Origin of the sequence: Negadavirga shengliensis, assembly GCF_042652345.1 — a bacterium.
In the GTDB taxonomy this organism is placed as follows: Bacteria; Bacteroidota; Bacteroidia; order Cytophagales; family Cyclobacteriaceae; genus Negadavirga; species Negadavirga shengliensis.
This window is the reverse complement of record NZ_JBHSJJ010000011.1, coordinates 57672-115342: the sequence shown is the minus strand read 5'-3', so window position 1 is coordinate 115342 and position 57671 is coordinate 57672. Positions and strand designations below refer to the sequence as shown.

47 protein-coding genes and 1 tRNA gene (2 of these 48 cut by a window edge) are annotated in these 57671 nt (G+C 46.6%); 32 read left to right on the top strand and 16 right to left on the bottom strand.

Annotated elements, in window-relative coordinates; genetic code table 11:
- The 5 genes from ACFPFU_RS17905 to dnaG all read right to left on the bottom strand — a co-directional run.
- Positions 1 to 1788, bottom strand: partial view of a penicillin acylase family protein gene (locus ACFPFU_RS17905; RefSeq protein WP_377066583.1) — the 5' portion only. The gene continues 603 nt to the left of window position 1, outside the view; only the first 1788 of its 2391 coding nucleotides appear in the window; its start codon is at positions 1786 to 1788; the stop codon falls past the left edge of the window.
- 235 nt (positions 1789 to 2023) lie between these two features.
- On the bottom strand, positions 2024 to 2809 hold the full coding sequence (gene surE, locus ACFPFU_RS17900) for a 5'/3'-nucleotidase SurE (protein WP_377066581.1): 786 nt from the start codon (positions 2807 to 2809) through the stop codon (positions 2024 to 2026).
- A complete protein-coding gene (locus tag ACFPFU_RS17895; RefSeq protein ID WP_377066579.1) occupies positions 2809 to 3453 on the bottom strand; it encodes a hypothetical protein in 645 nt (214 codons plus the stop codon). The genes surE and ACFPFU_RS17895 overlap by 1 nt, the downstream gene beginning before the upstream one ends.
- A 77-nt stretch (positions 3454 to 3530) precedes the next feature.
- A complete protein-coding gene (locus ACFPFU_RS17890; protein ID WP_377066577.1) occupies positions 3531 to 4757 on the bottom strand; it encodes a bifunctional 3,4-dihydroxy-2-butanone-4-phosphate synthase/GTP cyclohydrolase II in 1227 nt (408 codons plus the stop codon).
- A gap of 79 nt (positions 4758 to 4836) precedes the next feature.
- Positions 4837 to 6780 carry a DNA primase gene (gene dnaG, locus ACFPFU_RS17885; protein WP_377066575.1) on the bottom strand — a complete coding sequence of 648 codons (1944 nt, stop codon included), beginning with the start codon at positions 6778 to 6780 and terminating at the stop codon, positions 4837 to 4839.
- 306 nt (positions 6781 to 7086) lie between these two features.
- Between dnaG and ACFPFU_RS17880 the strand changes: the two genes are divergently transcribed.
- The 6 genes from ACFPFU_RS17880 to ACFPFU_RS17855 all read left to right on the top strand — a co-directional run bounded on the left by ACFPFU_RS17880 (position 7087) and on the right by ACFPFU_RS17855 (position 14584).
- The gene (locus ACFPFU_RS17880) at positions 7087 to 8181 is read left to right on the top strand and encodes an Mrp/NBP35 family ATP-binding protein (RefSeq protein ID WP_377066573.1); all 1095 of its coding nucleotides are present in this window, start codon (positions 7087 to 7089) and stop codon (positions 8179 to 8181) included.
- 4 nt (positions 8182 to 8185) lie between these two features.
- On the top strand, positions 8186 to 8434 hold the full coding sequence (locus ACFPFU_RS17875) for a NifU family protein (protein WP_377066571.1): 249 nt from the start codon (positions 8186 to 8188) through the stop codon (positions 8432 to 8434).
- A gap of 16 nt (positions 8435 to 8450) precedes the next feature.
- The gene (locus ACFPFU_RS17870) at positions 8451 to 11510 is read left to right on the top strand and encodes a M43 family zinc metalloprotease (RefSeq protein ID WP_377066569.1); all 3060 of its coding nucleotides are present in this window, start codon (positions 8451 to 8453) and stop codon (positions 11508 to 11510) included.
- A 144-nt stretch (positions 11511 to 11654) separates the two neighbouring features.
- The gene (locus tag ACFPFU_RS17865) at positions 11655 to 12428 is read left to right on the top strand and encodes a PASTA domain-containing protein (RefSeq protein ID WP_377066567.1); all 774 of its coding nucleotides are present in this window, start codon (positions 11655 to 11657) and stop codon (positions 12426 to 12428) included.
- A complete protein-coding gene (locus ACFPFU_RS17860; RefSeq protein WP_377066565.1) occupies positions 12428 to 14272 on the top strand; it encodes a T9SS type A sorting domain-containing protein in 1845 nt (614 codons plus the stop codon). Before ACFPFU_RS17865 ends, ACFPFU_RS17860 begins: the two co-directional genes overlap by 1 nt.
- Before the next feature lie 3 nt (positions 14273 to 14275).
- A complete protein-coding gene (locus ACFPFU_RS17855) occupies positions 14276 to 14584 on the top strand; it encodes a rhodanese-like domain-containing protein (RefSeq protein WP_377066563.1) in 309 nt (102 codons plus the stop codon).
- Positions 14585 to 14701: 117 nt separating this feature from the next.
- On the opposite strand, the gene ACFPFU_RS17850 is transcribed toward ACFPFU_RS17855, so the two are convergent.
- Both ACFPFU_RS17850 and ACFPFU_RS17845 read right to left on the bottom strand, forming a co-directional pair.
- Positions 14702 to 15811: a site-2 protease family protein gene (locus tag ACFPFU_RS17850; protein WP_377066561.1), complete on the bottom strand. Its 1110-nt coding sequence runs from the start codon at positions 15809 to 15811 to the stop codon at positions 14702 to 14704.
- Entirely contained in the window at positions 15801 to 16430 is a 630-nt protein-coding gene (locus ACFPFU_RS17845) for an HAD family hydrolase (RefSeq protein WP_377066559.1), read from the bottom strand. Before ACFPFU_RS17845 ends, ACFPFU_RS17850 begins: the two co-directional genes overlap by 11 nt.
- 215 nt (positions 16431 to 16645) lie before the next feature.
- Between ACFPFU_RS17845 and ACFPFU_RS17840 the strand changes: the two genes are divergently transcribed.
- Positions 16646 to 16719, top strand: a tRNA-Ile gene (locus ACFPFU_RS17840).
- 53 nt (positions 16720 to 16772) lie between these two features.
- Positions 16773 to 17072 carry a GIY-YIG nuclease family protein gene (locus ACFPFU_RS17835; RefSeq protein ID WP_377066557.1) on the top strand — a complete coding sequence of 100 codons (300 nt, stop codon included), beginning with the start codon at positions 16773 to 16775 and terminating at the stop codon, positions 17070 to 17072.
- A gap of 162 nt (positions 17073 to 17234) precedes the next feature.
- Here ACFPFU_RS17835 and ACFPFU_RS17830 read toward each other — a convergent pair whose 3' ends face one another.
- Genes ACFPFU_RS17830 through ACFPFU_RS17820 form a run of 3 tightly spaced genes read right to left on the bottom strand, consistent with a single transcriptional unit; the run spans position 17235 to position 18813 of the window.
- Positions 17235 to 17666 carry a nucleotidyl transferase AbiEii/AbiGii toxin family protein gene (locus tag ACFPFU_RS17830; protein WP_377066555.1) on the bottom strand — a complete coding sequence of 144 codons (432 nt, stop codon included), beginning with the start codon at positions 17664 to 17666 and terminating at the stop codon, positions 17235 to 17237.
- Positions 17663 to 18022 (bottom strand): nucleotidyl transferase AbiEii/AbiGii toxin family protein, encoded by a 360-nt coding sequence (locus ACFPFU_RS17825; RefSeq protein WP_377066553.1) that lies wholly within the window; start codon positions 18020 to 18022, stop codon positions 17663 to 17665. Before ACFPFU_RS17825 ends, ACFPFU_RS17830 begins: the two co-directional genes overlap by 4 nt.
- Positions 18019 to 18813, bottom strand: a complete 795-nt coding sequence (locus ACFPFU_RS17820) for a type IV toxin-antitoxin system AbiEi family antitoxin domain-containing protein (protein WP_377066551.1) — start codon at positions 18811 to 18813, stop codon at positions 18019 to 18021. The genes ACFPFU_RS17825 and ACFPFU_RS17820 overlap by 4 nt, the downstream gene beginning before the upstream one ends.
- A 442-nt stretch (positions 18814 to 19255) precedes the next feature.
- On the opposite strand from ACFPFU_RS17820, the gene ACFPFU_RS17815 reads away from it, so the two are divergent.
- Complete coding sequence (locus tag ACFPFU_RS17815) at positions 19256 to 19498, top strand: GIY-YIG nuclease family protein (protein ID WP_377066549.1); 243 nt, start codon at positions 19256 to 19258, stop codon at positions 19496 to 19498.
- Positions 19499 to 19737: 239 nt separating this feature from the next.
- Here the strand turns inward: ACFPFU_RS17815 and ACFPFU_RS17810 are convergent, their stop codons facing one another.
- On the bottom strand, positions 19738 to 20811 hold the full coding sequence (locus tag ACFPFU_RS17810) for a serine hydrolase domain-containing protein (RefSeq protein ID WP_377066547.1): 1074 nt from the start codon (positions 20809 to 20811) through the stop codon (positions 19738 to 19740).
- Positions 20812 to 21014: 203 nt separating this feature from the next.
- On the opposite strand from ACFPFU_RS17810, the gene ACFPFU_RS17805 reads away from it, so the two are divergent.
- Positions 21015 to 21548: a YfiT family bacillithiol transferase gene (locus tag ACFPFU_RS17805; RefSeq protein WP_377066545.1), complete on the top strand. Its 534-nt coding sequence runs from the start codon at positions 21015 to 21017 to the stop codon at positions 21546 to 21548.
- A gap of 214 nt (positions 21549 to 21762) precedes the next feature.
- Positions 21763 to 22059 carry an Rdx family protein gene (locus tag ACFPFU_RS17800; protein WP_377066543.1) on the top strand — a complete coding sequence of 99 codons (297 nt, stop codon included), beginning with the start codon at positions 21763 to 21765 and terminating at the stop codon, positions 22057 to 22059.
- A 213-nt stretch (positions 22060 to 22272) separates the two neighbouring features.
- Here the strand turns inward: ACFPFU_RS17800 and ACFPFU_RS17795 are convergent, their stop codons facing one another.
- Together ACFPFU_RS17795 and ACFPFU_RS17790 are read right to left on the bottom strand one after the other, a co-directional pair.
- On the bottom strand, positions 22273 to 24552 hold the full coding sequence (locus ACFPFU_RS17795; RefSeq protein WP_377066541.1) for a xanthine dehydrogenase family protein molybdopterin-binding subunit: 2280 nt from the start codon (positions 24550 to 24552) through the stop codon (positions 22273 to 22275).
- Complete coding sequence (locus ACFPFU_RS17790) at positions 24549 to 25028, bottom strand: (2Fe-2S)-binding protein (protein WP_377066539.1); 480 nt, start codon at positions 25026 to 25028, stop codon at positions 24549 to 24551. The genes ACFPFU_RS17795 and ACFPFU_RS17790 overlap by 4 nt, the downstream gene beginning before the upstream one ends.
- Positions 25029 to 25455: 427 nt before the next feature.
- Here ACFPFU_RS17790 and ACFPFU_RS17785 point away from each other — a divergent pair, with 427 nt between their 5' ends.
- The 8 genes from ACFPFU_RS17785 to ACFPFU_RS17750 all read left to right on the top strand — a co-directional run bounded on the left by ACFPFU_RS17785 (position 25456) and on the right by ACFPFU_RS17750 (position 34612).
- Positions 25456 to 25992: a DUF1697 domain-containing protein gene (locus ACFPFU_RS17785; RefSeq protein ID WP_377066537.1), complete on the top strand. Its 537-nt coding sequence runs from the start codon at positions 25456 to 25458 to the stop codon at positions 25990 to 25992.
- 157 nt (positions 25993 to 26149) lie between these two features.
- Positions 26150 to 26599: a MarR family winged helix-turn-helix transcriptional regulator gene (locus ACFPFU_RS17780; protein WP_377066535.1), complete on the top strand. Its 450-nt coding sequence runs from the start codon at positions 26150 to 26152 to the stop codon at positions 26597 to 26599.
- Between the two features lie 57 nt (positions 26600 to 26656).
- Positions 26657 to 27745 (top strand): alkene reductase, encoded by a 1089-nt coding sequence (locus ACFPFU_RS17775; RefSeq protein ID WP_377066533.1) that lies wholly within the window; start codon positions 26657 to 26659, stop codon positions 27743 to 27745.
- A 483-nt stretch (positions 27746 to 28228) separates the two neighbouring features.
- A complete protein-coding gene (locus ACFPFU_RS17770; protein ID WP_377066531.1) occupies positions 28229 to 29191 on the top strand; it encodes an aldo/keto reductase in 963 nt (320 codons plus the stop codon).
- A gap of 72 nt (positions 29192 to 29263) precedes the next feature.
- Entirely contained in the window at positions 29264 to 30229 is a 966-nt protein-coding gene (locus ACFPFU_RS17765) for an aldo/keto reductase (protein ID WP_377066529.1), read from the top strand.
- Positions 30226 to 31719, top strand: coding sequence for a sulfatase family protein (locus ACFPFU_RS17760; protein ID WP_377066527.1), 1494 nt, complete (start codon positions 30226 to 30228; stop codon positions 31717 to 31719). The genes ACFPFU_RS17765 and ACFPFU_RS17760 overlap by 4 nt, the downstream gene beginning before the upstream one ends.
- A gap of 95 nt (positions 31720 to 31814) precedes the next feature.
- Positions 31815 to 33233, top strand: a complete 1419-nt coding sequence (locus tag ACFPFU_RS17755) for a Glu/Leu/Phe/Val family dehydrogenase (protein ID WP_377066525.1) — start codon at positions 31815 to 31817, stop codon at positions 33231 to 33233.
- 23 nt (positions 33234 to 33256) lie between these two features.
- The gene (locus ACFPFU_RS17750) at positions 33257 to 34612 is read left to right on the top strand and encodes a D-arabinono-1,4-lactone oxidase (RefSeq protein ID WP_377066523.1); all 1356 of its coding nucleotides are present in this window, start codon (positions 33257 to 33259) and stop codon (positions 34610 to 34612) included.
- A gap of 482 nt (positions 34613 to 35094) precedes the next feature.
- Here the strand turns inward: ACFPFU_RS17750 and ACFPFU_RS17745 are convergent, their stop codons facing one another.
- Entirely contained in the window at positions 35095 to 35952 is an 858-nt protein-coding gene (locus ACFPFU_RS17745; protein WP_377066521.1) for a 3-keto-disaccharide hydrolase, read from the bottom strand.
- Positions 35953 to 36229: 277 nt separating this feature from the next.
- Here ACFPFU_RS17745 and ACFPFU_RS17740 point away from each other — a divergent pair, with 277 nt between their 5' ends.
- The 3 genes from ACFPFU_RS17740 to ACFPFU_RS17730 are packed head-to-tail and all read left to right on the top strand — an operon-like array spanning position 36230 to position 40091.
- Complete coding sequence (locus ACFPFU_RS17740) at positions 36230 to 37561, top strand: hypothetical protein (protein WP_377066519.1); 1332 nt, start codon at positions 36230 to 36232, stop codon at positions 37559 to 37561.
- 59 nt (positions 37562 to 37620) lie between these two features.
- Complete coding sequence (locus ACFPFU_RS17735) at positions 37621 to 39234, top strand: BCCT family transporter (protein WP_377066517.1); 1614 nt, start codon at positions 37621 to 37623, stop codon at positions 39232 to 39234.
- Complete coding sequence (locus tag ACFPFU_RS17730; protein ID WP_377066515.1) at positions 39231 to 40091, top strand: universal stress protein; 861 nt, start codon at positions 39231 to 39233, stop codon at positions 40089 to 40091. Before ACFPFU_RS17735 ends, ACFPFU_RS17730 begins: the two co-directional genes overlap by 4 nt.
- Before the next feature lie 34 nt (positions 40092 to 40125).
- On the opposite strand, the gene ACFPFU_RS17725 is transcribed toward ACFPFU_RS17730, so the two are convergent.
- A complete protein-coding gene (locus ACFPFU_RS17725) occupies positions 40126 to 41703 on the bottom strand; it encodes a beta-N-acetylhexosaminidase (RefSeq protein WP_377066513.1) in 1578 nt (525 codons plus the stop codon).
- Between the two features lie 172 nt (positions 41704 to 41875).
- Between ACFPFU_RS17725 and ACFPFU_RS17720 the strand changes: the two genes are divergently transcribed.
- The 9 genes from ACFPFU_RS17720 to ACFPFU_RS17680 all read left to right on the top strand — a co-directional run bounded on the left by ACFPFU_RS17720 (position 41876) and on the right by ACFPFU_RS17680 (position 55550).
- Positions 41876 to 42613, top strand: a complete 738-nt coding sequence (locus ACFPFU_RS17720; protein WP_377066511.1) for an NYN domain-containing protein — start codon at positions 41876 to 41878, stop codon at positions 42611 to 42613.
- Between the two features lie 214 nt (positions 42614 to 42827).
- On the top strand, positions 42828 to 44105 hold the full coding sequence (locus tag ACFPFU_RS17715; RefSeq protein ID WP_377066509.1) for a DUF445 domain-containing protein: 1278 nt from the start codon (positions 42828 to 42830) through the stop codon (positions 44103 to 44105).
- Positions 44106 to 44419: 314 nt separating this feature from the next.
- Positions 44420 to 45304, top strand: a complete 885-nt coding sequence (locus tag ACFPFU_RS17710; protein WP_377066507.1) for a hypothetical protein — start codon at positions 44420 to 44422, stop codon at positions 45302 to 45304.
- A 138-nt stretch (positions 45305 to 45442) separates the two neighbouring features.
- Positions 45443 to 45931: a DUF445 family protein gene (locus ACFPFU_RS17705; RefSeq protein WP_377066505.1), complete on the top strand. Its 489-nt coding sequence runs from the start codon at positions 45443 to 45445 to the stop codon at positions 45929 to 45931.
- Positions 45932 to 47074: 1143 nt separating this feature from the next.
- Entirely contained in the window at positions 47075 to 48802 is a 1728-nt protein-coding gene (locus tag ACFPFU_RS17700) for a cupin domain-containing protein (RefSeq protein ID WP_377066503.1), read from the top strand.
- Positions 48803 to 48905: 103 nt separating this feature from the next.
- Complete coding sequence (locus ACFPFU_RS17695) at positions 48906 to 49433, top strand: sigma-70 family RNA polymerase sigma factor (RefSeq protein WP_377066501.1); 528 nt, start codon at positions 48906 to 48908, stop codon at positions 49431 to 49433.
- A 145-nt stretch (positions 49434 to 49578) separates the two neighbouring features.
- A complete protein-coding gene (locus ACFPFU_RS17690; protein ID WP_377066499.1) occupies positions 49579 to 50535 on the top strand; it encodes a FecR family protein in 957 nt (318 codons plus the stop codon).
- Between the two features lie 126 nt (positions 50536 to 50661).
- The gene (locus ACFPFU_RS17685; protein WP_377066497.1) at positions 50662 to 54102 is read left to right on the top strand and encodes a SusC/RagA family TonB-linked outer membrane protein; all 3441 of its coding nucleotides are present in this window, start codon (positions 50662 to 50664) and stop codon (positions 54100 to 54102) included.
- An 11-nt stretch (positions 54103 to 54113) separates the two neighbouring features.
- Positions 54114 to 55550, top strand: a complete 1437-nt coding sequence (locus ACFPFU_RS17680) for a SusD/RagB family nutrient-binding outer membrane lipoprotein (RefSeq protein ID WP_377066495.1) — start codon at positions 54114 to 54116, stop codon at positions 55548 to 55550.
- Between the two features lie 1005 nt (positions 55551 to 56555).
- On the opposite strand, the gene ACFPFU_RS17675 is transcribed toward ACFPFU_RS17680, so the two are convergent.
- Entirely contained in the window at positions 56556 to 57329 is a 774-nt protein-coding gene (locus ACFPFU_RS17675; protein ID WP_377066494.1) for a hypothetical protein, read from the bottom strand.
- A 139-nt stretch (positions 57330 to 57468) separates the two neighbouring features.
- Here ACFPFU_RS17675 and ACFPFU_RS17670 point away from each other — a divergent pair, with 139 nt between their 5' ends.
- Positions 57469 to 57671: the beginning of a hypothetical protein gene (locus tag ACFPFU_RS17670; RefSeq protein WP_377066492.1), read on the top strand. 655 nt of this gene lie beyond the right edge of the window; 203 of the gene's 858 nt are visible here — the first part of the coding sequence; its start codon is at positions 57469 to 57471; its stop codon lies off the right edge, out of view.

The following is a 57671-nucleotide window of genomic DNA, read 5'->3' as shown; positions in this document are numbered from 1 at the left end:
GTGGTAGAGCCATTTGTAATACAGGGTAGGGGCGGTCTCCCCGATGGCATGACTGCCGGTCCAGTTGGTAAGCGCGTCGAGGATGGGCTGAAAATCCGGGTGGGCTCCTTTATCGATGCAGCCCAGGAGGATTTGGGCATTTTCGGGAAGCTGGTCATTGATGGTTTCCAGCTGCAGCGCCTTTATTTTTTCGGCATCCCAGCCGGTGCCTGACTGAATGGCCTTGGCAATACGGCGGTATCTTTCCCCCGGATAATAATAACCGGGATAGAATATCCCGTTGGGAAGGGTGTCCGGCTGGTTGTTGGCGGAAGCTATGAAGCCGGAGGGTGGGTTGATGCTCATGGGGTTTTCCTCAAAAGGGATCCACCCTATGGGCTCATTGGCCGGGTTGCTGCCGTCAATGAACATTTTGCTGTGTACACCTTCCGGCCTTATGGGAAGTTTGGCCGCGGCCCACCAGGCGATATTGCCTGTCTTGTCGCCATACATGATGTTGAGGCCGGGCGCATGGATCAACCTGACGGCCTCCTCGGCATCATGGATATTCCCGGAGTGGTTCAGTTTCCAAAGGGCCTCCAAAGCCCTTGTCGGTTCCTGGAGGTAAACCCACCACGAAGCCACGGGAAGATGGGTGATTTCGTTGATTTCAGGCACAACCTTATTGATAAGCGGCCCATGGGCAGAGACTTCGGTGGCCCAGATGTCCGGATCGCTGTTTTTAACCTGAATGGTATCGACGTGAACAATGATCGGGAGTGAGCCATTGCCATAAAGGGTGCTTTGAGGGTTTTCGGGATTTCTCCTTTCTTCATAGAAATCATGGTCGTCATTTTCAAACATGGTGAGACCGATGCTGTGATCGCGGCTGTGTCCCACCAGGCCGAAGGGAAAACCTCCCAGGTGATATCCATAATAGCTGTATCCGGGGTATTCCAGGTGGGCTTCGTACCAGACGGACGGTTGGGAAAAGCCGATGTGGGTGTCATTACAGAAAAGTACGGAACCTGAGGCTGTTTTTTCAGGCCCGATCACCCAGCCATTGCTGCCCTGCAGCAGCGCAACTGGCAGTCCTTCCAGGCGTTCGCTCAATGTTTTGCCGATAATCCGGCTGTTTTTATCCCGTTCAGGGTGGTGATTGGGAACGACATGGTGCTCAGGGAGGGTATGGATGGACAGGTGCTTGGCGTAATCAGGGCCCAGTTCCCGCTGGATTTTGGTAACCAAGGGGTCGGTCTTGAGGCCCATAGCAAAGGTAAAAGCCATATACCCCACTATGTTGTGCATGTCGTTGATGGTAAATGGCTCTGGGTTGATACCCAGAAGCGTATACTCCGGGGGGAGCTTGCCTTCTTCTATAAAATGGTTGACACCGTTTAGATAAGCCTCAGCCGCAGATTTCCATTCGGAAGAGCCATCCTCCTGCAAGGTCCTGGTACTCCAGTCCGCATGCCGGCCAATGCCAAGCGTGCGGAAGAGACGGTCGGTCTCCAATAGGTCTTCCCCCAGAATTTCTGCCAGCCTGCCAGAACCTACCCGTCGGAGAAGGTCCATCTGGAAAAGCCGGTCCTGGGCATGGACATAACCCAGCGTCAAATAGGCGTCTTCCGCTGATTCTGCATAGATATGTGGGATGCCAAAGTCATCAAAAAACACTTCAGCACTGTTTTCCAGATTTTTCACGAGGATTTCACCGGAATAGACAGGCTTGTACCGGTAAACCAGCCAGGTGTACGCAACGGCGGTTAAAAGCATTAATGTCAACAGAATGATCAATAACCTTTTCATAAAAACAGCCATTTGCGGTCTGAACATGAATCCTGGTGACGGATTGGTGTTGACCTTTTTTCCCTATATCCTTATATATCCATTTTTAAATGTATTTTATCAGACCGGCAGTGTGTTTTGACAACTGTTTTCTGCATCATGTTACCCCGGTATTTTCTATCGTTTTTGGACTTAGGTATAATTTTTCCGCAATTTTCTTTGTAGTATACTCTTGGGTGATCAGATTAGGTATTCTTCATGATTTTAACCTTTCCCAGTCCCAGTCATTGTTGATTTGAGAGATGGCGTGATGGGCCGTCATGTCAAACTGGCAAGGAACAACCGCCACGTAGTTATTGGCTATTGCCCACTCATCATTGTCTTCGCCTTTGTCAAAATTCACAAAATTACCGGCCAACCAAAAGTATTTCCTGCCATTTGGATCATAACGCTCTTCAAAATCTTCCTGCCATTTGGCGCGTGCCTGCCGGCATATTTTGATGCCTTTGAGGGCTTCATTTCTTTTAGGAGGAAAGTTTACATTCAAGGCCACGCCTTTTGGAATGCCGTGTTGCAGCACCTGTTCGGCAATTTGGTATACATAATCCTCTACATGTGAAAAATCAGCCTTGGAGCTGTAGTCGCAGAGACTGAAGCCGATGGAAGGGTATCCTTCTATCGCCCCTTCAATGGCGGCGGACATGGTGCCGGAGTACAGTACGCTGATGGAGGTGTTGCTTCCATGATTGACGCCGCTCACCACCAGATCAGGTTTGCGGTCTTTCAATACATAGTGTTTGGCCAATTTGACACAGTCGGCGGGTGTGCCGCTTGATTTATAGGCCATGACATCCCGAAAAATTTCCTCTTCGTCCAGCCGGAGGGTATTGCCTATCGTGATGGCATGGCCCATTCCGGATTGTGGGCTATCCGGGGCCACCACAATGACCTCACCCAGTTGTTTCATGATATCTACTAAAATTCTGATTCCACGGGAAGTTATTCCGTCGTCATTCGAAACTAAAATAAGGGGTTTTGACATTAAGAATTTTGTTTTAACTGATTGTAGTAAGCTGTAATGCGTAGCAGATCACCCCGTCTGTCATGGGAGAGTCTGTTTTTGCGCATATAGAGCCGGACTTCTGCGGATTTGTCGTCCATGAAGTTGAAAAGTTCTCTTTTCTTTTGGCTGTATTTCTGGATTTCCCGGTCGGTGAGGAAATAAAACTCAAAAGCCAGTCTGTTTTGTCCCATCATGGGAGGCCCCCACATCGGGTTCATATACATGCCTCTCATCCCCATGTTGTTCCAGCCCCTGTTGTCCACGGTGATGTATTCCCTACAGAGGAGGGTAATGTCTTCCCCTTCGGTCAACAGTTCGAAAAAAATCGGGACCTTGTAATCGGAGTTCATGGCATAGGGCAGGCTGTAGAAAATCCTGATTCCTCCATAATATTCATCGAAAATCTCAAAATGGCTGATGGATGCAGCACTGAACGTTTCTATGGTTTTGTTCTGTAGCTGGACGATGTTGGTTTCCAGATCATATTTGACTTTTCCTTCATGTACCTCACCAGAGGTTAAAAAAACCTTTCCATTGTGCCATATTTGGGAAGGAAAGTCCTGAGAATGAGCCGTCCATGTAAGGAATAAAGAAATCAAGATGAAATATATTGATTTTTTCATGGCTTAATTTTATTAGTTCCTTATCATAGTACGTAAAAAATATCCCGAATGTTGAAGTGCTGCCATATGGAAATCAATTATTTATTGCCCTTTTTTAAGATATGATGTCCCATCTTGTCTCGCTTGGTGAGCAAATATTTTTCATTGTGGGGATTGGAAGTGATTTCCAAAGGTACCGTATCCACTATTTCCAGCCCATAACCCGCCAACCCCACTCTTTTTGTGGGGTTGTTGGTGATCAATCTGATTTTTGAAATACCAAGGTCTCTTAAAATCTGCGCGCCCACTCCATAGTCCCTTTTGTCCATGGGAAATCCCAAAGCGAGATTGGCCTGGACGGTATCCATGCCTTCCTCCTGGAGTTTATAAGCCTTGAGTTTGTTGATCAGCCCGATGCCGCGTCCTTCCTGGTTCATATACAGCACTACTCCTTTGCCGGCTTCTTCCACCAATTTCATCGCCTGATGCAGTTGAGGCCCACAGTCACAGCGGCAGGAGCCGAAGATATCCCCTGTAATACAGGAGGAGTGCACGCGAACCATCACGGGCTCATCTTCTTCCCATTTGCCTTTGATAAGGGCCATGTGGATCTCCATCGTGTTGGTCTGCTTGTAGGCGATCAGTTCGAAATTGCCCCATTCCGTCGGCATATCCACACCGATTTCCCTTTTGATCAGGGATTCATTCCGCAGCCGGTAAGCGATGAGATCTTTTATGGAAATCAGTTTCAGGTTGAATTTTTTGGCCACTTCGACCAGGTCCGTCAGCCGGGCCATGGTGCCATCCTCATTCATGATTTCCACCAGCACGCCAGCCGGGTATAACCCTGCTAACCGGGCCAGGTCAATGGCTGCTTCGGTATGCCCCGCTCTTCGGAGCACCCCCCCTCTTTTGGCTTTCAGGGGGAATATATGGCCGGGTTTCCCCAGTTCATCGGCTCTGATATCGGGATCAATGAGTGCCTTGATGGTTTTGGCCCTGTCGCTGGCAGAAATGCCGGTGGTACAGCCATGCCCGATCAAGTCCACAGACACCGTGAAAGGTGTTTCAAAGGCTGCGGTGTTGGTGCCTACCATCAGTTCGAGGCCCAGTTCCTCACAGCGGTCTTCTATCAGCGGAGCACATATCAATCCTCTCCCATGAGTGGCCATGAAGTTAATGATTTCAGGAGTGACTTTTTCTGCAGCGCATATGAAATCACCTTCGTTTTCCCGGTCTTCATCATCCACCACAATGACAATTTCCCCGTTTTTAATAGCCTCAATGGCTTCTTCTATATCATTTAGTTTGATAGCTTCCGTCATTTTATTTCGTCAGATTCCTGAAAATATCAGGCAAAAATACATGTTTTACATCTTAGAACCGATCTTTCGAAATATTAGTTTAAATTTTCGGCGAAATCACGATCCCAAGTTCCCTGTCAATCTCCCGCTGATAGTTTTTTAGCTCGAGATATACCCTTTGAAGCTCAGCGATTTCCTCTTCCCGGTCGGTCGCGACCTCCTTCATCTTATCCTTTACCTCTTCCATCATCTTTTTAAGATAAATGCTTTTTAGTTTCAGGGAAGTCCTATAGGTTGTTTTGGGCAGATCGTCCGACTCTTTTTTCGTGAATATCTGGTGCTTTATTTCCCAATAAGTAGAAATTTCCCTGCCGTGGGAGATCATGTGGATGACTTCTGTCTTGAGTGTGCTGTCCTGTATGCCCAGAAAATATTCGTGGCCCGGCAACACGCCCCTTTGCAGGGCCTGCTTGTAATGAAACAGCAGTTTTTGGTAAACAGGGGTTTCGAATTGCAGGTCCTTGGTCTCTTCCAGGAGATATTCACAGACATGCATTTCGTCCGATACTTTCTCAAAGCCGTAATTGATCAAAATCCGCAGCATTTCTTTTTCCTGAAGGGCCGTTTTATGCTTGCGTGATTTTAGCTCATCCTCAGGGGACGTAGAAAGAAGCTGCTCAGGGGGGGAGTGAGGTGTATCCGGGCTTTCACGAAAGGACGCTTTTTTAGCATCCTGAATCAGGATCTTGTTAAGTTCGGTATGAATGGTTTCTTCCTCCATTTCCAGGAGCCGGGCAGACTCTTTGGCATAAACCGAACGGATGAGTGGATCGGGTATTTTGGCAATGCTTTGTACGATCTGCCTGATGGCATCGGCTTTTTTTACCGGATCGTGCGCGGTTTCATTTCCAAACAGGGAGATCTTAAAGTGGATGAAGTCCCTGGCGTTTTCTTTCAGGTATTTTTGGAAAGCCTCTGAACCGGATTTTCGGGCAAAACTGTCGGGATCCTCTCCATCAGGGAAAACCACGGCTTTCACATTCAATCCCCCCTCCAACAGCATATCGATCCCCCTTAGTGAGGCTTGTATCCCTGCAGCGTCACCATCATAAAGCACGGTGACCTGGTCGGCAAACCGCTTGATCAGCTTGATCTGGCTTTCGGTGAGCGAAGTCCCCGAAGAAGCCACCACGTTTTCAATGCCCGACAGGTGCATGGATATGACATCGGTGTAGCCCTCTACCAGATAGCAGTTCTTTTCCTGTTTGATGGCCTGTTTGGCCTGAAAGATACCATACAGCACATCACTTTTATGGTAGACGGCCGTCTCGGGCGAATTGATGTATTTGGGTTGTTTTTTATCCTGTGTAAGTATTCTTGCCCCGAATGCTATCGCTTTGCCGCTCAGGTTATGGATGGGAAAAATAACCCGGCCCCGAAAGCGGTCATAATGCCTGCTTGGGTCGCTTTCCTTTTGGAGGATCAACCCCGCTTTCAAAAGTATTTCTTCATTGAAACCCGACTTCCTGGCATTTTCCAACAAGGTGTCCCAACTGTCAAGGGCATATCCCAGATCGAATTTTTCAATGATCCGCTGGTTAAATCCTCTCTCCCGGAAATAGCTCAATCCAATCGATTTACCCTCTTCTGTGGTAAGGTTCCCCAAAAAATGTTCTTTGGCGAAATTGAGGACGATATAAAGACTTTCTCTTTCGTTATGCTCCTGGATCGCCTCCGGGGTGGCCTGGTTTTCCTCCTCTATTTCAATACTGTATTTTTTCGCCAAATGCCGGATGGCTTCTGTGAACCCCACGCCCTCAATGTCCATGATAAACTGTATGGCGTCCCCAGCTTTACCGCAACCGAAACATTTGTACAACTGTTTGGACGGTGAAACGGAGAAGGAGGGGGTCTTTTCATGATGGAAAGGGCAGCATGCCCATAGGTTTTGCCCTTTTTTCTTGAGGGTTACATAATCGTTGATGACCTCTTCTATGTCAGCCCGCTCCCTTACTTTATCAGTAGTATCATTTGAAATCGCCATGGTCAGATCAAGATAGGTTCAAAGATAAGGGGTAATACCTGAAAATAACATGATCTTGTTAAAACAAAAAATGTTTCAGGGACTTTGTAAAGCCGGAATTATCAGGTTTGCCTACGGTGGAGTCCGTTACGATTAAACTGGCTGTCATTTTTATACGGCCCCCATTTCCCAGAAACTATTTTATGATGGTAGAGGTTTAAAAGAACAGGGGCAGCGATGATGGGAAAGGAGAAATTTAAGTTTCCATGAATAATTTTATAAAGACCTGAAATAGCCCTAACTTGCAGGGAAAAATAAACAACTAGGATGAGTATTTCGAGAGAGAAGGTTTTACAAGCACTGTCTACAGTCGAAGACCCTGACCTTCACAGGGATTTAGTGTCCTTGGGGATGATACAGGATCTGAAAATTGAAGGAAATAAAATCAGCTTCAAGGTTGTACTGACAACCCCGGCCTGCCCTTTAAAAGAGTTGATCAAGGCGAATTGTGAAGGGGCGTTGACGAAAGCGCTGGGGGAAGACATCGATATGGATATTTTTATGACCTCAAACGTCACCACCACAAGGAATGAGGGACCCTTGTTGCCTAAAGTGAAAAATATAATCGCGGTGGCTTCCGGCAAAGGGGGGGTAGGTAAAAGCACCTGTGCCTCTAACCTGGCGGTATCTCTGGCCAAATCGGGAGCTAAGGTCGGGTTGATTGATGCGGATATTTTTGGCCCTTCTGTACCCACCATGTTCAATGTAGAGGGAGAGCAACCGGCCGTGAAACAGGAAAATGGGAAAAACATTATCATACCCATAGAGCAATATGGAGTGAAGCTGATGTCCATAGGTTTTCTGACGCCTGCGGAGAGTGCGGTGGTATGGAGGGGACCCATGGCCAGTTCGGCGCTTAAGCAGTTTATCGGGGATGTGGAATGGGGTGAACTGGATTATATGTTGATCGATTTGCCTCCAGGAACTTCCGATATCCATCTCACCATGGTGCAGTCTGTGCCTGTCACTGGGGCGGTGATCGTGACGACGCCACAAAAAGTAGCCCTTGCTGATGCCACGAAGGCCTTAACCATGTTTAAACAGCCCCAAATAAATGTCCCCGTATTGGGAGTTGTTGAAAATATGGCTTATTTTACACCTGAGGAATTGCCGGACAATAAGTATTACATCTTCGGAAGGGAAGGAGGAAAAAAACTTGCTGGAAAATATGATGTACCATTTTTGGGAGAAATTCCGTTAGTACAAGGGATAAGGGAAAGTGGGGACAGTGGATATCCTGCCGTAATGAAAGATGGGGTTACTGCTGAGGCCTTTGGCGAACTGGCGGAAAATGTAGCCAGGCAGGTAGCCATCAGAAATGCTAAAATGAGTAAAACTGAGGTAGTACAGGTAAAAACTTAAGATAATGCTAAATCAATATAAAAACCAAATTGAAACAGCGCTCGATGCCATACGGCCTTATCTTGAAGCTGACGGCGGCAATGTGAAGGTGGTGGAATTGTCCGATGACATGGTATTGAAGCTCGAACTGACAGGTACATGCAGTTCCTGTCCGATGTCTACCATGACCCTCAAGGCAGGGGTGGAGGAGGCCATCAAGAAAGCCATTCCCGAAATCACAAAAGTGGAAGCGGTAAATGTTGAAATCGCCTGATTTTTTTTGTTTTCGGATGAACGAATTCTGGAAAGCACTGGCACCTCTTTGGGTGTCGGTGCTATTCTTTTTTATATTTCTTCCTCTGGATATTTTTTCCCAAACCCTTTTCGGCCGTGCTTTCCAACATGAACATGATGAAAAATGCGGTGCTGTATATATAGAGAAAAAGCAACAGGAACAACTAGGAGTCTACGGTACCCGGGAATTTTTTGAAGCCTGGATGGAAGACCGGGCGGAAGAGCGGAAAAAGAAGCCTGAAGCTTTCCGCACTATGGATGAGGGAATCCGCCGTATTCCGGTCGTCGTCCATGTTATCCACAATGGTACGCCGGTGGGGGAAGGTGCCAATATCCCGGAAGCGCAACTGCTCTCCCAGATCCGCATTTTGAATGAAGATTTTCAGAAACGGAATGCCGATGCCGTCAATACGCCGGAGGAATTTCAAGGCGTGGCCGGTGACGCCCAAATCGAATTTGTATTGGCCATGCAGGATCCGATGGGCATGCCGACAAACGGGATCAACAGGGTAGAAGGCCCCAAAGAAAGCTATAGCCTCAATGATGGCCCCCTGATTGGAGAATTGGCCTCCTGGCCTCCTGAAGAATACATGAATATCTGGGTAGTGCCGCTGACCCCGCCCACGATCGGGTATTCCTCTTTTCCTGAATCAGACGAATTGCCTGGTTTGGATTTTCCTCCTCCTACGCGACAGACAGACGGAGTAACCATTGATTATCGGTATTTTGGCACAGGAGGAAACGCGCTGGCCAATTCCAGGGGAAGGACAACCACCCATGAAGTAGGCCATTTTTTGGGACTGAGGCATAACTGGGGTGACGGTGGCTGCGGAGTGGATGATTATGTGGATGATACCCCGGACCAGGACCGTCCCAATAATTCATGCTCGGCTACACCGAGATTCAGCTGCGATTCCAGGGATATGGTGGAAAATTTCATGGATTACACCCCCGATCAATGCATGACATTGTTTACACAAGGGCAGGTGGAACGCATAGATGTGGTTTTGGCCTTCAGTCCCAGACGACATTCCTTATTGACCAGCAGAGCGCTTGAGGCACCGCAGTTATTTGACAATGACCTCTCGGTGGAAGCCATCATCAGCCCCAATGATTTTGTATGTTCCCCGACGGCACAACCCGAAATCAGGGTGATTAACCAAGGAACAGAGAGAGTGACCCATGCCCGGGTGGCCATCAGGCTGAATGGACAGTTGTTGGAGAACAGAAACTTTGATCTGGATATCCCAACAGGAGAATTGGCTACACTTACTTTTGGAAACGTCTCTATTCCAACCACGGGAGAGAATGTCTTTGAGGTGGAAATATTGGAAGTCAATCATGGGCCGGACGAAGATGAGACGGACAATAGGAAACAGTCTTTTCCGAGAATAGCTGAGACAGCGGCCATTCCCTATTTTTATCAAGGCCATCAGGAATCAGAGAAATGGGATTTCATTAATCCTGACAGTGGGATGACCTGGGAACCTTTGAGCCTGACGATAGGGGGTGAGTCACAGGATTTGTTCTATATGAATGCCTATAATTACAACGTGCAGGGAGAATTGGATTACCTGGTGAGTCCGAAATTGGACCTGAGCCAGCTAAATGAAGCCCAGCTGAATTTCCAACTGTCCTTTGCACCTTATGCCAATGAAGAGTTTCAGGAGGCATTAATTGTGGCCGTTTCCACGGATTGCGGCAACACTTTTGATGTATTGCAGGCGCCTTATAACAAACGGGGGGTCAGCTTAGGAACGGCCGAAGCTTCTTTCAATGAATTTTTCCCGAATTCAGAACATGATTTCAGAAGAGAAGTGGTAGACCTGGATGCCTATGCCGGTTTTTCGGATGTGAGGATCGCTTTTATTGCCATCAATGGTTTTGGAAATAACATATTTATTAAAGACATAGCCATTAATGAAGAAAAAATTTATAATTACGATTTTGAGATTTCATCTTTTGCAAGTCCGCTTCCAGTGACCAACGGTGATCAGGAAAATGAATCCCTTTTGATAACCAATACAGGTAATCTGGCTATTGAACACTTTTTTCTCGAAAGAAGCACCAACAACAGTACGCCCGAAGTCATCCTCTTTGAGGACATTGGCCTTGGGGTAGGAGAAACCCGGGAAATTTCCCTGTCCAGCTCATTAAGCGAGGGCCTTAACAGGGTGAGTTACCGGATTTATGAACCCAACTTTGATCAAAATCCCGGTAGCGAGGACGCGATTGTCAGGTATTTTGTCCAGGATACGGTGACTATATTGAGTCCATGGCGCCAGAATTTCAATGCCTCTGATGCCTTCACTCCCTGGATCAGGGTAAATCCTGAGTCCAATAACTCCAAATGGAGAGTCATTCCTTTGGAAAGTCAGCAGGAGAATGTGGCCGTTCTGGAAAATCCCGATTCCGGAGACTCCTATTGGTTGGTGTCGCCGGAGTTTGATCTCAGCATGACGCGGTCAGCCAGCTTGTTCTTTGATTGGACAGGGGGAGGATTTGACCCGGAAAGATCCTCCAAGATGGATATATTGGTCAGCAACGATGGTGGGGTGAGTTATACCAAGGTTTGGGAAAAAGAAGCTTCGGCATTGAACGTGGTAGGAACCGGAAACATGCCTAATCCTAATACTGCGGCAGATTATGAAAGCGCTTATGCCAATTTGAGTGATTATGCCGGTGAAGGTAATGAAAAGGTGCGTGTGTACATTAGACTTCAAAATCAGAATGATAGAAATGCGGCGGTATATCTGAATAATTTGGAACTGTATCTATCTGAAAATCCGGATCCGGTGGATCCCGGACTGAACAATGCCTTGATATTCCCTAATCCGACAGACGATTTGTTTAACATCAGCTTTAACCTTACGGACTATGAGGATGTCAACATTCAGTTTATCAGTACGACTGGACAGGTGGTTTATGATGTGGATTATCCTAACACCCTCAATCAAACCTATACCTTCAGTAAGGTGATCCTTAGTAAAGGGCTGTTCATTGTGAAAATCAGTAGTGATTCCATCACGGTGAACAAAAGGTTGATCGTAAGGTAATACCAATATAACCACATTCCCGTTTTAAACTTACGTAAAAGCAGTGTAGATTCGTGACGGAGAATTGATGGGCAACCCTGACCGGGTTAATTATGTTAACTTTGGGTCAATTGAAAACGGAAAACTATTACAATACCTTTATATATGAGTGAATTAAAAAATGGATTGAAAAAAGTAGGGATTCATCTGTTGATGATCCTGGGTATTTTTTTCGTGCTTTTAACGGTGTTTTTCAAAGTGTATTTGCCCAGCTATACCAATCATGGAGAGTCGGTAACCGTGCCTGACCTGGAAGGTTATCATTATAAGGAGTTGGAAGCTTATTTGAAAGCGAGGGACCTCCGGCTGGAAATCACTCCTGACAGCGGGTTTGTGTCGGATATGAAACCGCTTCACGTGTTGAAGCAAAACCCGAAACCGGGCACGAAAGTGAAACAGAACCGCAAAATATATGTGACCCTGAATGCTCAAAATGCGCCTTTGATAAACATGCCTAATCTGGTCAATACCCCGCTGAAAAATGCCCAGGAAATACTGGCCAATCACGGGCTTATCCGTGGCGAAATCGTGTATGTCCCGGATATAGGCATCAATGTGGTGTTGGAGCAGAAGTACAGAGGCAGGAACATCAGGGAAGGGTTTGAAATCCCCAAGGGTTCCCAGATAGATCTGGTGGTAGGAGATGGTTTGGGGAACCAGATACTCGAAATGCCGAACCTGATCGGGATGGATGATGTAGAGGCAGAATTCCTGATTTTGGGTTCCGGTCTTAGGATGGGAAACATCAATTATGTGCCCACAGACTCTGTGCCCAAGGGAACTGTAGTGAGACAGCTTCCTCCAGCAGGATTGGACATGAAAACCGGCGAGCAAGTGGATATTTGGGTGTCTGAATTGGAAGAAACCATAGCATTCTGATGATGTTACTACGGGGAGCAGGCTGGCTATGTTTAGGACTTTGTATGCTGGCGTGGCCATCACATGGTCTTTATGCCCAATTCAGACAGCTCCCTGTGGTCAAACCCGCTGAAAGGAGCTTTGACGGCTTTCGTGAAAAGAGGATGGACGAGGCCATCGAGCTTCCTTTTTGGGATGACTTTTCAGATGGGGTAATCGATACCCTTAAATGGGAAAGCCGTGGGGTGCTGCCTTCCATGACGATTGGTATCAATCCACCCTCCTTGGGCGTTTGTTTTTTGGATGGGGTGGATGTCAATGGCGAGCCCTATTCGAGGACCCGTCTCGAAAACGGAGAAGGGGACCAGCTGATTTCAATGCCGATTGACTTGTCAGGTGTCAGTGACGCCGGATCAGGTACTGTTTTCCTCAGTTTTTTTTGGCAGGCAGGAGGCAAAGGAGAGATGCCTGATGACAATGACCAGCTTGAACTTTATTTTATGGATGTTAGCGGTATCTGGACCAAAGTATGGGAGCAGGCGGGAGGGGATGAATTGCCTCTTGATGAATTCAACCAGGTGATTCTTCCGGTCGATGCAAATTATTTTCACGGCGGTTTTCGGTTTAAATTCCAGTATCAGGGAAGGCTATCCGGTCCTTTCGACACTTGGGTACTGGATTATGTTTATCTGGGACAAAACAGAAACGCCTCTGATCTTTTTTATGAAGACAGGACATTGACGCAGTTGCCCAGCAGTCCTTTTGGCAAATACGGAGCGGTGCCCCTGTTTGATCTCAACCGGAACGGGAGCAATTATTTGAGCCAGATTGAGGGGCAGTTTAAAAACCTTAGCAACCGTTTCAGAGCCATGGAGTACACCATCCTGCTCAGAAACAGGGAGACCCAACAGACGTATAGCCAAATTAACCTTAATACGCCGTTCAATCCTGTGCCCCAGGCCCAGGAGAGGCGGGATTTTGTCAGCAGGGCAGTGGAGGATGTGGTTTTTGATGAGGAGGAAGAGTTGGACCTGGAGATCCTCATGTACCTTGCCACAGGGGATTTTTATAAAGTGGACAATATTACGGGCAGGGACACCACTTTTCATGACAATATAGATTTCAGGATCAACGATACCGCCCGGTACGTTATGCCCATTAGAGATTACTTCAGCTACGATGATGGTTCTGTGGATTATTCAGCCGGGATCAACCAGCGTGCCGGTATGTTGGCACTCCGCTATGAACTTGATACACCGGCCTATGTTTCAGGTGTCAGTATCAATTTCACCAACTACCTTCAACGGGGAAATGCCATAGAGCTGATGGTTTGGGATTCGTTGAACAGGGAGCCCTTGTACCGGCAAGAGGTGTTGATACCGGAAGACAGCCGTCCGGAGACGTTTTCCTACTTTCCCATAGATACCAATGTGCAGGTGTCCGGGAGCTACTATGTGGGTTTTACCCAGTTTACCAACGACTTCCTATACGTGGGCCTGGACAAAAGCAGTGACAGCGGTGAAAATGTTTTTTATAATGTCTATGGGGATTGGGAACAAAATACAGAAGTATCCGGCAATCTAATGATAAGGCCTCACCTTAGCTTGGCTCCGGTTAGGGAGACGGTGGTGGAAGAAGACGCCTCTATCCGGGTTTATCCCAACCCGGTAACCGGTATTTTATATATAGAGGGTGAAATTACAGATGTGCAGGTTTTTGATTTTCAGGGCCGTTCAATAAATGTGCGGGAGGAAAGTGATAAAAATTTTAAAATGCTTAATTTTGCCGGCAGACAAAAAGGTGTTTATCTTATTAGATACCAGCAAAATAACAAACCAAAAACATTTAGAATCTTAGTGAAATAGAGAATGAAAGATATTGAAGTAAACGAATTAAAAGAACGACTTGATAACAACGAAGAATTTGTATTTATAGATGTAAGGGAGGAATATGAATATGAAGATGACAATCTGGGTGCCTGGAATATCCCGCTGGCCCAGTTGCCATATAAGTTAAAAGAGCTCGAATCCCATATAGATGAAGAGATCGTGATTCATTGCCGTACGGGGGCCAGAAGCGGCAATGCCAAGCAGTTTTTGGAAAACAAAGGGTTCAAAAAAGTAAGGAATGTATTGGGAGGGATTGTGGCCTATAGGAACCTCGAAGAAGAGGAGTGATTGAAGGAGGTTGATTGTATATTCCCGTATCTATAAATTTCAGGGTGGAATAGGTTTTTTGTTTTGACCCTTCATAACCGGAACCATCCGGGGCATACTTGCGGGATGGTTCCGGTTTTATTCGATGATAAAAGGCTGTGGAATGAAACAGCAGATAAAGATAATGATGGCCAGCCATCCCAATATTTTTCGTTCCGGAGTGATTTGGCGGCTGTCGGCTACTTCCGGATGGGTGATGCCCAGAATCCTTCCCAGGAGAAACGCAAACAGTAGCCAGCCCGAATATCCTACCAAGGTTGGGAAAATGCTTACCAAAGTATATTGAGCAGCCACTATACTTAAGGTAAAAAGCCATTTGTTCTGGTTGGAAAGCCCCGATTTTCTGAAGCAGATATAGACAAAACCGATATAGATGGGTAATGCCAAAACCAGGTAATTGATGTCCTCAAATGGGCTTACAATACCCAGGCCTGCAAAGAACAGGAAAATAGTGTAGGCACTCAGTGAAAATATCCTATGATGGCGGGGGAACAGACCGAACACGATATGACCGCCATCGAGCTGCCCAATAGGAAGCAGGTTTAGTGCGGTGAAAAACAGGGCAAGGTAACCTGCAAAGAGATAGGGATAATGAATGACTTCCGCCATATCGGGCATTTTTTCCGGATCTGCCAAACCTTTTTCCATTGCCCAAAACAGCAGGTTATATCCTAACTGCAGGTCCAACACCCCTTCTGCTTCCTCCTTGTTGTAATCAGGATCGGCGTATTCCGGATGGATTTCATAAATATAATCCGCGTCGGGAAGATGGGTGAAACCATACCAGAGGACGCCCAGGGCCAATATGAATCCGGCCAGGGGTCCGGCGATGCCTATGTCAAAATACTTTATCCGGCTGGTGACCATGGTTTTCATCCTGATGACGGCGCCAAAAGTACCGATGGAGGGGGCACCGATAAATCCCAGCCATGCGGGGATAAAATAAGGCAGGGAGGATCTCACCCGGTGATAGATGGAAGTAAACAGGTGTCCCAGTTCATGTACCAGCAGGATACCGATAAAGGGCACGGAAAAGTGCATGGAGCGGACAAAATATCCCCAAGTCAGTGGCTTTTCACTTGAAAGGATACTCCTTCCAAAAAGCCATTCCCCGCCTGCCAGCGTGGTGGCAGTCAACGTAAGGAGAAACAGCAGGCCATGTTTGAGGTATTCCTTGTTACTGTACATTTTCAAAAAAACGGATGAGGGCTTTGGGATGGTTGATGTGAAAGGTTTGTAGGCCCGCATCTTTGGCTCCTTTTAAGTTTTCTTCCAGGTCATCAAAAAACAAACATTGGGATGGTTCTGCGCCGATTTCTTTGACCACTTGTTGGTATATTGCCATATCCGGTTTTCTCAGACCCATTTCATGGCTGAGAAAAAGCCTGTCAAACAGAGCAGGCCAGTGGCCGGGGATTTTTTTTCTGAACACTTCTTCCACCACTTTAAAATGGATGGCATTGGTGTTGCTGAGCATATAAAGCTTGTATTTGCTTTTGAGGGAGAGCAGAAGGTCCAGCCTTTCCAGAGGGATGTCTACCAGCAGGCTGTTCCATACTTCGTCGATCCACCCATCCTCCCATTCCTGTCCAAAAAAGGCCCTGACACCGTTTCGGAAGGCCTCTTCATTGATCTTTCCCGTTTCCAGGTCAAAGTGGTGGGTGGAGACCATGAATTCCTTTATTTTCTCATGCTCATGTTCCGGAAGTCTACTGTTGAGTTTGTCGAAAGTGAGTTGATAGTCAATATCATAAATGACGTTGCCTAAGTCGAAGATCAAAAATTGGATTCCGTGGTAGTTTTTCATGCGGTTTAATGTTGTGAAATTAAAATCAAATATGTAACATTGCAGTCCCAAAAGCAAGGTAAACCACTGAAATCAGCGTTTATCTCTTTTGAGGGCCTATAGCTCAGTTGGTTAGAGCATCTGACTCCCCTCCCGATAGCTATCGGGACTTCGGGGCAGGGGGTCCCTGAGGGATGTATATTAGGAAAAGGAAATTTGAATAAAAGGTAATATTAGGGCCTATAGCTCAGTTGGTTAGAGCATCTGACTCATAATCAGGGGGTCCCTGGTTCGAGCCCAGGTGGGCCCACAGGGCCGGGAATTATTTTCCGGCCTTTTTTATAAAACAGCATTTTTCAGGGGATGCAACCGGTGGTTTACATTCTATATTCCAACAAACTGACCCGTTTTTATACCGGCGTGACGACGCTGAGTGCGGATGAGCGGCTTGAGCACCATCTTGAAAAGAAATACGGAAAGGGCCATTACACCCAAAAGGCAGATGACTGGACCCTTTTTCACTGTATAGAATGCGAAGATTTTTTCCAGGCCAGAAGAATGGAACTATATATCAAGCGGATGAAATCGTCGGTTTATATCCGCAATCTCAAAAAATATCCTGAGCTTGTGGATAAGCTGCTTATAAAATTTCAGAGCATCTGACTCCCCTCCCGATAGCTATCGGGACTTCGGGGCAGGGGGTCCCTGGTTCGAGCCCAGGTGGGCCCACAGATGCCCTTCGTATTCAATACGGAGGGCTTTTTTATTTTTGGATTAAACGAAACAGTCTATTTAGCTCAGCTTTCTTATCCATGCCAGAATGGTTTAAAGTCTTTGTACCAATTCACCAAACAACCACTCAAAAGCCTCCTCCTGATCATATTTCAAATCAGGATTCAAAAGCCCTTCCATATCTCCCGAAAATTGTTTTGATCTCTTCTTTTCCTCCATATTGAGCAGGAATTCCTTTTGGCTCGGCGGCGTGCCCACCACGAACTTCATGTACTCATTGTAACAATGGATGATTTTGTCATAATCCAACTTTGCGTGTTGGTCGGCATAGTAGAGATCAAACAAATCCCTGCCCTTCTTACGTTGGTAGAGTGCCCGGACCTTGGTTCCCAGAAGTTCATCTAAGTGATATGTGATAATGTTACACCCCTTTGTAAACCATTCACTTGCTACAGAAAATGGAAATGGATTCCATCCAAGCAGATTGAAATGCTCCCGGCAATTGATCTCTATCTTTAGTCTCAACCGAATTTCTGGTGAATATTCTTGAAGCGATAAAGTAACGTGTTATTGTTGGCTTTTGGCTTGACCATTCTATCTTCTTCAAAAAAGGTAATGATTTTATCTATTCTCTGTAGGATAGGCTTGATCGGGCCTTCTTTGATTTGGACTAGGTCAATGTCCTCTGAGTATCTTGGAGCCGGATTTAGGTAGAGTTTGTGTAGTGCGGTGCCTCCACGGAATGCCAGATTTTCGCTTAGGAATTCATCAGAGAAAAGTGCTACCAATGCTCTGGATATAATCAGATCTTGTTCTACCTGCTCATTGGTAGCCCAGGGAGCTTGATCCCTCCATTTTGCTATATAGGGCCTGGGAATCATAAATCACTTTCTAATTCAATGTTCCTATCTACTTTCCACATATTATCAACTCTTCCGGGTTTTTTATCTTTATCAGGACACAGCAACACGGGGAAATATTTTTTACTGTTAAAGTACTCTTCCAATGGATCCAATAGAACCCGGTCAAATTGCAACTCTTGAAACAGGAACCCCAGCCTTTGAATAGAGCTTATATGTGGATACCATTGGAGTAAGTCCTTAATATCCTCAGGAGTTACAGACTCAATTAATTCTTCCAGATTAGTCATAATCCTGTTCAACCCACCCATTTTGGACTGGTAGTGGATCAGGTCAATAGCTGTTAGGGCAGGTGAGGAAATATTAAAGATGCCGGCATCAGATTTCCTTTGCTGAATATTTTTGTCCGGCCACTTACTGGTTGCTGAGATACTCAGATAGATGTTCCCTTTTTTGATGTTCCGAAGGTTGGGGAGGGTTGTCATGAGGTAGCTCTGTTGAACCTGTTGGTGGCTTGCGCCGTGAAATGCCGCTGCCGAGAAGAATGCAATGTAATAGGGCTTATCCAAGAACTTAAATAGCTTTTCAATATAGAGCTCCAAAGGAAGCTTGCCGAATGCTTTGTACCTGGGAGGAAGTATCAGATAAAATCCCTGACGCAGTGTAAGTATCCTTTTTTTTCCGGACAGACGTACTAATTCATGCCGTAAAGCTATATCTGTCTTGGGGATCGCTGCTTTTAATTCATCCCAGGTAAACGCATACTGTTCATACGCCAGGCAATTTTCTGCAAAATCAGCAACACGCATCATGTCTTAGTAGTTTTATGCGAAAGGTAGTGAAAAATGGATATGTATGCATAATAATACTATAAAAATTGCTACCATTGGTAAGTTTCAATTATAGCAAATATAGAGAAAAAAGAATCAGATAGGTTATGAGCTACTTAATGCAAAAAAATTCATTCTCTCCGCTGCCTCTTTATCAATACCTTTCCATTTTGCTCTTATGCTTTATTTCATGTAACCGAAGGCTTTTTTCAACAGCTTCCTCATTGTTGGAAAATCTTTTTCATTTATTAGATTCTCCATTTTTCCCATTTCCTGAGTATTCCCTAATTCCGATTCAATCTCCTGATATAGAAGGTATAACTTCTTCACATCTTCCGAAAGCCGGTTCGAAATTTGCACAGTGTCGCCCACAGGGCCGGGAACTATTTTCCGGCCTTTTTTATAAAACAGCATTTTTCAGGGGATGCAACCGGTGGTTTACATTCTATATTCCAACAAACTGAACCGTTTTTATACCGGCGTGATGACGCTGAGTGCGGATGAGCGGCTTGAGCACCATCTTGAAAAGAAATACGGAAAGGGCCATTACACCCGAAAGGCAGATGACTGGACCCTTTTTCACTATATAGAATGCGAAGATTTTTCCCAGGCCAGGAAGATAGAGCTGCACATTAAGAAAATGAAATCCGCCGTCTACGGAACCTGAAGAAGCATGAGGAGCTTGTTTGCAAGCTGCTTGGAAAGTTTAGGAGCATCTGACTGCCCTCCCGATAGCTAGGGATGCTTTGGTTTGGCAGTTTTTAAAATCTGAGAAGTCATTTGGAATTTGATGCAAACACCTTGAACCATATTTGCAGGAGAATATACTTGTGGGAATGAAAGATATCAAGGATTTTAAGGCAGGAACTTGGCTGAAGCAACTGGAATACAAAAGTTTCAGCCGGTTTACTCCAGCCGCTGAAAAATATTTTCGCCGATATCCAGGGAGTGTTTGATGATGGATGTATAGATTTCTTTTCCGTTGTCGCCGTTTGTAAAGATTACAATGCCTCTTTTCGATGCAGGCAATAACATCATGATGGTGTTGACCCCGGGATCTTTTCCGGTATGCATCAACACATATTCGTCATTGGGAAGATCTTGTATTACCATCCACCCCAAGCCTAAGCTAACGCGGTCACCAAATGGTAAATAAATACCCTTATCGCCGGCCGGTTGGGGGGTGATCATCTCCCGAAACAGGGAGTCGGACAATCCCATGCCCTCCATAACCCATGCGCCGAAGTTCGTGTAGTCGCCGACGGTAGAAAGCAGGAGATCCGCTGCATTTGCCTGATACCACTTCTTGAGCGGATAAGCTTCCCCCTTTTGATTATGCGGCGTGGCAAAATCCTTTTCATCAAACTTTTCAGACCAGTAAAAGCCAGTGTTTGACATTCCCAGCGGAGAAAAGATCAGGGAATCAGCAAGCGTATCTATTCCCTCCCCGAATTTAATTTCCAAAGCTCTCCGGAGGTATTCCAGCCCTTCACCGGAGTATTTTCGGTCGGTGCCGGGCTCAAAATGGAACTGCAGTTTTTTATCAGCTTCTTCGCTGCGCCAATTGGCGAATCCACTTTGATGTGTGATCACATGGCGTGTGGTCAAATCATAAAGGTAGGGACTTGAGTTTATATCAAGATCGATCCAATAATTTGCCAGCGGTTCGTCGAGGTTCCATTTTCCCATATCCACCAGTTTCAGCGTAAGCATTTCGACCACAGGTTTCGTAAGTGAGGCGACATTGAAGAAGGTGTTCTGGGAAGGAATGCCTTTATTCCCGGTCTCTGTGATGAAGCGTACGCTTGCTAATTTGCCCTGCTCAATAATCCCGATCCCTGCAAGGGGCACGTGCCGTTCATCAAGCCACTGCGTGATCAATGCCTTTTCGGGCAGATCGATGCCCTTGCAGGCCGGTTTTTCCTGAGGCCCCGACAGCAACAGGATAAGAAACAATAAAACGGCGTTAAAATGTAGCATTATTTCGATTTTTAGTATTTGACACCAAGGAAACTTGGTAGGTTACATAAAGCTGAGAACTATCTAAAAAAATTTAGAAAGCATAACTGCACCCAAAGGCGGATGACGGATTCTCTTGTATGTGATAGGATATTTCCAGGAGCCGGATCTAATATTATCCGGTACGTCATTCACATGCAGACACTTTGCCGTATCTTTGGGCTATGGAAAACCGGACAATCGACAAACTCAGATTCCCTATAGGAACGTTTGAAAAAAAGGAAGAGTATTCGGAAGAGGAAATCAACTCGATGATTGAAGTTATTGAAGAAGCGCCCGACCGTTATAAGGCCCTGATCGAAGACCTGGCACCGGAAGACCTGAAAAAAACCTATCGCCCGGGAGCCTGGAATGTGCGGCAACTGGTCCACCATGTGGCCGATATCCAACTGCTTCATTTTTTGAGAATGAAAAAAGCCCTCACCGAGCCCGGTTACACAGAGGTAACCCTCATCGATGTGGATGGCTGGGCAGGCACCCCCGATGGACGGGACGAACCTGTGGCCGACTCACTGATTATGCTACAGGGCATTACCAAACGGTATGTATTCCTTCTCCGCTCATTGGATGAAGACAATCTTAAAATAACGTATTTTCATCCCGTCAGAAAATACCACATCAACCAGGCCCAGGCCATCGCCATGTCTGCCTGGCACCTTCAACACCACTTGGCGCATATTAAACAGGCTGTCGGCTAGACGGGGCCTTCAAATTGGCCGCAACGGGGCGGGTCGGGCAAAATCTATAAAAACACATTGCCGGGATGTTTCCGGCCTAAGCCTTGAAGCATGACCGCTTATTACCAGCGGGTACAAATTGGAACTTAGTTTAAAAAGAATTACTGTCCAGATAAATCACTGACAGCCTTCTTAATGGAGGAGAAACGACCCTTAAAACTAAACCAACAGAAAAATGATGATGGAAAACAGGAACAGCGTTGCGATTCGTTACTGCACCCAGTGCCGGTGGATGCTTCGTGCAGCGTGGATGGGGCAGGAACTGTTGACAACTTTCGAAGGAGAGCTTGCCGAATTGGTGCTTCAGCCGGGCACGGGTGGCGTATTTGAAATCAAGGCCAATGATAAACTGGTTTGGTCCCGTAAAGACAGGGGGCGTTTTCCCGAAATTACCGAATTAAAACAACTCATCCGCGACGAAATAGCCCCGGGAAAACACCTTGGTCACTCCGACCGGAAGAGTGAGGGCTGATGGTTGTTGGGCCTCCCGTAGTGATCAAATCATGAAGCTTGCTGTCAACTTTGCAAAAGTGGGATTTTTATAGCCAGATGCGGGGTATGTAGCTTCTCCGCGTTCTGAAGGAGGAGACTTGTTTGAATGGGAATGGAATGAGAGCGGAATTGCTGTTCCGGTTCTATCCGCTCCCATTCTTATTCCAAACGCTATCTTTAAACAGCCTCTTTTTTACGATTTCAGAAGGGGCAATTCATACACCCGCTGTCCCGTGAGCTTGTATACGGCATTGCATAATGCCGGTATGAAGGGCGGGACAGGAGGCTCTCCTACTCCCGTAGGTTTTTCCTGGCTTTCCATGATATGGACCTGGATTTTTTGGGGAGATTGCGGCATCCTGATGATCCTATAGGCATCGAAATTATGCTGCTGGGCCTGGCCATTGTCAAAAGTAATGGCCGAGGTCATGGCCAGACTGGTGGCAAACTGCGCCCCGCCTTCAAACTGAGACCGGATACGATCCGTATTTACCGGGACACCACAATCCACGGCGTAGTGTACCTCCGGAATAAGCAGCTGTCCGTTCTCTCCCCTGGATACCTCGACAATACAAGCCACATAAGTCAAAAAACTCTTGTGGGCGGCAAAACCCACAGCCCTCCCTTGGGATATGGCTTCTCCCCAACGTGCTTCCCGGGCAACCCTTCTTATCACGTTTTTCAGCCTTCCGGTATTCCAGGGGAATTTTTCGAGAGGCTCTCCGTAATTGCCAAAATCCCCCTTGATTTCTTCCCGGAAGTCCAGATCCTGATCATCTCCCAACAGGTCCAGCAGCATTTCGACCGGATCCGTTCCTTTGGCCTCTGCCACCTCATCCAACATGCTGTTGATGGCAAAGGAATGGTGGATATTGCTTACTGAACGCAACCAGCCTATCCTGGCGTGGGCCTTGGACTCGTGGGTTTCTATCCGGATATGCGGCACCTTAAAGGGAAAATCGATACAACCCAATCCAAGTTCTCCGTCCGATGGATGCAGTTCATCCGGATCGCCCGTTGCCCCGATTGCGGGAAATACGGTATGGTGATTCCAACCGGTGAGGTTGCCTTGCTTATCCAGTACAGCCCTGATCCGCTGTGCGCTGAGTGAATGAAAAAAATCATGGTGCAGGTCATCATCCCTTGTCCACTGCACCCTGACTGGCGATTTGGCGGCCTTGGACAACAAAGCCGCTTCCACGACAAAATCAGGCTTTGATTTTCTTCCAAATCCACCTCCTAACAGGGTGACGTTGACCTTCACCTGCTCTACGGGCATATCCAACGCGGTTGCCACTGCTTCCCTCGCCCATTGGGGATGCTGGGTGGGTGCCCATATTTCACAGAAATCCTTTTTCCAATCGGCAATCGCCGCAGGGGGTTCTATGGTGGCATGCGCATAAAAGGGTGCCAGGTAAGTCCTTTCAATTACTTGCGAAGCCTGTTGGCGGGCAGTGGCGAAATCGCCCCGCTCACGGCGAACCTTTCCGTCTTTCAAGGTACTTTTGAGCATATCCTCCAATTGCCGGGAGGATTGGTAGCTGCTGTTTGGTCCCATCTCCCATTCCACTTCCAAGACATCCCTGCCCTTGATGGCCGCCCAGGTATGGTCAGCAATGACCGCTACTCCCTCCAGGGGTTTGTCCAACCCCGTCGGGATACCCTGTCCTTCTATTTTGACGACCTGTCTGACACCCGGGATTCCCAGGGCTTTGCTCTCATCATAGGAAAGCACTTTGGCTCCCATCACCGGTGTCCTTTTGATGACGGCGACTTTCATATCTGGCAGATCCACGTCAGCGCCAAAAACCGCTTTGCCGGAAACGATGTCCTTGACATCATAGATAGGGACATCCTTACCAATCAGCCGGTAGTCCCTGAATTCTTTTAACGCCACTTCCCCGGGTCCGGGAACCTTCATTTGTTGAAGGCTTCCCAACAGATCCCCAAAGTTTATTTTCCTGCCATCGGAATGGATCACCTGACTGTTTTCAGTACGGCACTCCGAAGGTTCCACACCCCATTTTTCAGCAGCCGCTGCCAGGAGCATATGCCTTGCCGTGGCTCCCGCCTGCCTCATCGGTTCGTAAAACATCCTTACCGAATAAGATCCATCCGTATTCTGGTCCCCATACTGCTCTTCATCTCCCTCGGCCTGTACAATCTTCACCTTGCTCCAGTCCGCTCCCAACTCATCCGCCACGATCATGGGCAGGGAGGTACGGATACCCGTGCCCATTTCCGAACGGTGGGCAATCAACGTCACTTGGTTGTCAGAGCCTATGGTGAGGTAGGCATTGGGGGCAAAAGTGACGGTCTCTCCTCTAGGCCCGGCACACCGGAAGTTGATTCCCAGCAAGAATCCGCCGGTAGCGAGGGAGCTTATCTTCAAAAACTCCCTCCTGGACGGAACAAATATTTTGCTTTTGTTTTCGGGGTCCTGTTTTTTGAGAAATCGTAGATGGGGTATCATAAGGAGGGTAGGTTAGGGTCCAATGATTGAGAAGCGGTGTGAATGGCATCTTTGATGCGGTTGTAAGTACCACACCTGCATAAGTTGCCCTCCATAGCAGATGCTATCTCCGCATCCGTTGGTTTTTGATTCTTTATCAACAGCGCTGCGGCACTCATCAATTGCCCCGGCTGGCAATAACCACATTGTGGCACCACATGTTTCACCCACGCCTTTTGGAGTGGATGGTCCCCGGTTTCAGACAGTCCTTCTATCGTGATGATCTTCCCGTCCCCAACTTCCGACACGGGCAGGCTACAGGATCGCACAGCTTCATCATTCAACAGCACGGTACAGGCGCCACACAGCGCTTGTCCGCAGCCGAACTTGGTTCCTTTCATAGCGATGATGTCCCGGATCACCCAAAGCAAAGGCATATCCGCCGGGACCTCGACCTCATGGGTCTTGCCGTTGATGGCAAGTGTGAATTTTTCCATTGTATTAGGGTTTGATTCGAAAGCTAATTAAGCATCAGCACGAGGTATTTGACTGATGGCAAATTCATTGACTCCATGGTTAAAGATAACAATAAGATTTGTTCTTTTTTGAGGACCAACTTTTTTCCACACCCAAAAGTACCTGTCAAATATTGGTACAGGTAAAAAAATCAAACCAAAATCAACAGGATTCAAACAATTACAACCTGTATATGGGGTGAGAAACGCCATAAAAGATATTCTTCATAAATATTTTTTCTCGAATGATGTGCCAGTTAAGTCAAGGATCAATTTTCGGGTTGATCTGTATTTTTAGGTGTTTCTTTTTTTATTTATGAAACTTCAAATATATTTAATAATAAAAAAGTAAACCAAAATCGAATTACATTTCTACCTCTTCTATATCATGAATATCCCATCTGATTCTATGAAAAATTATATTATTCTTTTGAGGGGTGTGATGCCTATGGGCAAAAACAAAGTACCTATGGCCAAGTTGCGGGAAGTGCTTACTCAGGCCGGGTTTGAAAATACCCGTACTTACATTGCCAGTGGCAACGCCTTGGTGAACAGTGATTTGCCGGCAGGGGAAATAGAACAGGCTGTCCATGAGCTTATTAAAAAGCATATAGGCGCCGATTTGGTGGTAATTGTGCGGACAGGCGACCAACTCCAAGCTATTTTGGACAATAACCCCTTTACCGGCGGGTATGATATTTCCCGGGTGTTTTTTACCACATTTACGGCCGTTCCCGATACCCAAAAAGCCAAAGAACTGATGGCAATGGATTTTTCACCCGAAGAGCTTGTCATCACTGAAAATGCGGCTTATATGTACGTGCCTGGAAATGCAGCCCGCTCCAAGCTCTCGAATCTGATGCTGGAAAAACAACTGGGTGTGTCGGCCACCACCCGGAACTTCAATACGATGAGCAAATTGATAGCATTAAGCAAAGAACATTGACGTTTGGCGGATTAGCGGGGGTATCACGGACCTTCCATGGGGCTTTTATACAGAAATTTCTATATTTGTTTAAACAAATTTTGGTAAAACGATAATTGTTTTTTAAAATTACAGTCTGAAATCGCCATTAAAATATCGGCGGGTAAAAAGGAATGAGATGAAAATTGAAGATGCGATCAAGCAGAAAAAGTTTGCGGCCCCTCAGGTTAAAGCATGGGTCAATTTGATTTATACATTCAATTCCCTGATGGACCAGATCAACCAAGTGCTGAAACCCATTGGGGTTACTCAGCAACAGTATAATGTATTGCGGATTCTTAGGGGCAGAGATGGCCAACCCGCTACTTGTGGGGAAGTCAAAAATGTGATGATGGACAAAAATCCCGATCTTACCAGGTTAAGTGATAGGTTGGTAGCCAAAGGATTGATCAAAAGGACGATCAATGAGAAAAACCGGAGAGAAATAGACCTTGTCATTACCGAAGAAGGGCTTCGGTTGCTGGATAAAATAGATCCGGCGCTAAAAGCCAGCAGCCAATTTTTACACAATTTGACGGACGAGGAAGCAGAAAAACTTTCTGACTTACTGGATAAATTCAGAGGTTAAAAAAATTTAACCCAATATTCGTTTAAACAAATTTAGTTATAACAAATTAAAAATGTTATGGAAAATCAAACCAAAACACATCTGTTTTCGCCTTTATCGCAACATGGATTAGGATTGAAGAACCGGATTGTGATGGCCCCGATGACCCGGTCCCGTGCCGTCGGATCGGTTCCCAATGCGCTTATGGCCACCTATTACGCCCAAAGAGCCTCCTCAGGGTTGATCATTACGGAAGGGACGTCCCCTTCTCCCGATGGGCTTGGATATGCCCGTATTCCGGGGATATTCAATGAAGAACAGGTAAAGGGATGGGAGAAGGTTGCCGATGCAGTACATCTGAAAGGAAGTAAAATCTTTGTCCAATTGATGCACACCGGAAGGATAGCCCATCCTGAAAATATGCCGGAGGGGAGTCGTGTTATAGCACCTGCCGCCATTAAAGCCAAGGGTGATATGTGGACAGATTCCTCCGGGATGCAGCCGCTCCCGTTACCTGAACCGATGTCAGCAGCCGATATAGCGCTTACCATTCAGGAATTTGCACAAGCGGCAAAAAACGCGGTGAAAGCAGGATTGGACGGCGTGGAACTCCACGGTGCCAATGGCTACCTCCTGGAACAATTCCTGAATCCCCATGTCAATACAAGAACCGATGAATACGGCGGAAATTTAACCAACCGCAGCCGTTTTGTCCTGGAAGTTGTCAGTGCCATCGCTGATGCCATTGGGAAAGATAAAGTAGGGATCAGGCTCTCGCCTTACAATACGTTCAATGATATGCCTTATTATGACGGGATTTTTGATACCTACGACCATTTGGTAAAGGAATTTGAGAAGCTGGGTATTTTGTATGTACATGTGGTGGAGTCAGCAGCAAGAGAACTTGAGGAGGGAAGACGTTTGGTAGAGACCATCAGGGAGCATTTCAGCAACTTATTGATACTGAACGGCGGATATACCGGGGAAAAAGCCGAAAAAGCCTTGGAGTCGGGCAGGGCGGACCTGATTGCTTTCGGAATGCCTTTTATTTCAAACCCTGATTTTCCCCAAAGGATTAAAAATAGCCTGCCTCTAGCCTCTCCCAAGACCGCTTCCTTTTATTCTGCAGACCAAGTAGGTTACACGGATTACCCGTTTTATGAATAAAAATGAATTTCATTGGATTTGAAAATCTGCCATAACCAGTTCAAATGTTCATCAATCCGGCCATGGGATAAGCTTTTAACCCATGGCTTTTTACTTTTTTCTTTCTCCCCGGTCACATTTCTAACCCGGAGTTGTCACAAGACCTTTTTTATTTTCGGACACCCGGATGAATGAACACTCAAAAAGGTTTCATCAAGGGCATTGTCCGATGCCAAGAGGGATTTGGAGAGGAACGGACTTCAGAGAGATTTTTCCGATGGTACCGGAAACAGCGGAATATAGCTCAAAGGAGCGAAAACTTTCGAATCCCGTGGTTATCTACCAAGGTAAAGCACGGTTTGGTCCAGCGTTTTCAAGAAATACATTTCGGTTTTAAGTTTGAAAAATTTGGGATTTTGGGGAAAAAGTCAGATTTTGGCTAAACAACATCATGAATAAACCACTTATTTTTAAAACCTTGATCCCTTGCATAAACCACACTCCATGAAATCACTGTTCTTTAAAAATGGGGACCGGATGCCTGCTCTTGGTCTGGGCACCTGGCTGTCCCAGCCCAATGAGGTATTTGAAGCGGTACTTACCGCCATCAAAACCGGCTACAGGCATATTGATTGTGCCCACATCTACAAAAACGAAAAAGAAATAGGCGAGGCCTTGCATAAGGCTTTTCGTGACGGCCTTGTGAAAAGAGAGGACCTGTGGGTTACTTCCAAGCTCTGGAATGACTCCCATTTGCCGGAACATGTTTTGCCCTCCATGGAAACTACCCTCAGGAACCTGCGATTGGATTACCTCGATCTTTATTTGATTCACTGGCCGGTTTCCGTTAAAAAAGGAGTGGACTATCCCTCAAGAGCAGAGGATTTTCTCCGCTATGAGGACTCACCGCTCACCGCGACATGGGAAAGTATGGAAAAGCTGGTGGATAAGGGATTGACAAGGCATATAGGTGTTTCCAATTTCAATATCCTCAAGCTGGAGGAAATTCTGTCATCGGCCCGCATTCTTCCTGAAGTCAATCAGGTGGAATTGCATCCCTATTTACCGCAACAGCGGCTAAAGGAATTTTGTGAGGCCAAAGGGATCCATCTCACCGCATATGGCCCTCTCGGCGCTGCTTACCGGGTGGCCAAAAAAGAAGTGGCGTTCCCTATTTTACTGGAAGACAAGGTGGTGAAGGCCATTGCAGAAAAGCATGAAGCGACTCCGGCCCAGGTTTTACTGGCCTGGGGTATGGATAGGGGTACAGCTGTGATCCCAAAATCGGTTAATCCCGTCCGGATCAAAGAAAACTTTGGAGCAATAGGTGTAGAGCTCGACAAGGACGATATAGAACTGTTGGCTTCGCTGGAAGGACCTTACCGGTATACACCGGGGCCGGTTTGGCTGAGCAATGGGAGTCCGTACACGTCTTCCGACTTGTGGGAAGAGTACAGCAAAAGTTAAAAGGCCTTCCGGTTTTGATTTCGACAACGAAAATAAAAAGTATCTTTACTATAAATCCATACCACGAAATCCATGCAAGACATTAAAACGATTCTTTTTGACAACGGAGATAAAATGCCCATGCTGGGCCTGGGCACCTGGAAATCGGCGCCGGGAGAGGTATACAATGCCGTCCTGTGGGCGCTTGAGGCGGGGTACAGACATATCGATTGTGCCGCGGTTTATCAAAATGAAAAAGAGATAGGCAGTGCCTTGCACACCGCTTTTAAAAAAGGATTGGTGAAAAGAGAGGAAATATTTATCACTTCCAAACTTTGGAACAATGCCCACGAAGAACATAGGGTCAAGACAGGTCTGGCCCAGACCTTGAAAGACCTCCAACTGGATTATCTGGACCTTTATCTGATCCATTGGCCCGTGTCGGTCAAAAGCAATGTGTTGTTTCCCAAAAAAAAGGAAGATTACTTTAGTTATGAGGAGGTGCCACTAAGTGCAACCTGGCGGGGGATGGAGAAGCTGAAGCAGGAAGGACTGACCAGACATATCGGCGTTTCGAATTTCAACATCGCCAATCTGAAAACGATCATGGCAGATTGTAATATCAAACCTGAAATGAACCAAATAGAGGTCCATCCTTTTTTGCCTCAGGATGACTTATTGGCTTTTTGCCTGGATAACGGCATCTACATAACTGCCTATTCGCCACTTGGGTCCAGTGATAGACCAGCGAACAGGAAGCGGGCGGATGAACCTAAACTAATGGAGAATCCTGTCATCCGGGAAATTGCGACTAAACACGGGGTTTCTCCGGCGCAGGTTTTAATTGCATGGTCGTTGAACCGCGATACAGCCGTGATCCCGAAGTCAGCAAACAAGGACAGGATAAAGCAAAACCTGGAAGCGGCCAATCTTCGGCTGGATGATACCGACATGCGGCAGATAGGGGACATCGACGGCAGCTACCGCTTCATTGATGGTGTTTTTTTTACGGGAATAGAGGGGGCTCCATACAAGCCGGGTGACTTATGGGAAGAATGAAGTTGACAATTAACTCAGGAATGGGTCTATACCTGTTAAAAAGCACAAGGCCTTTAATTTATACCTTATGGGTTTTGTTGATCGCAGCTTGCGGATCTACAGAAGAACAGCAAGAGACAATACTCCCCCAGCAACCCAACGTGGTCATCATTTTCACGGATGATCAGGGCTATCAGGATGTGGGGGTATTTGGTGCCAAAGGATTTGAAACCCCGCATCTGGATAAAATGGCGGCTGAAGGTATCCAGTTCACCCATTTTTATGTGCCCCACGCCGTGTGTTCAGCCTCCCGGGCGTCATTGCTTACAGGCTGTTATGCCAACCGGCTGGGAATATTCGGGGCCTTGGACCACACGGCTCAACATGGTCTCCATCCGGATGAAGTCACCATTGCCGATATGTTAAAGTCAGAGGGTTATGCTACGGGGATGGTTGGAAAATGGCATCTTGGTCATTTGGATCCCTTTCTGCCGACAGAGCAGGGTTTTGACGAGTTTTTTGGCCTGCCTTATTCCAACGACATGTGGCCCCATCATCCCGAAAACCCCAACTATTACCCTCCGCTGCCACTCTATGAAAACAGGGATGTTGTGGATACCCTGGATGATCAAAGCTTGCTCACCACCTGGTATACAGAGAAGGCGGTTGACTTTATAGGGCGGAACAAAGACCAGCCGTTTTTTCTTTACTTGGCCCACAATATGCCCCATGTGCCCTTGTTCGTTTCTGATAAATTTGCCGGTAAATCCCAAAGAGGTATCTATGGGGACGTCATCATGGAGATAGACTGGTCTGTAGGACAGGTGTTGGAAGCCTTGAAAAAACATGGTCTGGAAGAAAACACGTTGGTGGTATTCACTTCGGACAATGGGCCCTGGCTTTCTTACGGAACCCACTCAGGATCCGCCGAACCCCTACGTGAGGGAAAGGGGACTTCCTGGGAAGGGGGGATCAGGGTGCCGACCATCATGAAATGGCCCGGAAAGATCCCCGCAGCTGAGGTTCAACAGCAGCCTGCCATGACCATTGATTTGCTGCCCACCATTGCCCACCTTAGCGGAGCAGCACTCCCAGACCATGTTATCGATGGCAAAAATATCTGGCCTCTAATGGAAGGGAATGATGCCGCTTCACCACACGAGGCATACTATATTTATTATAACAGAAATGAACTCCAATCGGTGTTAATGGGTCACTGGAAGCTGTATTTCCCACATACCTACCGGTCGCTTGAACCGGACGTGGAAATTAGAGATGACGGCATCCCGGTGAAATACAGGGCGGTGAAGCTGGAGCACATGGAGTTATATGATCTGGAAAATGATATCTCAGAAACCACCAATGTAATTGAGGAACATCCGGAGGTGGTAGAAAGGATGGTGGCATTGGCAGAGAACGCAAGGGGAGATATGGGTGATGCCTTAAAGGGGATTGAAGGCAAGAACAACAGGGAACCGGGCAAATTTGCCGGTGTGCCGGTAAAGAGATAGCAGGAAAAAGTACAAAAAACGCAATAACAAAAGAATCAGGCATGGGCATTGCTTCCCTTTTTTAAAAAGTTATTAAACTAAATCATTCTATATTTATGGCGCCACAAGGAGAATACAGTTTATTTGAAGATGTTTGCAAGGTCGTAGACTATGCAGCCAGCTATCTGGATATCCACCCGGGTTTGTTGGAGCAGATCAAACTTTGCAACAGTGTTTATAAGTTCCATTTTCCCCTAAAAAACGCAGACGGTTCCTATACCGTAATAGAAGGGTATAGGGTGCAGCATTCCCACCATAAATTGCCTGTAAAAGGAGGTATCCGGTACAGCACTTATGTGGATGAGGAAGAAGTGAAGGGACTTGCCGCACTGATGACCTATAAATGTGCCTTGGTGAATATCCCTTATGGTGGAGCAAAAGGCGGGGTCAGCATAGATCCTACCAAATACAACGTGGACCAGTTGGAAAAGATCACCCGGCGGTATACCGCGGAACTTATCAAAAAGAAATTTATAGGCCCTGCCATAGATGTACCGGCACCGGATTATGGGACAGGCAGCCGGGAGATGGCGTGGATTGTGGATACTTTTGAGGCTTTTAATCCTGAAGTGATCAATGCCAAAGGATGCGTGACAGGAAAGCCTCTGTCCCAGCATGGTATCGATGGAAGAACAGAAGCCACGGGGATGGGGGTGTATATAGGCATTCGTGAAGCGGTAAGTGTACAGGAAGATATGGATCAGCTGGATTTGAGCCCTGGTCTTGAGGGAAAGACCATCATCGTACAAGGGCTTGGCAACGTGGGGTATTACTCCGCCAAATACCTTCAGGAAGCCGGGGCCAAGATCATAGGAATAGCGGAATGGAACGGCGGGATCTGGGATGAAAACGGGATTGACATAGACGCCCTCAAGACCTATCAAAACAAGAACAAAGGCTTTAAAGGATATGAAAGGGGCGAATTTGTGGAAAAATCCGCTGAGCTGCTTACCTATCCGTGCGATATCCTTGTCCCTGCGGCCTTGGAAAATCAGATCACGTCGGAAAATGCGCCGAGAATCCAAGCCAAGATCATAGCAGAAGCAGCAAATGGACCGGTAACCCAGGACGCTGAAAAAATCCTTTTGAATAAAAACATTCTCGTAATTCCGGACATGTATTTGAATGCCGGCGGCGTTACGGTGTCCTATTTCGAATGGCTCAAGAATCTCTCCAGGGTATCTTTTGGAAAACTGGAAAAGCGCTATGATATGAAAAAATACGAGGGATTGTTGGAAAGCATAGAAAAAATCACAGGGGATTCTTTTAGTGATGAACAAAAACAGTTGATTGCAAGGGGAGCAAGTGAGAGAGATCTTGTCAACTCAGGACTTGAAGAAACCATGGTGACAGCCTATCATCATATGAATGGGGTGAGAAAGGAAAAAAACCTCAAGAGCCTCAGGATAGCCGGATTTATTGTTGCCCTGGAAAGGATTGCTATTTCTTATACTGATTTAGGGATATTCCCTTAATCATAGCTGATAAACCCAAAACCATGAAGAAAAGACAGTTTCTGAAAACTTCCTCCCTGATGGTGGGAGGACAGTTCCTGATGCCCATGATTTCCTGTAAAACAAGCAACCAAGTCCCCCCGAGACGCAATTGGGCCGGCAATTTTACCTACAGCACGGCTGAACTCGAATCCCCCAATGTGTTGGAAGGACTGAGATCCGCTGTCAGGAAATACGAACGGTTGAAGGCATTGGGAACCAGGCATTCCTTCAACGACATCGCAGATAGCGAATTCAGACAATTGTCTTTGAGAAACATGGATAATGATATCCAGATCAATCCCAGGGATCAGACAGTAAGCTTTACCGCTGGTATCCAATATGGAGTACTGGCATCCAAATTAGAGATGGCGGGATTATCCCTGCATAACCTGGCCTCTCTCCCTCATATATCCGTAGCCGGGGCTTGCGCCACAGGCACACATGGGTCGGGGGACAGGAACGGCAACCTGGCGACCATGGTCACTGAGATGGAAATGGTCACTGCGGAGGGAGAGCTGATAAAACTTTCCAAAGACCAGCATGTAGGCAGGTTTAATGGCACCGTGGTGCATTTGGGCGCCTTGGGTATTGTTACACGGATGACCCTGAGCGTTTCGCCGACTTTTTCGGTTTGCCAATATGTCTATGAGAATCTGCCTTTAAAACAGCTGGAGGATAATTTTGAAGCGGTTTTTTCCAGCGGTTACAGTGTAAGTCTATTTACCGATTGGAAGGGAGACACCATTAACCAGCTATGGATAAAGAAAAAGGTGGAAGACATAGGGGCAGAAACTCCCATGGAGCAGGAATTTTTGCAAGCTGTTTCGGCCCCCGACCACCTTCATCCCATTCGGGAAATTTCCGCCATCCATTGCACGGAACAGATGGGCATCCCTGGCCCCTGGCATGAACGGCTTCCCCATTTTAAAATGGATTTTACGCCCAGCAGCGGCGAGGAGTTGCAATCCGAGTTTTTTGTGCCGCGCGAACATGCAGTTGAGGCCATTTCTGCGATGTACAGGATGGGGGGAGAAATCTCTCCGCATTTACTGATTTCCGAGATCCGGTCCATAGCCGCCGACAGGTTATGGCTCAGTCCTGCGTATGGGAGAGACAGCATTGCCATCCATTTTACCTGGAAACAGGACTGGCCGAACGTACAGAAGCTGCTCCCCAAAATAGAAAAGGAATTGATGCCCTATCAGGTCAGGCCACATTGGGGCAAGTTATTTACCTTGTCCAGGGATCATTTGGAAACACAATATGATAGAATGGACGACTTCAGGAAACTTGTACAGGAATATGACCCCAAAGGCAAATTCCGCAATGCTTTTTTGGAAAGAAATATTTTGACCTGAGATCGATTGACATTACCAATATAATTATCAATTCCGATTGGGGTTTTGTCAGGGTTTTTGCTTGGTTCTCTGCCAAAACCCTGTTGCATTTGCCCGTACGGTCCCGGGATTTTCATCCTTGGGTATAACCACAGAGGACACAGAGGGTGAGGAGGGGTTTGATGCTGAAAATGATGTATGGGATAAAAATAATTCCAAGGCTGTCTCGTAGGTCAAAATCGAAATCTTTATGCCAAATAATTTATGGTTAGAGGATTGTAATCCCTGAAAGGCGTTAAACCTGACAGGTTTAATTGAGCCAAAAAGCATCCACAGTGCCCGATAAAGGGTTAAAAAACCTTTCAGGTTTCAGTCCTCGGATGCCCACCTGGTAAAATAGATCTAAGGGGGAGATATTATTTGACCAAGATTCAGGTCAATCTACTTATGAGACAGCCTCTTCACCACCATTTAAAAGTTTCTTCAATAATTAGAAACTCAGGTTATTGGTGGTTTTTCAGCTTTTCCAAAACCTTTTTTAACTCATTTTGATCGTCTTTATAAGCAGAAAGGTCAAAAATTTCCACCCGCCGGAAATCGATGGGATGGCTTTCGCTTTGCAGGGAAATGTATCCCTCTGATATCAGTCGGCTATCCTGTTTTATGGCCGGGTCATGGTTGGAAACGTTGCCCCCGCCGATTTGCGGTTGGTGGTAAGTGAGGACAGTGTCGCCCTCCAGGATGTGGTGGATGACGGAATCACCCAATACCAGGAAATCCGCCACCACCCATTGGTCCCCATGGTAGGTTTTGGAACTGGAATTCAGGCAATGCGGTGTGAACAATTCCCCGTCGATGACGACATTCGTGCCCGGCGTACAGAGATTGCTGGTGGTTCTTGGGTTTTCCCCGTCACCCCCGAGCAGCTGCCCTTCAATGGAAATCGGAAAATCCTGATCCTGGGTCATGGTCTCCGGGTTCTGGCCATGCAGCATCACGCCGGAATTCCTGAAAGCCCAGCCTTCACCACCCGGCGCCTGCTCACCCACAAACCGGTATTCCACCCGAAAAAGATAGTGGGAAAAGGATTCGTCATAAAAAATATGACCGTACTGTCTGTCAAAATCCTCGTAACCGTCATACCTCACCTTCATCAGTCCGTCTTCTACCCGGAAGGTATTGGCATAATTTTCATTCAGGTCGTGCTTGGAAATTTTGATCTTCCATCCGTCGAGGTCTTTGCCATTGAACAGGCTTCTCCAGCCATCGCTTATATCTATTTCTTTTTCAGCTTCTTTTGAAGGGGAAGTGCAGGCAAGGGCCATCCCCAAAAATATCAACAGCAAATGGCGTTTTTTCATCAGACGGTGATTTTTGTTGGATTAAAAAAGTGAAATTACTTAAAATTTTTGATTAGATGGTGTTTTTTAAAACTTTCCTCAACACAACCCGCTAATTCAATCAGCTGGTAAATGATGGTTAATTGTTTCTAACCAGGTATGAAGGGATAGTGAGCCGTGGTCATTTTTTACTTTAAGGAAACACCTGTGGAAAATGATTCATATGGCATTTTATTTTAACATTTTTTTGTTAATTTAATGAAATGTTATAATTCAAATTTGTAAAATTAAATTTGAAATGAATATCGAATTTTTTTTATTATTAGTTCCTGCAATTTTGAACTGGGATGAAGCAAGGGAAGATTCCTTAAAAAGGAAACCCGCATCCTTGCCTTTTTATCTCGGATACGATTATGGAAAGGAAAAATCCACATTGGAGTTTGTAAATGTGCCTGTGGGGGAATTGGAGAACGATACAACCTGGGTAAGGGTAGGTGGTGCATTTCGACTAAACGCCATATACGCTTATTTTGAAGGGCAGACATTTCCATTAGGAACAGCACTGCGAAATGAATGGACCTGGGATACCTGGAGGGTAAATGTAGACGCCTACAGCCAGGGCTTGCAGTTTTCTTTTGAATACCGTTTTTATCCTACTTTTAATGCCAACTTTATAAAATATGGCTGGATAGGTTATCGGTTCAACGAACAGACCAATTTACAGCTTGGCATCACCCAAGTTCCGTTTGGACTGCTGACTTATGCCTCGCACAGCTGGTGGTTTCAGTTACCGTATTACCTGGGATTGGAAGACGATCATCAGATGGGGTTTAATTTAACCCATGAGTTGGACCATTGGCGTTTCAACCTGGCTTATTTCTTGCTTTCCGAACCCAGAGGTACCAGTGAATCCGGTTTTGGGGCATTTTCTACCGCACGCTATTCTTATGATGTGGTACCCGTACCGGGCAACAACAATCTGGAACGTCATCAAATAAATCTTAGGATCGCCAGAAAGTGGGAAGATTCAGAGTTGGGCGCCTCCTATCAGCAGCATGAAGTATATAATCTCATCACCAGGCATCGTGGCCATCAACGGGCTATGGCTGTCCATTATCAAACCAATTGGCGAAAATGGAATCTGAAAGCGGAGACGATTTATTATCGATACAAAGACGTCAGAAACGATGACAACGTCCGGTTGAATGTGGTTCAAATGGGTGCATATGGGTTTGGAACTTACGATGTGGCCATGGAAGGGGTACTGTACGTGTTGGGGTTGGCTTACAACATTCCGGTAAATTGGGGCCCTGTCAGTCACATCCAGTTGTATAATGACTATACACTCATGCAGAAACTGGATAGGTTGGATTTGCCGGACGACAGGCGTCATTACCGGAAATCCCAGCAAAACGTCTTTGGTGCTTTGGTGACAGCCGGACATATCTATAGCTACTTTGACGTGGCGATGGGATACAACCACCCCTGGATCACAGATGCTTTTGGAGGAAATGCACTGGGTACAGGAAGGGGAGTGGATTATAGAGAACCTGTTTCAACCCAAAATCCCCTGGACCCGCACCCGGGATGGAATGCCCGCTTGAATATCAATTTGGGTTATTATTTCTAAAACAATGCCTGTTGTTGCACAAACACGTGGTAACAGGTGATCAATGAAAAACCTATTGTATGCAGACAAAGAACCGATATTTTGATATCCACCCACCCGTATTTTGGCCATCCGTTATCCTGATCGTTTCTTTTATTGCGGTCACCTTGATGGTGGGTGAACCGATGGCTGTTGTATTTGAAGAATTAAAAGGATATGTGACTGCAAACGCCGGATGGGTTTTTATCATCGCTGTCAATGCTTTCATAGTTTTTTGTTTCTACTTGGGTTTTAGCAAGTATGGAAAAGTAAGGTTGGGAGGAAAAGATGCCGAGCCAGAATTTTCCACGGGCTCATGGTTTGCGATGTTGTTCAGCGCGGGAATGGGTATTGGCTTGCTGTTTTGGGGGGTAGCGGAGCCGGTAAACCATTACGCAAGTCCTCCGTACGGTGAACCGTTTACGGTAGCTTCCGCCGAAAGGGCCATGAACCTCACTTTTCTTCATTGGGGATTTCATGCCTGGGCCATCTATGCCGTGGTGGCTTTGTCATTGGCCTTTTTTGCTTATAACAGGAAGCTGCCGCTTACCATCAGGTCGGTGTTTCAGCCTCTTCTGGGGGAAAGAACAAACGGTTGGATGGGAGACGTCATTGATGTCCTCGCTGTTTTGGCCACCTTGTTTGGATTGGCAACTTCTCTTGGGCTGGGGGTGAAACAGGTCAGCGGAGGGTTGTACTATCTTTTTGGCCTGCCCAATACCGTGACGGTCCAGGTATTGCTGATCGCCGGCATTACGCTGATAGCAACAATTTCTGTTGTTTCCGGAATTGATAAAGGAGTGAAATTTTTGAGTGAATGGAATGTGCGTATTGCAGCCATCCTGTTGGTCTTTGTTTTGATTGTGGGACCTTCTTTATTTATTTTCCGTTCTCTTGTACAAAATATTGGCAATTATCTGGATAATATTCTGCACGTGTCTTCTTGGACAGAAGCCTACAGGGACAATGGCTGGCAGGGAGACTGGACCGTGTTTTATTGGGCATGGTGGATTTCCTGGTCACCCTTTGTGGGGATGTTTATCGCCAGGGTGTCCAAAGGCAGAACCATACGGGAATTTATATTTGGTGTATTATTGGTGCCTACCGCGCTGACTTTTCTTTGGCTTACCGCTTTGGGCGGATCGGCCATTTTTTTGGATATGCAGGAAAGCGCTTCACAAGTTACGCCGGAGCATGAATTGGCGTTGAGAATCAAGGCCGACGAATCCACGGCCTTGTTTGTCTTTTTTGAAAATTTCCCTTTAAGCACGCTGGGGTCTGTGATCGGGATTTTGCTGGTTACCAGTTTTTTTGTCACTTCTTCTGACTCTGGATCCTTGGTGATCGACAGCATCACGGCCGGAGGCAAACTGGATTCCCCTGTGAGCCAGCGGGTTTTTTGGGCTACAGCCGAGGGCGGAGTGGCAGCGGTGCTGTTGATCGGTGGAGGGTTGACGGCTTTGCAGACGGCCGCCATTACCACAGGGCTTCCCTTTCTATTTGTTTTGGTGGTCATGTGTTACTCCCTTTTCAGAGGTCTTCAAAAAGAATACGCCCGTTTGAGGCAATTTGATGAGGATGTTGACAGGAAATCTTATGAAAAACGCTTGTCCGAAGTTATTTTGAAAAAGCTTGAACAAAAGAAAAAGCCATGAAGGAACTGAAACACATAGGGCTATTTGTTGACCTATCGGGAATGGATGAACTGCTTCTCCGCTACATAAAAAAGTTGGATGATGTATTTGATTTTGAATCACTGACCTTGGTCCACTTTGTCGCAATGGAAGAACTGCCCACAGATATAAGCGCCATGCTTCCGAGCTTGGAACAGTCCCTGGAAGAAGCGTTGGAAGAGGAACTATACGATTTGGTAGAAAAAGTTTTTGGCCAAAAAAAATCCACCATCCATGTCCATGTATATACAGGTGGTAAGCTGGATCAGATGATTGATTGGGTGGATGAGCAAGGATTTGACCTGGTTCTTTTTGGGAAAAAATCATGGCATCAGGGATCGGGAATCTTCAGCAGCAAAGTGGTCAGGCTCACTTCCAGCAACACGCTTTTCGTTCCCGAAACTTCGCACCCTTCTTTTGGCAAGTTGGTGTTGGCACTGGACTTCTCGGATTATACCCCGCGATGTGTGGAGGTCACCGAAATCATAGCCGGAAAAACCGGTGCAAGGATATTGCCGGTACATGTGCTCAAGGTGGGTGTACAGTATTTCCCTTATATCGGGAACAAATCTGAGCTGCAAAAAGGATTACGGAAAAAAGCTGAAACCAATTACCACAAACTGCAAAAGAAAACCGGCATGGATGCGAAGATGGAGATTCTTGAGGATAAGGAGGTCCCCATAAGCATGGATATTTATAATTATGCTGTTCGTCAGGGAGCTCATTTGATTGTGGTAGGGAACAAGGGCAAATCCGATGACGATGATCTGCTGATCGGTTCCGTGGCAGAAAGACTCATTGCCCATGATAAGCACTTGCCGGTATTGGTAGTGAAATAGGGAAGCACTCCCATGAGGGATCCAAGGAGATATTTTAAGGCCGGTAGATGGGTTCGGGATGAAACTCCCCGTCTGTGGGATGATAGAAGTACAATCCCTGCGTTTGGTAAAGTTCCAGATGTCGTGGCAATCGGTCCATAAATTCCCTAAAACCGCGGTGTTCCGGTAAAGTCCATGCCGCTTCAGACAACGCGGCTATCCGGGGGAAAAGCATGTAATCCAGCCTGTTTTCATTGTGAATGGTTTCTGTCCATACATTGGCCTGTAAACCCAGGATGAGGTTTTCCTGTTCGGGTTTGACATTGAATTTTTCTACATCAAATTCGTAAACCGCCTGCAAGGGACTGTAGGCACCGTCCCATTTTCTGCCAAATTGATGGCTTTCTTCCTGTACAAAATCAAAATAAAAAGGGATTCTTGGACAAATTACCGTAGGATAACCGTTTTCCAGGGCAAGATGGAGTTGCTCCTCTTTGTCATGCCTCCACCAGAGCATCACACTTTTGTCTTTTGGCAGGCTGGCTCCGGCCATTTCGTCCCACGCCAAGACTTTGTTGCCGCGTACAAACAGGGAATCTGCCATTCTTTGGAAAAAATAATCCTCCACAGCTTTTAAATCCTTTAGGTTTTCCTTGGCCATCAGCTTTTTAACCTCCGGATCATTGGGCCACCTTTCATTGCCGAAACTCACTTCATCCCCACCCAGATGGATGAGATTGCTGGGGAACATCGTGTCAACTTCTTTAAGGATATTGCTGAGGTAATGATAAGTTTCTTCTTTACCCGGATGGAAAGTAAACTCGGGATACCGCTCCGAACCTCCCCCGCTGTACTCCGGATAAGCCCTGTTGGCAGCCGTGGCATGGCCGGGCATGTCAATCTCCGGGATGATTTCTATTTTCCTTTCTTCGGCATACCTTACAATGTCGTGGATTTCTTCCTGGGTATAGTAAGAAGCGGGCGCATAGGGATCCGTATGGTTACCCACACCACCCACAAGGGCCAGTTTAGGGAATTGCTTGATTTCCAGCCGCCACCCCGGGGCATCGGTAAGATGCCAGTGGAATTTATTCAGTTTGTAATAAGCCATCCAATCCAGGATTTGTTTGACCTTTCGCACCCCAAAAAAATGCCTGGATTCATCAAGCATCAATCCTCTCCAATCATAAGCAGGTTGGTCCTGGATGGACCAAGTTTGCAGTGTATAAACACCCTCTTCCTTGTCTGATGCCTGTATGAGCTGCAAGAGGGAAATGATTCCATAAAAAACCCCCGTGTTATCCCCTGCTTTGATTTCGATGCGGTCATTCTGAACAATCAATTCATAACCTTTCTGCACCCCGCGGTCTATCATCAGGTGAATGACATTGTTGTCTTGTTGCTTTCCGGTTGACAGGGTCAGGGAAGCCAGCCGGAACAATTCCTTCTGCAAATAATGTCCTTCCGTCGCCAGCCCTTTTTCAGCGATGATGCCGACATTTTCATCCAGTATAAATTCTCCCTCTGATAAACCATACGTGTGGGGGAGGGGGATAATAGGAGGGGTTTTTTGGGGAAAAACAGGACCGGCCACGGCCATCATCCAACAAAACAGGTAAAAATATTTTTTCATAGGTTATTCGATTTGGATTTTTGGATATCAAAGATAGAAATATAATGGACATCATCAGCCCTACGAGAAACCGGGATAAGGGACGGTATTTACTATGTTGGTTTCAATTATAGAATAATAGCGCTATTTTTAGAACAGAACTGGATTTTTACATTTATCCGAGCAATCACTTATGCAAACAGATATAAAAATAGCCGTATTGATAGATGCGGATAATGTCCCTTCCCACAATGTCAAGGAAATGATGGAAGAGATCGCCAAATACGGTAACCCTACCATCAAGCGTATTTATGGCGACTGGACCAGGCCCCAGCTGGGTAAATGGAAGAACCTATTGTTGGAAAATGCCATCAATCCCATCCAACAATATGGCTACACCACAGGAAAGAACGCGACAGACTCCGCCATGATCATCGATGCCATGGATATTTTATATTCGGAAAAGGTAAACGGATTCTGTTTGGTGTCCAGTGACAGTGATTTTACCAAATTGGCCACCCGCCTGAGAGAAGCGGGGATGTTGGTGCTGGGCATGGGGGAAAAGAAAACCCCGGATCCATTTATCGTGGCCTGCGACAAATTCATCTATTTGGAAATCCTGGGGCAGGACAGTGATGAGGAGACCAAAGAGAAGAGAACCGGTCGTCCACAGGTAGACAAAATCAATCCGAAACTTATCCGTTTGATCTCCAGTACGGTATCGGACTTGGCCGATGATGACGGCTGGGCTTTTTTGGGAGAAGTAGGCAATTTGCTTCAAAAGAAGCAGCCCAATTTTGATTCCCGAAATTATGGCTTTCAAAAACTTACGCCCTTGATCAAATCCATTAATAAATTTGAAGTGGAGGAGCGGGAAAACCAAAAAGGAAGGTTCAAGCTGATTTATGTGAGGAACAAGTCGGGAAAGTAAGGAATTGTGAACTGTCCATGATGAGGTAAACAACGGCTAAATGCCCCGCGGCAACCCAATCTCATATTTTCAAGCTTTCCCCATAAGCGTACAGGTAAGCCGCTAACATTTCTTCCGGAAATGGCGGGCTAAGATTTCTAAGTTCCTCTATTCAGCAACCATGGTCTGAAATTTGAACGGTTGGGAAATACATCACAAGCATTGCAACGACAAATTGAAAAGCAGAATAGGTCATATATCCCTGATTTGTGCCATCGCAGGTTTTTTGCTGCTGGAAGCGGCCATGCATTTTGATCTTTTGGCAGGGCCGTTCTGGAGAATCCTGGCCACTGGCTTCGAGGCGGGCACCATCGGCGGGCTTGCGGATTGGTTTGCCGTCAGCGCCCTGTTTTATGAAATCCCCATTCCTTTGGTGAGGCGGCATACCAATATTATCGTCAAAAACAGGGACAAGCTGACGGAGGGCATCGTGGAGTTGGTCACCACCAAGTGGCTTTCACCGGAGATGCTTAGAGAGAAGCTTGCCGGCGTGGAGATCGCAAAAAACGTGGTACAGGTGCTGGAGGAACCCCATAACATGGACAGGACACTTGATTTTATCAGGACGGTTTTTTATCGTTTTACAGAGGACCTGGACCATCCCAAAATGGCCGTGCTGTTGCAGAAGCTGCTGAAAGACCAAATCCAGGATCTGGACATAGCCGGGCCTTTGGGCAGTTGGCTGAAAGAAGCAGTGGGACAGAAAAAACACCATGAGATTCTGGAAATGGCCATTGGGGAAATCTCCAAATCCATAGAAGAACCGGATACCAGAAAACTGGTGTACAAAAAACTGAAAGCCGCGGTGGAGGAGTACGCCCAGAAGGATTGGATCAAAAAATCAGCCATTTGGCTTGGTAAAAGAACGGGCGGAATAGACCTGGATTTGTTGACTGACCGCTTGCTGGATCTTGCGCTGGTGTTGATGGGGGAAACCAAGAATGACCCGCAACATCCGGTACGCCAAAAGCTGGACCAATACCTGTTGGAATTTGCCAATGCCCTTGAGTCCGGGGAAGAGCAGGCGGTAAGTTATGTAGAGCAGTTAAAACATAATTTTATCCTCAATGACACGGCCAGGGTCATTATCCAGGACATGCTTTATAAGTTAAAAAACACGCTGGAAGGTCAATTGTCCCACGCGCGCACGCCCTTTATGGAATTGGTCAAACGGCAGCTGGTCAGGTTTTTGGATGAACTCAAGGGAGACCCGGAGGCCCAGGCAAAATTGGACGCCTGGCTGAAGGAATCCCTGGAAAAACTGGTGGACAAGTACCACCCTGAACTGGGCAATATTGTCCGCAGCAGCCTTGGCAGACTGGATGACCATGGCATGATGCAGCAGATCAAGGACAAGGTGGGCGACGACCTGCAATATATCCGGCTGAACGGCGCCGTGGTGGGGGGCTTGGTGGGCATCGTGATTGCGGTGCTGAGGTGGTTGCTGCTTTGATGTCTTACTCCTGTGGAGGAATTTAAAACATACACGCCATCTATGGGAAAGCGCTTGACACCTTGCTTTATATTTGCGCTCACGCAGCTTGGCCCTCCGGGGTTTCCGGGCTTGACACAACAGGGAACAGCGGGGATATGGGGTGCGACTAGAAAGCGGCCCTTCCAGTTTCACAACAATAGAAAAATCCCGACAACTGATAAAAAAATCCATATCCCTTTGTAAAATAAGTTCTGAAAAAAGTTTAAATTTAAGTTTACCGATCCCGGTTTTAAATTACCAGGGCTTTAAGGGGATACCCATCCTATAGGAACATGATTCTACGGAGCAAAAAAATGGTGGTATGGGGAATTCTGCTGCTGTTCACCGGCAGTATTTCAGCCCAGATCGTACCGGGTGAGCGGGATTCTATCCCTATTACCAAACCCAAAGCCCTTCAAAGCAGGTATGTTGTCAATCATTCTCCAATAGGTGAAATAAGATTGGTGAAAAGGGGAATCAGGTCCCTTGATGCTGAAAGAGAAAGTTTTTGGGGCCGGCTTACTGGTGGGGCAGTCACTCTGATCTCCGGTCTTCCAACTTCTTATTCAGGTAAGAGCCTTTGGTTATCGGAAAATGAGTTGATCAGTTCTGATCCGGCCTTTTCCTGGCAGGTTCCGATTTTTATACACGGCGAGGAATTCAGGAGCAGGGAAAGGATAAGAAACGAAGATGGCAGCAGGAGCGTGGAGACCCAGATAGGTGTATCGGCGGACTGGACCGAAGGGGCTTTTGGCTTAATATTGGAGGGCAGCGATACGCTGGGAAGTTTTATCCTTTTACCGGATCAGTTTATGGAGCGATCCGGATTTTATTGGCTTTCCAGGTTAGAAAGGGAAAACAGTAATCTGACTGCTTTTATCGAAAAAAACGAACCTGTTCAGGTCAATTCCGATTTTATGGTGAAAGCCGTATTCCGCGGAAAGGAATTGACCATGGTTTCAAGCGGGCGTGGGTACAGGTCGCTTATCCTGTTGGAAGACGAACCGGTTGCCGTTTTTCAAGGCGAGCCCAATTTCATTGTTCTGAACAAGAAAAACAGGATATCACCTTATATGTTGGCCGTTAAAGATAAAATAGATAGGGGTGACCTGATCCGGTTGGGACTGCTAAATACCTTAATCGCTAAATTCCTGAGGGAAGAACACCTAAGCGAGTAAATAAAATAGGAGGCATATGCCCTAACTGCTCATTGGAAATAGTTGATAAGGTAGATTTTTTTTGCCAGCGCTTGAAGGCCGTAAGCAAAATTGGCAATTATCAATAAGTTCCTGTATTCGGCAACCATCCTCCGAAATTTGAAGAGTAGGACTTGGGGCATCGTGGAGCTGATCACCACCAAGTGCCTTTCACCGGAGATGCTTAGAGAGAAGCTTGCCGGCGTGGAGATCGCGAAAAACGTGGTGCAGGTGCTGGAAGAACCCCACAACATGGACAGGACACTTGATTTTATCAGGACGGTTTTTTATCGTTTTACGGAAGACCTGGACCATCCCAAAATGGCCGTGCTGTTGCAGAAGCTGCTGAAAGACCAAATCCAGGATCTGGACATAGCCGGGCCTTTGGACAGTTGGCTGAAAGAATCCCTGGAAAAACTGGTGGACAAGTACCACCCTGAACTGGGCAATATTGTCCGCAGCAGCCTTGGCAGACTGGATGACCATGGCATGATGCAGCAGATCAAGGACAAGGTGGGCGACGACCTGCAATATATCCGGCTGAACGGCGCCGTCGTGGGGGGCTTGGTGGGCATCGTGATTGCCGTGCTGAGGTGGTTGCTGCTTTGAAGGTTGATTCCGGGAAGACAGGTATGGCAGCCATTGTAAAGAGGGAGATGGCCCGCCTCTTAATTTGAGGTTGCGTATATTTGTCCACGGATTTCACGGATTGACACGGAGGGGAATGATAGGAATATGGGAAGTGCGATCCTTTTGCTTTTCACGGGTTTTTTAATGATCCAACGCCTCCCGGACAGTCCAAAGGATTGCTGAAATGGTAATCTTTTCGGGGTTACTCCTGAAATTTTTTAAAACTTTATATTTTAAGCGGATTTTTTTAAATTATATGTAAAAATTAAATCAAATCATTATCTTGTTATTAATTATTGAAAATATTATCTACCTTTGCAGTATCAAACGAAGGGGTAAAAGAATTCCTTCGGTATACTGTAGGGTGTTGAAACAGGTAGCCAAGCCCTTGAAAAGAGGGTGGAGAAAACGGGAAAAGCCGCAGCCGATCAGATGGCGAGGCCAAACCGCTCCATGAAGGTTCAATCCCTTCTCCTACAGCTGGTTATTTTGGGTTTATTGTTAATTGACTAAAGCTATGGAACGTTGTTTCATGGCTTTTTTTATGCCTTTTTTGGAACCCGACCAAACCGACAAGCTGGGAGGCCGGTTTCTGTGATATGAGGTTTTCCCGAACTCCCCGATGTTATTAAGTTAAGAAGTTTTTTTCTGGCTGTCCCCCCTCTCCAGATAATGGGGGAAGGGGCACCCAACGCACAAATCATCGCGGAAAGCACCCTCTTTAGGGCATGTCCAGGACCATCGGGAGGATCAAGAGGTAAGTATCAGATCACCCTAAACATACGACCCGACTCTGGATTATAGAAGGTTTTAAATGGGGGCAGAACCCGCGTAGCGGGTGAAAATACTGTACCCGGGGATTTCAATCCCCGGACCCTATGGAACGGATTTCACAGGATTTTGGCGTGCGTTTTTGCGGGGAACCAAGCAAAAACTATGACAAAATCCAACCGGAATCGAATATCATATACAGTAACGTCAATCGACTCAGGTTGATGGCTTCGCATATTTTCCTACACTTGGTAAAGGGGAGTAAACACCTGGGATTTCCCTTACGGTATATCAGGGACAAATGGAATCCTGTTTTTTTCCTATATTAGACAAGCATATAAACCCAGATACATGAACCGCAGAAAATTTATGGAACAGAACGGGCTTTTGGCAGGTTATGCCGTTTTTTTGCCCGGCGGTTTGTCCGGGTTATTGTCCCCTGATAAAGCCGTTTTGCCTGTCAAAAAACCCAATTGGCTGGTCCAACTGATCCATATGAATGACGGGAATGTAGAGAATTTAAGGTTCAAGAGAATCACCAACCCGGAAGATCCTGGATATGGCGGCATATCGGATGCATATGGTATGGCCAGCGCGCATGCCGTCACTTCTTTTCTGAAATCCGGTATCTGTGCCCTGGCCACCGAAGAATCAAAATTTTACAACAACGAATCACTCTCCAAGGAATTGCTTGCTGCAGCTGAGTATTTAAAGAAAGTGCAGCATGAGGATGGAACCATTGACCTGTTGAGCACCAATTTTCACAGCACACCGGATACAGGTTTCATCGTAAAATGGCTTTGCCCCACGTACCATTTGCTGGAAAGAGGCCAGGTGCCACAAAAAGAAGCGTTAATGACCGCACTGGCCGGGTTTCTAAAAAACGCGGGAAAGGCGTTGGTAACAGGGGGGATCCATACACCGAATCACCGTTGGGTGGTGTGCGCGGCTCTGGCCGGTTTATACCGCATATGGCCCGAACAGGCTTATCTGGAGCGGGCAGAAACCTGGCTGGCGGAAGGGATTGACCTGGATGAGGACGGGCAATATGAAGAGAAAAGCAGCTATATTTATTCTTCCCTTAGTAACCGGGTGCTGATCAGTACCGCGAGGGGTTTTGCCGGAAAGGAATACCTTTTGGATGAGGTGCGGAAAAACCTGGACATGACTTTTTATTACCTTCATCCTAACGGGGAAATCGTTACCGAAGCTTCAGGCCGGCAGGACAACAGCATTGTAGGGCATTTGGAAAGGTATTATTATCCCTACCGCTACATGGCGCTATTGGACAATAACGGTTACTACGCCGCCGCATGCAGGCTGGTGGAAGAGACGGCCTTCCCCAAAGTGGTAGGCGATATCCAGTACTTTCTGGAAGACCCGGCATTATGGGAAGAATTGCCGGCAAGAAAGCCTTTGCCTACGGATTATAGCAAAAAGTTTCCCAACTCAGGACTGATCCGGATCAGAAGGGGAGATTACGATGCGTCGATTTTATTGAATAACGCGGTATTTTTTACTTTCCATAAAGGGAATGCCGTGTTGCAAGGCGTGCGTCTTGCGGCTGCTTTTTTTGGAAAGGGGCAGTTTGTATCGGAAGATTTCAAAGAAAAAGGGGGGGAGGTAATACTGGAAAGAAGCCTGGAAGGCCCCTATTATCAGCCCTTCCCCAAAGAAAAAATCCCGGGAGACGGAGATTGGTCCAAAATGCCGCGGAGCCAAAGAGCGCAATCAGAGGTCCAAAAGTTAAAGACGTTGGTGAAGATCAGGGAAATACCCGAAGGGTTTGAACTGGAAATCGATATACGGGGTACCGATCATGTGCCAGTGGCATTGGAACTGATATTCCGGCCGGGCGGGAGTTTCTCCAAGGTCGAGCAGCACGAAAGTATGGATAAGGTGTATTTTTTGAAATCCGATGAAGGCAGGTATACCTGTGGTGGGGATACCATCGTATTTGGCCCCGGGCAGCATGGGCATGAATGGGTAGAGATCCGGGGTGGGCTGCCCAGAATGGATGCACCTACGGTATTCTTGACAGGGAGCACGCCGTTTCACCATAAGTTAAAGGTATCATAGTGAAAAAATTAATAATAAAATAACTTGTCACTACCGATCTGATCTGATACATTGGTATAAATTTGTGGAAAGCGAAATTTTCCATATGTTATTGTTTTCCCCTATGTTATTGTTAAGGTCTCATAGACAGTTCAAGCAGATTTTTGAAGAGTACTGGGATATCATGTACGTGGCAGCATACAGCAGAATACCCAATCAGGAGATCGTGGAGGACATCCTGCAGGAAATTTTTGTTGATATATGGCAGCGCCGCAAATCCATCGTAATCAGGTCCACATTGAAAGCCTACTTGCTTACTGCCGTTAAATACAAAGTATTGAAACATATCGATGCTTCAAGACGACTGGTTTTTGAATCGATCGGCGAAACCAACTTGGAAGCGGCACGGGAACAACCCCTGGCGCTGGAAGATATTTATGATCAGTTGGAAATCGTGCTTTCACGGCTGCCGGAAAAACAGCGTCTGATTTTTAAAATGGGCAGGCTGGAAGGTTTTTCTGCGGAGGAGATCGCCCAGGCACTGGGTTTATCCACCCAAACCGTCCACAACCATCTTTCAAAATCCACCAAACTGGTCCGGGCAGAGTTAAAACATTTTGCTGCGATTCTCCCTTTTCTTTTTATCCCATAAGCCGCACAAATCAGGATTTTTTCCGGTAAGAATGCCGGTATGTTAACAAAAGATTATATCCCTTGAATACATTAACAAATATTTAATGGTTGTTGACGGTAAGTCTGGTAGTTTATTGGGACTATAATAATGAAAGGTCACCCATATGAAGTATAGCAGGTTATTATTGGACAGTATATCAAGATTGTTGAGAGGCAAAGCTTCCCATAAGGACATAAAGGACGTCAATGATTGGTACGACAGTGTCCGGCAGGAAGAGGTTTTCATCGAAGATCATAAGAACCGCACCAAATCCATGGTAAAACAGGAGCTGTGGGAAAAGGTAAACAGGGACATCGCCTATAAAAAGCCGGCCTACAGGCGATGGGTATTTTATACCGCGGCATCCATTAGTCTTCTGTTGGTTGCTTTTTATATGGGCAATCATATGACACACAGTCCTGCTCCCGACGAATCATTTTTTAAAAGAGTAGAAAATGGGGCGGGGATGAAAAAAAGGGTAAAGCTTCCCGATGGCTCCGAAGTGGTATTGTTTCATCATACGCAAATAGAAATAGCTGAAGATTTTTCGCAGAACAGAAACTTGAAATTAAAAGGCAAGGCGCTTTTTCATGTGAGCAGAGATGAGGATCATCCGTTCACGGTATCCACCGACCAATCCGTTACCACCGTCTTGGGGACTTCCTTTGTGATAGAAACAACCATGGAAGAAGGAGAAAGGGTGGCGGTAAAAGAGGGCTTGGTGGCTGTCCGGGATGCCGGAGGGGAGCGGTTTCTGTTGAACAGGAACGAGATGCTGACGATACGGCAAGGCGGAAGTATAAAGGAGCCGGTATCCGATGAAAGACTTGCCTTTGGATGGGCGGATGATTGGATAGTTTTTGAAAGAACCGGTGTGGTGCAGGCCATGACCATGTTGGAAGACTGGTTTGGCGTGGAAATCGACCATAATCTCGGGGATGGGAACAACGGCTGCCTATTGACGGGAGCCTATCATAAGATGAGCCTGGAGCATATTCTGGAAGCGATAAAATACTCTATCCCGTTGGATTACGAGATGTATAAAAATAAAGTGAGTATCAGTTTTAAATCCTGCAAATAATGCAAATAAAAAGGGAAGGACCGTTGCACCGGCCCCTCCCTGGTTTTGAATAGTTCAAATTTCTCATTACAAGAAACAGTCAAATTTATGAAAAAAAATGTACACCTCTCATTAATCAGGATCTCGATGAGAACATTTCACGTCTTGTTTCTGCTCTGTTGGCTGCAAAGCCTTGTTTGGGCGGGAAACACCAATGCCCAGCGGCTGGACGAAACCATCATAAAGGTTTCCGAAAAAAAGCAAACGGTATCCCGGTATTTCAGGGAAGTGGAAGCACAAACACCGTTTAAATTCTCTTATGAAAACAAGCTTCACCTGGAGCAGGAAGTCGCTTTGGAAAAAAGACGGATGACTTTGGAAGAAATGTTGGTGGCGATATCCGGCAGTACGGATCTGAAATTCAAACAAATGAACGAAACCATTGCGGTGAGTCTGAAGGAAACCAACCCGTCCCACAAGAAGGAAGAAGTATCCATCACGGTCAGCGGCAGGGTTCAGGATGGGGAAACGGGAGAGTACCTGCCGGGGGTAAGCGTGATCGTGAAAGGCAAAAACAGAGGAACGGTCACCGATATAGACGGGGCTTACTCTCTTCAGGTGGACCAGGGTGATGTTCTTGTTTTTTCCTACGTCGGCTTCAGACAGGAGGAAGTTCTGGTGAACAACCAATCCAGCATTGATGTAAAACTGACCATGGACGAAAGCGCCCTGCAAGAGGTCGTCGTGACCGCCCTGGGAATCAAGAGGGAAGAAAAGGCCTTGGGATATGCCACTCAGAAAGTTTCCAATGAGGAGCTTTTGGATGCGCGTTCCAATAACTGGTCCGACGCCCTGATAGGTAAGGTGGCAGGATTAAATGTGATGTCCGCGGGATCCGGCCCGATGAATTCCTCCCAGATCAGTCTAAGAGGAGACAACTCCCTCAATCCCAACGGTAACTTTGCTTTGATTGTCGTCGATGGGGTGCCGATGAACAGCGGGTTGACTTCTTCCGGCGTAAACAATGCCTATGGAGCCGGCTCAGGCAATGACGTTCCGGTGGATTTTGGAAACGGCATAGCGGACCTCAACCCGGACGACATAGAAAGCATCACAGTCCTAAAAGGCGCCAGTGCTTCCGCACTTTATGGAAGCAGGGCGGCTAACGGCGCGCTGATCGTCACCACCAAAAGCGGCCAGAGAAAGAAGAAAGGCATTGGCGTGAGTGTCAATACCAATGTGAGCTTCAACGATGTGCTGAGGTGGCCGGACTACCAATATGAATACGGGCAGGGAACAGGAAATGCTTTCAACAGCGATGGAGAGCTGTATTATTCTTACGGTGCGTCCGAAGACGGTGCCAATACGGGAGGTACCAGCAGCGCTTTTGGTCCCAGGTTCGAAGGCCAGTACTATTACCAATACGATCCCGCTACAGAGGGCCAGTCCCCTGAGAGAAGATTATGGAGGCCGTATGAAGACAACATTAAAGGATTCTGGAGAACCGGCTTCAACATGGTCAACAATGTGTCCTTGGAAGGCAATACCAACGCCGGAGCCGTCAGGGCCTCCATCACCCACACCAAAAACGAGTGGATCATGCCCAACACCGGTTTCGAGCGGTACGTGGCCGCATTGAGCGTGCAGCAGAAAATCAACGACAGGTTGGCAATAAACGGCAAGGTCAACTACATCAACAAAAGGAGTGACAACCTCCCTGCAACAGGATACAACAACCAGTCCATCTCTTATTTTATGATTTTCCAGAACCCCAGCATCGATTTGGACTGGTACCGGCCAATTTGGAAGCAGGGCATGGAAAACGTGGATCAGGTCCACCCCTTTAGCAGCTTCATAGACAATCCTTTTCTGATTGCTTACGAGATGACCAATGCGGTAAACAACAATACCGTAGTGGGGAACCTGTCGGCTACCTACGACTTTTCCGATAAGTTCGACCTGATGTTCAGATCCGGGGTGGCCATGAGCCAGGAGGAAAGGGAGCAACGGAGGCCATACAGCTCAGCCAACTTTCAGAGAGGCTATTTCAAACAACAGGACATCACCAATTATGAGATCAACACAGACTTTTTGCTGACTTACAAAGAATCTTTTGAAAAATTTGATCTCAGGACCAGTCTTGGAGGCAACCAGATGGTGAGAAACTACCGGCTGATCAGTGCCGAGGTAGACGGTCTGGTGATTCCCGGATTATTCACCCTTTCTAACGGGATCAACATTCCCGCGGTCATCACGAGCGACAATGACCGGGTGATCAACAGCCTTTATGGTCTGGTATCCATGTCCTTTGACGATAAAATCTTTATCGATCTTACAGGAAGGAATGACTGGTCCAGTACTTTGCCAAGACAGAACAGAAGCTTCTTCTATCCTTCTGTGAGCACCAGCTTTGTCCTTTCGGACATGGTCAATCTGCCCCAGGCCTTTTCTTTCGCAAAACTCAGGCTGTCAGGCGCACAGGTAGGTAACGACACCCAACCCTATAGGACCAGCAAGTATTATGGACAAAGCGATTTTCCGGGCTCCGGATCGGTACCGACCACACTTTATAATACCAACTTTAAGCCTGAGATCACTACGAGCTACGAGGCAGGTCTTGAATTGATTTTTTTTAACCGAAGGTTGGGAGCGGATATCAACTTCTACCAGACGCTGACCAGGAACCAGATCCTTGAAGTGCCGGTAGACATCACCACCGGGTTTTCAAGGGCCGTGCTGAATGCCGGGAAGGTCCAAAATAAAGGCGTCGAATTGGTGCTGAACGGAAGCCCGATAGCCAGAGGAAACTTTAAATGGAATACCTTCATCACCTGGGCCAGGAACATCAACGAAGTGAAGGAACTGGCAGATGAGATGGACGGGCAACAGGTCATAGGCACCGGTGGTAATGCTTCCATCATTGCGAAGGTAGGAGGGACCACAGGCGATATTTACGGTTTCGGCTTCGTAAGATCCCCGGATGGAGAGATTGTTTATAACAATGGGCTGCCCGTCAGGCCTCAGGAAATCCAGTATATCGGTAATGCCTATGCCAGGTGGAAAGGCGGTATCCGAAACGAGTTGGCCTACAAAAATTTAAGAATGTCGTTCTTGCTGGACGGCCAGTACGGGGGCATCATTTATTCCCAAACCCACCATAAAATGTCCGAAATGGGCAAGCTCAAGCATACGCTTATGGGACGTGAGGACGGATTTATCATAGGAGAAGGGGTTGTGGACAATGGCGACGGTACCTATTCTCCCAACACGGAGCCAACCACCATCCCGAATTATTACAGGGAATACTACCGCAGGGCAAACGTGGAGTCCAACTCTTTTGATGCTTCCTTTATCAAGCTAAGGGAATTGCGTTTTGAATACAATGTTCCTTCAAAATTGTTGGACAGGATGCTGGTGGAAAGGGCTTCCATAGCCTTGTATGGAAGGGACCTGGCCATGTGGACCAAGTTCCCCATATTTGACCCTGAAACCGCAGCACTTAACGGCGGCACTTTGTTGCCCGGCGTTGAAATGGGCCAATTGCCTACGCCCAGAACCTTTGGCGTGAACCTAACCCTTAAATTCTAATCGATCCAGCCATGAGAAATATACAGAAGATATTCGTCGCATTCGCCGTGTTTTTTGTGGGACAATCCTGCATACACGATTTTGAAGAAGTCAATACAGATCCCAACAGAATAGACAGGATCAGTCCGGGAACGCTTTTAAATCCCATTCTATATGGGGTTTCCAGCTTCAATACCTCCAGAGCGGACGCATTTACTTTTCAGATCATGCAGGTAGCATTGCCTTTTCCCAGCGCCACCGGGGGCCTGCACAGGTATGATGTGAGTGAGGCAGCCGGCAATTCCACTTGGAACACCTATTATCGGTGGCTGATAAATATCAAGGAAATGAAAGAAGCGGCCATCAACGCGGAAGACCCCAACTATGAGGCCGTAGCGCTTACCTTAAATGCCTGGGTGTACAGCTTGTTGTCGGACAGTTTTGGGGATGTGCCTTTTGAAGAAGCTTCCCGCGGAGAAGAGGGGATTTTCAGGCCAAAATTCAACACACAACAGGAAGTTTATACGGCTATTCTATCGGACCTGGAGCGGGCCAATTCCCTGTATGACCTGGGCAGAAACATGATCTATGGGGAAGATATTCTCTTCCAGAATGATGTGGCCAGATGGCAGAAATTCACGAACTCCCTTCACCTGAGGTTGCTGCTGCGGGTTTCCAACAGGACGGAAACCAATGCCTTCTCCAGAATGGCAGCGATCGTCCAGAACCCGGAAACTTACCCGGTATTCAATTCCACGCAGGAATCAGCCATCTTGAAGATTACCGGCGTTAACCCTAACCTCTCTCCCTGGGGAAGGGCCATTGATTTCACCACTTTCAGGGCAATGTCTGCGTTTTTTATAGACAGGCTCAATGAACTGGACGATCCGAGGAGACCGGTTTTTGCTACGGAGGCGAGGGATCCGGATGGCCAGACCACGATTGGCTATAAAGGGATTCCCAGTGGCTATGCCACAGGGGATTCTGAGTTCAACTTCTCGCCGAGTAACCACAATATAGCCTTGGTGCAGGTGCCCATGATTTCACTGATACTGACTTATGCTGAAGTGGAATTCATCAAGGCGGAACTGGCTTTGAAGGGACACATCTCTTCAGATCCCGAAACGCACTACAACACCGCTGTGGAAGCGGCCATGGAGCAGTGGGGGGTAGATATTCCTGAAACGTATTTTGAAAATACTGCCGCGGCTTTTGATGGCACCCTGGAAAAACTGATGCTGCAAAAATACCTCGGCCTGTATTTCAATGATTACCAACAGTGGTTTGAATACAGGAGAACGGGATATCCGGTCTTGCCGAAAAACGCCGGAATGCTAAATGACCAGCTTGTGCCCGTACGGTTCAGGTATCCGGTAGATGTGCAGATCAACAACACGGAAAACTACAACGAAGCCGTGGCCAGGATAGGGACCGATGACATCAACACAAAAGTCTGGTGGGAGGAATAACATGATGGAAACTAGGGTTCAATGCTAACTGTCGAAGATTATAAACAGCGGTCAAACCCGCATAGCGGGTGAAGATACTGTACCCGGGGATGGCAATCCCCGGGCCTATGGGAGGGATTTGACAGGATTTTGGCGTGTGTTTTTGCGGGGAGCGGCGATCTGAACAGACCGGCATCTTGATCCGCTGCGTTGAGTATTTGTCCACGAATTTCACCAATTTCCACGGATTTGTTTTTGGCCCGGGGTTCTCTGCCGGCTATCGGGGATTTCTTAAGGATGATACAACCGGCGTAGCGTGTGAAAATACTGTGTCCGGGGAACTGCAATCCCCGGACCCTATCGACGGATCTCATAGGATTTTGGCGTGTGTTTTTGCGGGGAGCCAGGGAAAAACCAGGCAAAGCCCACCCGGAATTGACATAGAAAAAACCTAATTGGCTCGTCTATGGCAATGGGCAAAAAGCTGAAAAACCTGAGTTTGAATCTGGTTATCGAAGATTTACGGCGACAAAACCCGCGTAGCGGGTGAAAATATTGTACCCGGGGATTTCAATCCCCGGATCCTATGGAAGGGATCTCATAGGATTTTGGCGTGTGTTTTTGCGGGGAGCCAGGGAAAAACCAGGCAAAGCCCACCCGGAATTGACATAGAAAAAGCCTAATTGGCTCGTCTATGGCAATGGGCAAAAAGCTGAAAAACCTGAGTTTGAATCTGGTTATCGAAGATTTACGGCGACAAAACCCGCGTAGCGGGTGAAAATATTGTACCCGGGGATTTCAATCCCCGGATCCTATGGAAGGGATCTCATAGGATTTTGGCGTGTGTTTTTGCGGGGAACCAAGCAAAAACCATGACAAAATCCCAATCGGAATCGAAAATTAGATGCAGTAACGTCCATCGAGCATGCAAATGTTCCGAAACCCTTTGATGTTTTGACAAAGCCACGGATACCTGAAAAATCACTTGTGTATCCGTGGCTTCTCTGTTTTTTTCCAAAGAAACGGTCAATAATATTCAAAAACCACCCTCGCCTGCAGCTCAAAACCCCAGGTAGGCGCATAAATCCTTTTTTCCACCAGGCGGTCCTGATCATCATAGTCAAACTCCTCAATATTTCCCTCCCCTTCCTCAGGGATGGTATCCCCACGGCTCACAAAATATTCCTTGGCCACCAAACGATTCTTTTCATCATAACGGTACAGGTGGCCTATGGCAATGTCCCCCGCACTATATTGTCTCATAGAGGCTATTCTCCCATTTTCCAAATAAGTATAAACCTCCCGTTCCCCCCGAACATCCCTTTCGACCAGCTTTCCGGCATCGTTATAAGTATTGCGATATACTACATCCTGACTGCCGTCCGCCCGGTGAACATGTAGTTCTATCGGTCTGTTTTGTGAATCAAAAACTTTCTTATAAGCAAGATTGAAACTACATTGATCATCCACCAAATCGTATTTTTTTTCCCAAACTAAACAGTCGAGTTCATTATAGGTGTACGTGTTGATTTTATGAAAAATCTGATTGATCAGGTGGGTTTCTGAGAGCATTTTGGCCAGTCTGTATTGTTTATCATATAAATATTCGGACACACCGTTTTCCATAGTGTTCGTTCCGCTATAAATATATGAAAACGCTAACTTTCCTTCTGGCTTAAAATAATTGTCTTTTCCAACTGCACAATCCAGTTCCATTTCTCCGGCTCTCTCCGCTTCGTTTTCGGGCACACATCCGCTGGAAAAAACTATGTAAAGCAATATCAAACTAAATTTCTTCATTTTTACTTTGATATTTAGTTAATAGAAGTTAAATTTAGGTAATAATCATTAAAATATATAATAATATGAAAAAATATTACTAGTGATTATTTTTTCTTTTGCACATCTATTTTGTTTTGGACAGGTTAAAGTAGAGAAAGTGGATAAAGAAAAGATAAATGAATTTGATTTTGGAATTAGGTCAAAGACGTTGAACGTTGTAATTCCCGATAAGGAAGGAAAGTTAATGGAAGTTGAGGAAAGATTATCCGCTATGCCCATAGAAGGACCTGTTCCGATTGGAATTGTTGCAAAATTTATTGTGGACTTCAATTCACTGAGTGAAAATTGTTTTGGCAATTA

Excerpts from the sequence above, each read along its gene's own strand:
- surE (WP_377066581.1), bottom strand. The coding sequence starts at position 2,809 with ATGTCAAAACCCCTTATTTTAGTTTCGAATGACGACGGAATAACTTCC.
- ACFPFU_RS17895 (WP_377066579.1), bottom strand. The coding sequence starts at position 3,453 with ATGAAAAAATCAATATATTTCATCTTGATTTCTTTATTCCTTACATGG.
- ACFPFU_RS17890 (WP_377066577.1), bottom strand. The coding sequence starts at position 4,757 with ATGACGGAAGCTATCAAACTAAATGATATAGAAGAAGCCATTGAGGCT.
- dnaG (WP_377066575.1), bottom strand. The coding sequence starts at position 6,780 with ATGGCGATTTCAAATGATACTACTGATAAAGTAAGGGAGCGGGCTGAC.
- ACFPFU_RS17880 (WP_377066573.1), top strand. The coding sequence starts at position 7,087 with ATGAGTATTTCGAGAGAGAAGGTTTTACAAGCACTGTCTACAGTCGAA.
- ACFPFU_RS17875 (WP_377066571.1), top strand. The coding sequence starts at position 8,186 with ATGCTAAATCAATATAAAAACCAAATTGAAACAGCGCTCGATGCCATA.
- ACFPFU_RS17870 (WP_377066569.1), top strand. The coding sequence starts at position 8,451 with ATGAACGAATTCTGGAAAGCACTGGCACCTCTTTGGGTGTCGGTGCTA.
- ACFPFU_RS17865 (WP_377066567.1), top strand. The coding sequence starts at position 11,655 with ATGAGTGAATTAAAAAATGGATTGAAAAAAGTAGGGATTCATCTGTTG.
- ACFPFU_RS17860 (WP_377066565.1), top strand. The coding sequence starts at position 12,428 with ATGATGTTACTACGGGGAGCAGGCTGGCTATGTTTAGGACTTTGTATG.
- ACFPFU_RS17855 (WP_377066563.1), top strand. The coding sequence starts at position 14,276 with ATGAAAGATATTGAAGTAAACGAATTAAAAGAACGACTTGATAACAAC.
- ACFPFU_RS17850 (WP_377066561.1), bottom strand. The coding sequence starts at position 15,811 with ATGTACAGTAACAAGGAATACCTCAAACATGGCCTGCTGTTTCTCCTT.
- ACFPFU_RS17845 (WP_377066559.1), bottom strand. The coding sequence starts at position 16,430 with ATGAAAAACTACCACGGAATCCAATTTTTGATCTTCGACTTAGGCAAC.
- ACFPFU_RS17835 (WP_377066557.1), top strand. The coding sequence starts at position 16,773 with ATGCAACCGGTGGTTTACATTCTATATTCCAACAAACTGACCCGTTTT.
- ACFPFU_RS17825 (WP_377066553.1), bottom strand. The coding sequence starts at position 18,022 with ATGATTCCCAGGCCCTATATAGCAAAATGGAGGGATCAAGCTCCCTGG.
- ACFPFU_RS17820 (WP_377066551.1), bottom strand. The coding sequence starts at position 18,813 with ATGATGCGTGTTGCTGATTTTGCAGAAAATTGCCTGGCGTATGAACAG.
- ACFPFU_RS17815 (WP_377066549.1), top strand. The coding sequence starts at position 19,256 with ATGCAACCGGTGGTTTACATTCTATATTCCAACAAACTGAACCGTTTT.
- ACFPFU_RS17810 (WP_377066547.1), bottom strand. The coding sequence starts at position 20,811 with ATGCTACATTTTAACGCCGTTTTATTGTTTCTTATCCTGTTGCTGTCG.
- ACFPFU_RS17805 (WP_377066545.1), top strand. The coding sequence starts at position 21,015 with ATGGAAAACCGGACAATCGACAAACTCAGATTCCCTATAGGAACGTTT.
- ACFPFU_RS17800 (WP_377066543.1), top strand. The coding sequence starts at position 21,763 with ATGATGATGGAAAACAGGAACAGCGTTGCGATTCGTTACTGCACCCAG.
- ACFPFU_RS17795 (WP_377066541.1), bottom strand. The coding sequence starts at position 24,552 with ATGATACCCCATCTACGATTTCTCAAAAAACAGGACCCCGAAAACAAA.
- ACFPFU_RS17790 (WP_377066539.1), bottom strand. The coding sequence starts at position 25,028 with ATGGAAAAATTCACACTTGCCATCAACGGCAAGACCCATGAGGTCGAG.
- ACFPFU_RS17785 (WP_377066537.1), top strand. The coding sequence starts at position 25,456 with ATGAAAAATTATATTATTCTTTTGAGGGGTGTGATGCCTATGGGCAAA.
- ACFPFU_RS17780 (WP_377066535.1), top strand. The coding sequence starts at position 26,150 with ATGAAAATTGAAGATGCGATCAAGCAGAAAAAGTTTGCGGCCCCTCAG.
- ACFPFU_RS17775 (WP_377066533.1), top strand. The coding sequence starts at position 26,657 with ATGGAAAATCAAACCAAAACACATCTGTTTTCGCCTTTATCGCAACAT.
- ACFPFU_RS17770 (WP_377066531.1), top strand. The coding sequence starts at position 28,229 with ATGAAATCACTGTTCTTTAAAAATGGGGACCGGATGCCTGCTCTTGGT.
- ACFPFU_RS17765 (WP_377066529.1), top strand. The coding sequence starts at position 29,264 with ATGCAAGACATTAAAACGATTCTTTTTGACAACGGAGATAAAATGCCC.
- ACFPFU_RS17760 (WP_377066527.1), top strand. The coding sequence starts at position 30,226 with ATGAAGTTGACAATTAACTCAGGAATGGGTCTATACCTGTTAAAAAGC.
- ACFPFU_RS17755 (WP_377066525.1), top strand. The coding sequence starts at position 31,815 with ATGGCGCCACAAGGAGAATACAGTTTATTTGAAGATGTTTGCAAGGTC.
- ACFPFU_RS17750 (WP_377066523.1), top strand. The coding sequence starts at position 33,257 with ATGAAGAAAAGACAGTTTCTGAAAACTTCCTCCCTGATGGTGGGAGGA.
- ACFPFU_RS17745 (WP_377066521.1), bottom strand. The coding sequence starts at position 35,952 with ATGAAAAAACGCCATTTGCTGTTGATATTTTTGGGGATGGCCCTTGCC.
- ACFPFU_RS17740 (WP_377066519.1), top strand. The coding sequence starts at position 36,230 with ATGAATATCGAATTTTTTTTATTATTAGTTCCTGCAATTTTGAACTGG.
- ACFPFU_RS17735 (WP_377066517.1), top strand. The coding sequence starts at position 37,621 with ATGCAGACAAAGAACCGATATTTTGATATCCACCCACCCGTATTTTGG.
- ACFPFU_RS17730 (WP_377066515.1), top strand. The coding sequence starts at position 39,231 with ATGAAGGAACTGAAACACATAGGGCTATTTGTTGACCTATCGGGAATG.
- ACFPFU_RS17725 (WP_377066513.1), bottom strand. The coding sequence starts at position 41,703 with ATGAAAAAATATTTTTACCTGTTTTGTTGGATGATGGCCGTGGCCGGT.
- ACFPFU_RS17720 (WP_377066511.1), top strand. The coding sequence starts at position 41,876 with ATGCAAACAGATATAAAAATAGCCGTATTGATAGATGCGGATAATGTC.
- ACFPFU_RS17710 (WP_377066507.1), top strand. The coding sequence starts at position 44,420 with ATGATTCTACGGAGCAAAAAAATGGTGGTATGGGGAATTCTGCTGCTG.
- ACFPFU_RS17700 (WP_377066503.1), top strand. The coding sequence starts at position 47,075 with ATGAACCGCAGAAAATTTATGGAACAGAACGGGCTTTTGGCAGGTTAT.
- ACFPFU_RS17695 (WP_377066501.1), top strand. The coding sequence starts at position 48,906 with ATGTTATTGTTAAGGTCTCATAGACAGTTCAAGCAGATTTTTGAAGAG.
- ACFPFU_RS17690 (WP_377066499.1), top strand. The coding sequence starts at position 49,579 with ATGAAGTATAGCAGGTTATTATTGGACAGTATATCAAGATTGTTGAGA.
- ACFPFU_RS17685 (WP_377066497.1), top strand. The coding sequence starts at position 50,662 with ATGAGAACATTTCACGTCTTGTTTCTGCTCTGTTGGCTGCAAAGCCTT.
- ACFPFU_RS17680 (WP_377066495.1), top strand. The coding sequence starts at position 54,114 with ATGAGAAATATACAGAAGATATTCGTCGCATTCGCCGTGTTTTTTGTG.
- ACFPFU_RS17675 (WP_377066494.1), bottom strand. The coding sequence starts at position 57,329 with ATGAAGAAATTTAGTTTGATATTGCTTTACATAGTTTTTTCCAGCGGA.